Origin of the sequence: Euryhalocaulis caribicus (assembly GCF_000412185.1) — a bacterium.
Lineage (GTDB): Bacteria > Pseudomonadota > Alphaproteobacteria > Caulobacterales > Maricaulaceae > Euryhalocaulis > Euryhalocaulis caribicus.
In genome coordinates this window covers 1-56,395 of the sequence record NZ_ASJA01000006.1, presented here as the reverse complement: position 1 = coordinate 56,395, position 56,395 = coordinate 1, and the positions used below count along the sequence as shown (strand labels likewise).

The window sequence follows — 56,395 nt, the reverse complement described above, 5'->3', positions numbered from 1 at the left end:
ATTCCATGCTCAAATCACCGCCCGCATCCCCGGCCAGCCGCTGGAAACCCGCCAGCTCCGCCTTGTCGCCGTAATCTGCGGGCTCGACAAAGGTGGAATCCTCGGCGGCGGGGCTGACGGCGTTGAAGAACAGGGTTTCCAGCCCCTCCGCCTCGCAATTCGCGTCGCCCGGCAGCAGGAAATCGCCGCTATCGGCGCACAGCGCCTCCAGACCCTGCCATTCGCGCCGACCGCCGCGATGGGCCAGCGCCGAGCGGGCATAGACAAAGCGCGGGCCGATGACTTCCTCCGGCCCGCCTTCGACGCATTCGCCGGGGCGGATGCGGTACCAGCCCTCGGTCATGATGGCGCCGCTGTCCTGATAGGCGACGGCGGCCTCAAGGATGAAGCTGGTTTCGTTGCAAAGGTCCCACGCATTCGCCGCGCCGCCGCCCGCCGCGGACAGCGCCAGGGCGAGAAACGCGGAACGGATCACTGGATCGCCAGCGCGGCGATCTCCGCGCGCAATTCGCCAAGGCCCAGCGTCTTGGAGGACGAGGTGGCGTGGATGACGGGGTGCGCGGCCGGGCGCCGGGCGATCTTCGCCGAGGTCTCGGCCAGCCGCTTGTCTACTTCCGGGCGCTTGAGCTTGTCGGTCTTGGTCAGCACCAGCTGATAGGAGACCGCCGCTTCGTCCAGAACATCCATGATCGACTCATCCACCGCCTTGATGCCGTGGCGGGAGTCTATCAGCAGGAAAACACGTTTCAGAGTCGGGCGGCCGCGCAGATAGTCGCGGGTCAGGGCCGTCCAGCGCTTCACTTCGGTCTTCGGGGCGCGGGCATAGCCATAGCCCGGCAGGTCGACGAGGAAGAGCTCGCCGCCAGCGTCAAAGAAGTTCAGCTCCCGCGTGCGCCCCGGATCGCCGGATGTGCGGGCGAGACTCTTGCGGTTGGTCAGCGCGTTCAGCAGCGAGGACTTGCCGACATTGGAGCGCCCGGCAAACGCGGTTTCCGGCCATTCCTCATGCGGGAGGTCTTCCAGCCGCGTCACGCCGCGCACGAAATCGATCGGGCGCGCGAACAGGCGCTCCCCCGCCTGCATCTGCGCGGGCTCGAATTCGGCTTTGAAGGCGGGCGCGTTCAGCCTTCATTCTCCGCTTTGCGGCCGCGGAGGCGGGCCAGCAGCTTGTCGGCCTGCGTCTCCACGCCGTGGCGGCGCATGATGAAATATTGCTGGATCAGCGTCAGCAGGTTGTTCCACGCCCAGTAGATCACCAGACCGGCGGCGAAACGCGCCAGAATGAAGGTGAAGATAATGGGCATCATGGCGAAGATCCGCGCCTGCATCTTGTCGCCCGGCGGCGGGTTCAGCGACTGCACGCCCCACATCGTCAGGCCCATGATGATCGGCCAGATGCCGATGGACAGGATCGGTCCCCCGATCAGCGGAATCGCGGAAGCGTCATAGGGCAGAAGGCCGAACAGATTGCCGATCTGGGTCGGGTCCGGCGCCGAAAGATCGCGGATCCAGCCGAAGAACGGGGCGTGGCGCATCTCGATCGTGACGAAAATCGTCTTGTAGAGCGCATAGAAGATCGGGATCTGGATCAGCATGGGCAGGCAGCCGCCGGCCGGGTTCACCTTCTCCCGCCGGTACATCGCCATCATTTCCTGGCTGAGCTTCTGCCGGTCGTCCTTATAGCGCTCCTGCAGCTCCTTCATCTTGGGCTGCAGCGCCTTCATCCGGGCCATGGAGGCATAAGCCTTGTTGGCCGGGAAAAGCATGATCAGCTTGATCAGCACCACGAAAATCAGGATCGCGACGCCGAAATTGCCGACCAGATCGTAGATATTGTCGATGCTCCAGAAGAAGGGCCGGGTCAGGAACCAGAAATTGCCCCAGTCGATGGCCCAGACAAAGCGGTCCACGCCCTGTCCCTGATATTCGTTGAGGATGTCATATTCCTTGGCGCCGGTGAAAATGCGCGAGGTGACATCGCGGCTCTGGCCCGGGGCCAGGGAGAAAGCCTGAATGCGGTAGCTGGATTCAAAGATGTCAGAGCCGGCCGGGCTGATTGCATCCAGCTCCAGATCGAACGTCTCGCCCTGCGGCGGGATGACGGCGGCCAGCCAATATTTGTCGGTAATGCCGACCCAGCCATTCTGGCCTTCGCCCGTCACGGTCGTTCCGTCGGCCAGCTTCTGGTATTTTTTCTCTTTCAGCTCTCCGCCGACCGAGCCAATCCCGCCTTCAAACAGGATATAGAAGGGCGCGAAATTGGCCGGCAGGCCATGACGGCGCACCTGGCCATAGGGGCTGAGCACCACGGCGGAGCCGGAATTGTTCGTCACGCGCTGCTGGACGGTGAACATATAGTCCTCGTCCACGCTGATCACGCGCTGGAAGCTCAGGCCGCCGCTTTCATATTCCAGCGTCACCGGCGTCTGCGGGGTCAGGGTTTCGCCCTCCGCCAGCCGCCAGGGCGTATCCAGGCCCGGCAGGCCCTGCGGCCCGCCCTCCACGGTCGCCCAGCCGAGATAGGTGTAGAAGGCGTGGTCGGCGCCGCGCGGCACCAGCAGCTCCACCTGCTCGCTGGCGTCCTGCTCTTCCTTGGCATCGACCGTGTTGTAGTGGCGCTTCAGATAGAGATCGTCGATCCGCGCGCCGGACAGCGACAGCGAGCCGCGCAGGCTGGGCGTATCAATCGCCACGCGCTCTGAATCCGCCCTCACCTCCTCGACGCTGCGCATGGCGGCGGGGCCGGAGGGTATCTCGTCAGCGGAGACGGTGGGCGCGCTTTCGCTCGCCGCGCTGCGCTCCGCCTCCAGCGCCGCGCGGCGCTGGTCGGATTGCGGCCCCAGAACGAAAATCTGGTAAATAACGAGGATGACGACGGCCAGGCCGACGGCGACAATGAGATTCTTCTGGTCGTTCATGAAAGTTCGCTCCGCTCGCGCCCGAAATCCTCGAACGGAGCCCTAATTGTGATCGCGCGAAAGAATTCGCGCGAGCCTTATCAATGCGTTTCTCGAATCGTCAAGCAAGGCTGACCAGTCGCAGTCAGCCGTTTTGCCGCGGGCGATAAAGACATAGTCGCACCCGGCAAGTCCATATTGAGGGAGGAGTTCGCGCGCCGCTTCGCGCAGCCGGCGCTTTGCGCGGTTGCGAATAACCGCGCCGCCGATCTTCTTTGTGGCGGTAAAGCCCATGCGCGCGCCCTCGCCGGCCGCGTCAGAGCGCCGCGCCTGGATCATCACGCAGGGGCGGACATCGCGCGATCCGCGCGCGACATAGAGAAATTCCTTACGGGAAGTGAGCCGCGGCAAGGCGGCGAGAGGCGCAGGCTCTCCGCTCAGGCGGACAGCTTCTTGCGGCCTTTGGCCCGGCGCCGGGCAAGAACCAGACGGCCGGCCTTGGTGGCCATGCGCGCACGGAATCCATGACGGCGTTTGCGAACAATCTTGCTCGGCTGAAAAGTACGTTTCATCGCTCTGGCCTCCGCGGTTCAATGTGTTGCGCCGCTTGTTTTCTGAAAGCGGGGCAGATAGCCCTCATCCCGCACGGGGTCAAGGCTTCAACCGCACAACAACGCGATAGAGAACACCTTATGGGGCGTAATCTGCTCTGGCGCCTGGCGCCGCTTATCATCCTTCTGGGCGCGGGCATAGCGGCCTGGGCGCTGGGGCTGGGCGACCAGCTGACGCTGGATGCGCTGCGCGGGCACCGGGAATCCATCGCCGCATGGCAATCCAGCCCCGGAACGGCGGTGATTCTGGCCGTGCTTTTCGTGCTGGTCTACGCGGTCGTTGCGGCCACGCTGCCGCCCGGCGCGGCGCTGATGGTCACCGCCGCGGGTTTCTTCTTCGGCTTTCTCTATGGCTCGGCGCTGGCCATGGCCGGCGCGGTTCTGGGGACCCTGCCCTCCTATTTCGCCGCGCGCACGGCGGTCGGCCGGACCATCGAGGAACGCGGCGGGCCGAAACTGAAGAAGGTTATGGGGATGCTGGAGGACAACGCCTTCATGACCATCCTGACCTTCCGCTTCCTGCCGGTGATCCCCTATTTCTTCCTGAACATGGCGGCGGGGCTGGCGCGGGTGCCGCTGCCGAAATATTTCGCCGCCTCTCTGATCGGTCTTGTCCCGGCCACCCTTACCCTGGTCGCGCTGGGCGCGGGCGCGGGCGAAGCCATCGCCGCGGGAGAAGACCTCGACCTGACGCTTCTGGCGCGTCCGGGCATTCTCGCTCCCCTAATTGTGATCGGTTTGTTGACCGGCGGCCTCTTGGTTTTCCGCGTGCGCTCGGCCTATCTCCAGCGCCATGGAAAAGAAAACGCTCAAAGCTGATCTCTGTGTTGTCGGCGCCGGCGCGGCGGGCCTCTCCGTCGCCGCGGGCGCGGCGCGTCTTGGCCTGTCGGTCGTGCTGTTCGAAGCCGGCGAGATGGGCGGGGAGTGCCTGAACACCGGCTGCGTGCCGTCCAAGGCGCTGCTGGCCGCCGCCAGGCGCGCGGAGGATATCCGGCGGTCGGACGCGCTGGGCGTGAAAGCGGGCGAACCGGAGATCGATTTCCCCGCGGTCATGGCGCATGTGCACAAAGCCATCGCCGCCATTGCGCCCAACGATTCGCAGGAACGGTTCGAGAAGATGGGCGTGACCGTGGTGCGGGAACGCGCGGCCTTCACGGCCAGTGACTGCATGGAATCGGACAGTATCCGCGTGAAAGCGAAGCGATTCGTGCTGGCGACCGGCGCCGATCCCTTCATTCCGCCGGTCGAGGGGCTGGATACGGTCCCCTATCTGACCAACGAGACCCTGTTCGATATCACCGAGCGGCCCCGCCACCTTGTTATTCTGGGCGGCGGCGCGGCGGGTCTGGAAATGTCGCAGGCGTTCCGGCGTCTGGGCGCCGAGGTGACGGTGATCGAGGCGGCGGAGCCTCTGGCCGGCGCCGATCCGGACCAGGCCGGCGCCCTGCTGGCCCGGCTGCGCGAGGAAGGCGTCACGATTCACAGCCGGACCAAAGCCGAACGCATTTCGGCCGAGCGCGATACGATCCGGGTCGAGACCGACGCCGCGGGCGTTATCGAAGGCGACCGCCTGTTCGTATCGACGGGCCGCCGCATCCGCACGAAAGGTCTGGGCCTTGAAGCGGCGGGGATCGAAACGGACGGGCGCGGTTTCGTGCTGGACGGCAAGCTGCGCACCACGAACAAGCGCGTCTTCGCGGCCGGCGACGCCGCCGGGCTGGACATGCTGACCCACGCCGCCGGCTGGCACGCCAGCGTGCTGATCCGGAATTTCTATTTCGCGCAGCGAACAAAGGCCGAAAGCGCCATCATCCCCCGCGCGCTCTACACGGAGCCGGAATTCGCATGGTTTGGCCCGACCGAAGACGAAGCGCGCGAGGAGCATGGCGACAAGGTCCGCGCCGTTTCATGGGCGTTCGACGATAATGACCGCGCCATTGCGGAAGGCGACGTCCAGGGCGGGGTGAAACTGGTTGTCGGCAAGGGCGGGGAAATCCTGGGCGCATCGATTCTGGGCGAAGGGGCGGCGGACATGCTGCAGACCGTGCAGGCGGTGATCGCGGCGGGCGGCAATGTACGCTCCCTCACCGAATACGTGCCCGCCTATCCCACGCGCGGGGAGGCGGCCAAGCGCGCCGCCGGCGCCTATTACGAGGACGCGGTGTTCGGCCCGTGGGCGAAGCGTCTGGCTCGATTTCTTACGGTTTTCCAGTAAGCTGCGCGGCCACACGAAAAACGGACCGGGCATGGACAGACAGGCCGCCGATTCCCCTGACCCTCAGGACCAGGACCGCCTGCAGGAGCCGCCGCGCCTGTGGCTGGGCCTGCCTGCCCGCCTGCTGGGCCTGACCATCGCCTTCGTGATGCTGGCGGAGATCCTGATCTATTTTCCCTCCGCCGCCTCCTACCGGCTGGACTGGATGAATGAACGCGCCCAAGCGGCGATCACCGCCTCGCTGGCCGTGGAGGCCGCGCCGGACCGCATGGTAACGCAGGATCTGGCCGACGAATTGCTGATGTATGCCGAGGTTCAGGCCATCGCGGTCAAGCGCAACGGCATGCGGGAGCTGATCCTCAGCCGCGAGGATTTCATGCCCGAAATGCTGGAAACGGTCGATCTGCGCGACCAGACCGTAATGAACGGCATGGGCGGCGCGTTGCGATCCCTGACCGCGCCCGAAGACCTGACCTTGCGCATTCTGGCTGCCCCCCGCAGCGGCACGGACGCCGAATTCATCGAGGTCCTGCTGTTTCACCAGCCGCTGAAACAGGCCCTGATCGCCTATTCCTGGCGTATTCTGGGGCTTTCGGTTCTGATCTCTCTGATTACCGCCACGCTGATCTATCTATCGCTTCTGTTCATTCTGGTGCGGCCGATCCGGCGGCTGTCGCGGGCCATGACGCGGTTCCGCGACGACCCGCAGAACGCCGGGCTCATCACCCGCCCCAGCGCCCGCCGGGACGAGATCGGCGAGGCCGAACGCGCCTTTGCGGACATGCAGTCCGACCTCCGCCATGCGCTGGTCCAGCGCAACAGGCTGGCCTCGCTTGGCGCGGCGGTGGCGCGCATTTCACACGATTTCCGCAATATTCTCGCCTCCGCCCAACTGGTCTCGGACCGGCTGGCGCATGAGGAAGACCCCCGCGTGCGTAAAATGGGAGAGCGGCTTGTCCGCTCCGTCTCGCGCGGCGTCTCTCTGACCGAGGACACATTGAAATACGGCAAGGCGGAGGAGCGCACGCCCTCCCCCGGCATCCTGGCGCTAAAGGCCTCAGTGGAGGACGCCGCGTCGGACGCCGGCGCGTTCGACCGGGACATGGTCTGGCGCAACCAGATCCCTGACGATGCGCAGATCAGTTTCGATCCCGATCATCTTCACCGCATTCTGGTGAACCTGATACGCAACGGCCTGCACGCCATGGAGCGCGCCCGCACGCCCGTCATGACGGTCAGCGCCGCGCAGGAGGGCGGAGACTGGGTCGTGACGCTGGCCGACGAAGGCGGCGGCGTGCCCGAAAAAGCGAAAAAGACCCTGTTCAGGCCATTCGGCGCGTCCGGGGCCAATGGCGGCGCGGGTCTGGGCCTGTCCATCGCGCGCGAACTGGCGCGCGCCAATGGCGGCGATGTGGTTCTGGTCTCGACCGGACCGGCGGGCAGCGTTTTCGCGGTTCGCGCGCCCGCCGCGCCTTAAGGCGTGCGGGCCTGACCTTCGCGCCGCGGATCGGCGGCGCCGATCAGGCCGTCATCGGTTTTCATCACCGCATGAATGCCCGAGATTTCGCCTTCAGGCTCCGCCACCTGATGCCCCATGGCGCGCAGCGCGTCTGCGATCTCCGGCGAAAAACCTTCATCGATGCGCACGGTTTCCCCGCGCGCGATGACATTGGGCAGCTCCGCCGCCTGTTGCGGCGTCAGGCCCCAGTCCAGCACGCCCACCACGGTCTTCAGCACATAGGCGATGATCGAATTGCCGCCGGGCGATCCGGCCGCCAGAACAAACTCCCCTGTTTCGCGATCCAGCACGATGACCGGCGACATGGAGGAACGCGGACGCTTGCCGCCCGCCGGCGCATTGGCCAGCAACCGGCCTTCCTCGTCATAGGCCTCGCGGGCGAAATCGGTGAGCTGGTTATTGAGCAGGAAGCCATTGGTGAAGATGTGGGAGCCGAAGGCGGATTCCACCGTCGTGGTCATGGAAACCACGTTCCCGGCGCCGTCGACAATCACGAAATGGCTGGTGCCGGGCGCCGGCTCGGTCGTGTCCTCGCCATAGGTCTCCGATCCGGCGAAAGGATCGCCCGCTTCCACGCCCTTGATCGCGGCGTCAGCGGAGACCAGCGCGGCGCGGCGGGCGAGATAAGCCTCGTCCAGCAGCGCATCGACCGGCACGTCGGCATATTCGGGATCGGCGACATAGCGGTCACGATCCGCATAAGCCAGGCGCATCGCTTCGATCAGATAGTGCCACCCGGCGGCGGTGTCCGGCCCGTTTTCGCGGATCGGCGAATTTTCCAGAATTTCCAGCGCCGAATTGATAGCCACCCCGCCCGATGACGGCGGCGGGGCGGAGCAGACCAGCCAGACCCGATACGGGCGGCAGACGGCGTCTTCCTTCTGCGCCTCATAGGCGTTCAGGTCCTCCACCGTCAGCAGACTGCCATGCGGCGCGCCGCGGGCGGCGGTGACGATGTCTCCGGCAATATCGCTGTCCAGCAGGGCGCGCGGATTGTCGGCGATGGACCGCAGCGTCCAGGCATAGTCCGGGTTTTTCAGGACATAGCCGACAGGCCGCGCCTCGCCGCGCGCGTCATAGAAATATGTGGCCGTGCCCGGCCGTTCGTCCAGCGGCCCGAATTCGCCCAGACGGACGAGAAGATTGTTCAGCCGCGGCGAAACCTCGAACCCGGTCTCGGCCAGCTTGACCGAATAATCGAACAGGGCGCTCCATTCGAGCTGGCCATGATCGGCCTGCGCCAGACGCAGGGCGTCCACCGCGCCCGGAACGCCCGGCGCGCGGCCGGACATCCAGGCCTCGACGAACCCCATCAACTCGCCATCCTCGCCATAGAAGAGACGCTCCGTGGCCGCCGCCGGGGCGCGCTCCCGCCCGTCATAGACGGTCACGTCCTGCGTGGCGGCGTCGAAATAGACCAGGAAACCCCCGCCGCCGATTCCCGAGCTTTGCGGCTCCACCAGCCCCAGCGCCGCCTGCACGGCCACCGCCGCGTCAGCCGCGCCGCCGCCCGCGCGCAGAATTTCCAGACCCGCCTCGACCGCGTGCGGGTTTGCCGCGGCCACCATGCCGCCATCCGCCATGGTTTCCGCGGGCGCGGGATCGGCCGCGACCTGAGCATCAGATTGCGGCGCGGCGCAGCCGGCGAGGAAAGCGGCGGAGAGGAAAAAACGGATCATGCTTGAAGGCTCCTGTAGTTTAGGGCGAGCATAGCGGCGCGACACCGTCATGAAAGGGGCGAAACCGTATGGCCCGGCCCGGCGCAAGAAACCTGATTACCGATACGCCCGGCCTGCTGGTCGGACAGGCGGAAGACGCCGGCGCCCGGACCGGGGTCACCGTCCTCTATCCGCAGGCGCGCGCGGTCTGCGCCGTGGATGTGCGCGGCGGCGGACCGGGCACGCGGGAGACCGACGCCCTGGCCCCTGACACGCTTGTGGAGGCCGTGGATGCGCTGGTCCTTGCCGGGGGCTCTGTCTATGGCCTGGCCGCGGCGGACGGCGTGGCGGCGGCGCTGGGCGCGCGGGGGCGCGGATTCGCGCTGACGGCGCAGGACGGCGTTCCGCCTTCCCCCGTCACGCCGGCCGCGATTCTGTTTGATCTGGCCAATGGCGGCGACAAGGACTGGGGCGAATCGCCGCCCTATCGCGATCTCGGCAAGGCGGCGCTGGCCGCGGCGGGCGAGGATTTCGCGCTCGGCAATGCCGGGGCGGGCTATGGGGCCGCGGCGGGAATGCTGAAGGGCGGGACGGGGTCGGCAAGCCTGGTGACCGGTCAGGGCGTGACGGTCGGGGCGCTGGCCTGCGTAAACAGTTTCGGGTCCGTGACACGCCCGGACGGCGCCTTCTGGGCCGCGCCGTTCGAGATCGGCGCGGAGTATGGCGGCCGCGCGCCCGGCCCGGACAGGCTGCCTCCCGGCGACTGGACCGGAACCAAACTGGACCCGAACGCGCGGGAGAACACCACGCTGGCCGTCATCGCCACCGATGCGGCCCTTACCCCGGCGCAGGCCCGGCGCGTGGCGGTCATGGCGCAGGACGGGCTGGCGCGGGCCATACGCCCCGTTCACACGCCTTTTGACGGCGATGTCGTGTTCGTCCTCTCCACCGCCCGGCAGGGCCTGGCCGACCCCGCCCCGCTCAGCCTGGCGCAGCTTGGCGCGGCGGCGGCGGACACGCTGGCGCGGGCCGTGGCGCGCGGCGTTTACGAGGCGCAATCGCTGGGCGGGATGCGCAGCTGGCGCGATCTGCATTCATGACTGCCGAAAGGGCCTTCAAGGCGCTTGCACACCACGCCAAGCGCCGCTAGGTTCCGCGCCTTCCACGGATCGGCGCCGGTAGCTCAGTTGGATAGAGCACCAGACTACGAATCTGGGGGTCGGGGGTTCGAATCCTCCCCGGCGCGCCATCCTTTCCAATGACATAGCGACGTATTCTGCCCGGGCCGACTGGTTCACCGGGAGCGCTGCGTTTGCGGCCGGGATTTTGGCGTTCGGGGGCTGTTAACCCCGATTCAACCCTGCAGGCGCATTCTGACTGAGGCAAATTACCGGCGCGCCGTGGCGGTTGATCCTGCGGCGCGTCAGGAGCGGTTGGCGCTGACTGGCGCCGCGAACGTGGAATCCGATGCGCTACGGAATCGCAATTCTGGCTTTATTTGCGGCGGGCTTTGGCCCGGCGCCGCAAGCCACGCGCGCGCTGGACGCCCCCTCCCTGCGCGGCGATGCGCCTGCGCCCGCGCCTGCGCCCGAGATGATCGAATGGCGCCGCGCCGGCGCGGACGGCGCCGTGAGATGCGATAATTTTGCCGGCCGCGGCGGCGAGACCCGTTTCGCCATAAGTGCGCGCGACGCCTACGCCTTTCATGACGGGCTTCTGGTTCTGCGACGCGCCAATCAAAGCGAAATCGCCTTTGCCCATGACATGACGGGCCGCGTCTGCCGTATCGAAACAGTCACTGCGGCCCCCGTGCGGATTGTCAGCCGCTAGCAATCTGTATCCGGAACAAAAAAAGGCCCTCCACATGGAGGGCCTTTTCTTTTGCCTGAAGCAGACAGCTTACAGAACGATATTGCCGGCCAGGATGATTTCACCCGTGCCGCCGATCGTCAGGTCGGCGATGCCGTCGCCATTCGTGTCGCCGAAGATGGTCCAGGTGGACACGCCGGTGACAGAAATGACCAGCTCGCCGGCCGTGCCGGTGAAGGCCGTGACAACGGTGAAGGCCTGATCGTCCGGCACCGTGTCATTGGCGTCGATCGCGGAGAGATCAATCGTGTCCTCGTCCTCGTCAAAGCCAGTGATCAGGTCAGCCGAGGTCAGAACCGGACCATTGGATTCAGCCGCGCTGAGATAGACGAAGGTGTCGGCGTCATCGCCGCCATTCATCACATCCCGGCCGAGGCCGCCGAACAGCAGGTCTTCGCCGGTGCCGCCCTGCAGGACGTCGCTGGCCGTGCCGCCATACAGAACGTCGTTGCCGGAGTTGCCGTACAGGAAGTCCGTGCTGGAACCGCCCGACAGGACGTCATCGCCCGAACCGCCAAAGATGGCGTCGGAAGACGAACCGCCATAGATGGTGTCGTTGCCGCCCTGGCCGTAGATCAGGTTGAAGCTGGTGCCGCCGAACACGAGGTCCGCGCCGCCGCCGGCATAGATCAGGTTGGAACCGCCGTTGCCATAGATGGTGTCGTTGCCGCCGCCGCCATTGATGCTGTCGGTGCCGGTGGAGCCATACAGGAAGTCGTTGCCCTGACCGCCAAAGATGGTGTCGCCGCCGCCAACTCCGTAGAAGACGTCATCGCCGCTATTGCCGAAGAAGAAGTCCGTCGCCGTGGAGCCGGCAATGATTTCAACATCGAACATGGCGATACGGCCGCCGACAGTCGGGGTCGCGGTCGCGGAGCCATTGGCGTTGATCACGAAGACATAGCCGCCGGAGGAGGAGTTGGCGAAGGTCGCCAGATCCGTGCCGTCGCCGCCGAACACGATGTCCGCGCCGTCATTGCCGAAGAAGACAAACGTATCGTTGCCCGCTTCGCCCAGCAGGCGGTCGGAGGCGTTGCCGCCAATGATCACGTCATCGCCGTCGGCGCCGAAGATGATGTCCGCGCCGGCGTTGCCGACCAGCGTATCGGTGCCGGTTCCGCCATTGATGAAGTCACGGCCCGCGCCGCCATAGATCAGGTCGGAGCCTTCTTCACCCCACAGCAGGTCGCCCGCGGCGCCGCCATAGATGGTGTCGTTGCCCGTGCCGCCGTAAATATTGTCAGCGCCGGACTGACCATAGATCAGGTCCGCGCTGCCATTGCCAAAGATCTCATCGGGACCCGAAGCGCCATAAATGACGTCCGGATTAGCCGTGCCTTGAATCCGGTCAATGCCGGTTGTGCCAGGAATAAGCGCCATGCGAAGTTCCCCCATGTCAGCGCAAACATTAACAATCTTTACGATTAGAAGCAGAAAGCCCGCGCAAATCAATCGCAAAAAGCCAAAACGCGGTCGAAAACCGAAACCGTGGTATTCACGCCACGCTTTTTCGCGATTTGGGACAGGTTTTACCCTCCCTGCGCGTTAATTCTTCCAATCACGATTTAAAGCGCGTTTCAGCGGGCGTGACGGGCGCCGCCGCCCCATTGAAGCCGGGCGCCGTCTCCTGAATACTTCGTATCCCCAAGGCTCACCGCCCCAGCGAACGAGGACTCCCCCATGGAGCGCAAAAGCTTTCCCGCCAAGTCTGACATGGCCGCATCCGCCCATTTTGACCGTCAGGCTTACGAAAAGGCGTATTCTCGCTCCATCGCCGATCCGGAGTCATACTGGCGCGAACAAGGCCGCAGGCTGGACTGGATAGAGCCTTATGATGAGGTCTCGGACGTCTCCTGGGACAAGAACGACCTGCATATCCGCTGGTACGCCGACGGCGTTCTGAACGCCTGCTATAATTGCGTGGACCGGCACCTGGAAAACCGAAGCGACGAAACGGCGATTATCTGGGAGGGGGACGAGCCCGACCAGGACAAGCGGATCAGTTTTGCCGAGCTGCACCGCGAAGTCTGCCTGATGGCGAACATCCTGAAGGCGCGCGGCGTGGAGAAAGGCGACCGCGTCACGATCTATATGCCGATGATCCCGGAAGCCGCCTACGCCATGCTGGCCTGCGCGCGCATCGGGGCCGTGCATTCGGTGGTGTTTGGCGGATTTTCGCCCGACAGCCTGGCCGGGCGCATAAACGACTGCGAATCCGATTTCGTCATCACCGCCGACGAGGGCGTCCGCGGCGGGCGGACCATTCCGCTGAAAGCCAATGTCGACAAGGCGCTGGAGAAGGCCGGCGGCGTGCGAAGCGTTCTGGTGGTGGAGCGCACCGGCGCCGATGTCGCCATGGTGGAAGGCCGGGACATTTCCTACGCCTTCGCCCGCACCGATGTTTCGCCGGACTGCCCCTGCGAGCCGATGAACGCGGAAGATCCGCTGTTCATTCTCTATACCTCCGGCTCCACCGGGAAGCCCAAGGGCGTACTGCACACGACGGGCGGCTACATGGTCTATACCGCCCTGACGCACGAGGCCGTGTTCGATTACCGCGAAGGCGAAGTCTACTGGTGCACGGCCGATGTCGGCTGGGTGACCGGTCACTCCTATATCGTCTATGGCCCGCTGGCGAACGGCGCGACGACGCTGATGTTCGAAGGCGTGCCGACCTATCCCGACGCCTCCCGCTTCTGGCGCGTCGTGGACAAGCACAAGGTCAATATCTTCTACACGGCCCCCACCGCCCTGCGGGCGCTGGAGCGGTTTGGCGACGATCCGGTCAGGGAGACCTCGCGCTCCTCCCTGCGCGTACTGGGCACGGTGGGCGAACCGATCAACCCGGAAGCCTGGCTCTGGTATTATGAGGTGGTCGGCAACGGGCGCTGCCCGGTGGTCGACACCTGGTGGCAGACGGAAACCGGCGGGGTGCTGATTTCCCCCCTGCCCGGCGCGACGGACCTGAAACCCGGCTCCGCCACCCGGCCGCTGTTCGGGGTCGAGCCGGCGCTGGTCGACGCGGACGGAAACGAGCTGGAAGGCGCTGTCAGCGGCAATCTGGTCATCAAACGCTCATGGCCAGGCCAGATGCGCACCGTCTATGGCGACCATCAGCGCTTTATCGAGACATATTTCTCAACCTATCCCGGCCGTTACTTCACCGGAGACGGCGCCCGCCGCGACGCGGATGGCTATTACTGGATCACCGGCCGGGTCGATGATGTGATCAATGTCTCGGGCCACCGCATCGGCACGGCGGAAGTGGAAGCCGCGCTGGACGCCCATGAGGACGTGGTGGAGGCGGCCGTGGTCGGCTTCCCCCACGATGTGAAGGGGCAAGGCCTCTACGCCTATGTCACGCTGAAAGCGAATGCCGAGGAGTCGGACGCGCTGGCAAAATCGCTCAAGGACTGGGTGCGGTCTGAAATCGGCCCTATCGCCACACCGGATCATATCCAGTTCGCGCCCGGCCTGCCGAAAACCCGGTCCGGCAAGATCATGCGCCGCATCCTGCGGAAGATCGCCGCGAACGAGCATGACCAGCTGGGCGATACCACGACCCTGGCCGAACCGGCGGTGGTGGATGATCTGGTGAAGAACCGGAAAGGCGCTTAGGGACCGCGCCTTTCTTCTAGTTCTCGCGGCCGGCCTGCCAGAGCGCGCCGGTAATCGGCTCGGCCAGATAGCCCATCATGGTCCGTGCCCGAAGCGGGATGATGACCTGCGCCGGATAACCGGGACGCAAGGTGATCTCGCGGCCGATGAATTCTTCCAGCCGTTGCATTTCTTCCGGAGGCACCACGACTTCGGCGTCGAAATACGGCATGCCCGTGCGCTCATCGACAATGCGGTCGGCGGACAGGCCGGTCACTTCGCCGAACAGGATCGGGTTTTCCCGGCTGCGGGCGATTTCCAGACGCACCTCGGCCTCCATGCCGATCTGCACGTCATCCGCCTGCGAGGGATCGACGCGGGCGCGAATGACCAGCGGCTCTTCCTCCGGCACGACCTCCATCAGGACCTGGCCGGGCGAAACAACCCCGCCTTCGGTGAAGACGCTCATGCCGACGACAAGGCCGGAGACCGGCGCGCGGACTTCCGCGCGCTCCACGCGCAAGGCGATCGTGTCATATTGCGGCTGGACCTCGGCGATCTCGCGCTGCGTCTGCGACAGACGCGCCGTGACATCGGTGTTCAGCTCGTCCTGCAGGCTTGAAATCTGCAGGTCGACCTCGCCCATCGTTTCCCGCGCTTCGGCGATCGATGAGTTGAGGCGGCCATTATCGCCTTCCAGCGAGACCAGCTGCCCCTGCAGCTGCCGGACACGGGTCAGCGGCGACAGGCCTTTTTCGTAAAGCTGCTGAACATCAGCCAGCTGGTCCTGCAGCAGGCTGCGCTGCTCCGTATTGGCGCGCAACTGCGACTGCAGACCCTGAATGCGTTGCTGAAGCTGAACCTTGCGCTGCTGCAGCACGTCGATCTGACCGATAAGGCTGTCGGCCCGCGTATTCAGCTGATCCTGTTCGGAAGACAGGGCGCCGGCGGCTTCTTCCGCGGCGTCGCCCGTCAGGCTGGAGAGCCACGGCCCGGCCTCGACCGTATCAAGCCCGGCCTGTTCGGCCAGCAGACGCGCCTCGCGGGCGCGCAGCGTGATAAGGCGGGACAGCAGCTGACGGCGATTGCCCAGCATTTCGTCCGTATCCATGCGGACCATCAGATCGCCGCGCGTCACGCGGTCGCCGTTCGACACGAGAATCTCGTCGACCGTTCCGCCATGCAGGTGCTGCACGGCCTTGCGGTTGCCGGAGACCTGAACCACGCCCGGCGCCACCGCGGCGGCGTCCAGCGGCGCGAAAGCGGCCCAGCCCAGAAACCCGCCGAAGAACAGCGCAATAACGATAAAGCCCAAGAGGATGTCGCGCCGGGGATTGTCGACCGAGGCGTTTTCTTCCTCGTCCGTGATGGCGGGCAAATTATTCGATCCGGCAACCAGTGCAGTCATCTTACGCCGAGTCCCCGCCATCATCGGTCTTGCCGCCCTGAACGGCCCGCAGGCGCGCCTGATTGGCTTTCTGTTTCTCGTTCAGCTCGGCCATAACCTTGTCGCGCGGTCCGAAATGCTCCACGCGGCCGTCGCGCAGCACCAGCAGGCGGTCGACGATCTGAAGAACGCCGGCCCGGTGCGCCATGACCACGCTGGTCACGTTGCGCTGTTTGAGAACTTTCAGGGTCTGGACCAGAGCGTTTTCGCCTTCCTGGTCCAGATTGGAATTGGGTTCGTCCAGAACGATAAAGGACGGATCGTCGTACAGCGCCCGCGCCAGCGCAACGCGCTGCCGCTGACCGGCGGACAGCGTGCCGCCATTCTGGTCGACGAAGGAATCGTAACCCGCGGAAAGGCGCAGGATCATTTCGTGCGCGCCCGCCAGACGGGAGGCGGCGATAACCCGCTCGTCCACGCCCTCGCCGGCGTCAAAGCGGCAGATATTATCGCGCACCGTGCCGGCAATCAGGAACAGTTCCTGCGGCAGGTAGCCGATATAGCCGCCCAGCTCGTCCGGGCTCCAGTCGGAAACATCCGCGCCGTCCAGACGGATCGCGCCCATGGCGGGACGGCGCAGGCCGACCAGCGCTTTGGCGAGCGAGGTCTTGCCGGCGCCCGAGGGGCCGACAACGCCCAGCATTTCGCCCGGCAGCAGTCCGAAAGAGATACCCTGCAGCAGGTATCCCTCGCCTTGCGGCGGACGCAGATAAACCTTTTCGACCCGCAATTCGCCCTTCGGCTTGGGCAGGCTCTGCTGGGTGCGCTCGATGGGCGCGCCTTCCAGCGCTTCACGCACGCGGGCCAGCGCCTGGCGGGAGGAAATGAAGCCTTTCCAGTGGGTCACGGCCATTTCCAGCGGGGCCAGCGCCCGCGCGGTCAGGATGGAGGCGGCGATCATGCCGCCGGGCGTGACCAGCTGGTTGATGGCCAGCAGCGCGCCGGCGCCCAGCACGATGCCCTGCAGCAGCAGGCGCAGGAAACGGATGATGCCGCTCAGCAGGGCCGAACGGTCCTGCGCGCGCACCTGAAGATTATTGGCGTTCGCGCGGCCCTCGCCCCAGCGGCGGGACAGCTCGTCCGTCATGCCCATGGAGCGGATCGCCTCGGCGCTGTTCAGCGCGACCTCGCTGGTGGAATGCACCAGCGCATTGGCGTCGTTCGCTTCGTTCAGCGGGGTGCGGACCAGGCGTTCGTTCAGATAGACCAGCGCCACGAACAGCACTGTGCCGAGGAAGGCGATGAGGCCCAGGATCGGGTGGATCATCGTTACGACCAGCAGGAAGATGATCGTCCAGGGCGCATCGAAGAAGGCGTGAACGCCATTGCCGCCGAAGAAATTGCGGGCCGTGTCAAAATCGCGCATCGCCTGTGCAATCTTGGGATTGCGCTCGCCGCGGGCTTTCGTCTCGACCATGGTCTTCATGATCGTGGTCGAAAGCTGGTTCGAAAGGCGGGAGCCGGCGCGCGACAGCAGGCGCGAACGGATGATGTCCAGCGTCGCCAGAACCGCCAGCGCAACCACAAGAAGGATGGTCAGGAAGACCAGTGTCTGCACGCTGCCGGACTGCAGAACCCGGTCATACAATTGCAGCATGTAGAGCGGCGATGACAGGTACAGCACATTGACGAAGATGCTGAAGAAGGCAGCCGCGGCGAAGTGCGGACGCGCAGCCTCGAACGCAGCGCGAATCTTTTGCGCCCCGCGCTCTTCGGCGCTGGCTGCTTGTCGGCGTTTCATCTAGGAGTTTGCCTGCCCTTTAGTCCCGAACATCACTTTAAAGCCCCGGCCGCAAAGCGGCAATTCGCGCTTACAGCGCATTTTGTCACGGGGGTGCATAAAGGGCGCCGGACCAAAAAGAAAGCGCCCCGGACAATATCCGGGGCGCTGACAGTGGTTAGGTAACGCGTGCGCTACCAGATTTTTACCCGCTCTTCCGGGGGCAGATAGAGGGCGTCTTCCTCGCTGACATCGAAGGCGGCGTACCACTCATCCATGTTGCGGACGACGCCGTTTACGCGGAATTCGGACGGCGAATGCGGGTCCGTCTTGATCCGGTTGATCAGCTCCTCGTCACGATACAGGCGCTGCCAGACCTGGCCCCAGGCCATGAAGAAACGCTGATCGCCGCTGAAGCCGTCCAGAACCGGCGCTTCTTTGCCTTCCAGCGAGATCTTGTAGGCCTCATAGGCGAGGTTCATGCCGCCCAGATCGCCGATATTCTCGCCCATGGTGAGCTCGGGATTGAGCGTGTAGCCCTCGATCGGCTCATAGGCGGCGTACTGCTCGCCAAATCTGCCGGCCAGCGCCTCGAAGCGCTCATTGTCTTCCTCGGTCCACCAGTCGCGAAGCGTGCCGGTGCCGTCGGATTTGCGGCCCTGGTCGTCGAACCCGTGACCCATCTCATGGCCGATCACCGCGCCGATGCCGCCGTAATTGACCGCCGGATCGGCGTTCGGGTCGAAGAACGGCGCCTGCAGGATGGCGGCCGGGAACACGATCTCGTTCCGGTTGGGCGAGTAATAGGCATTGACCGTCTGCGGGGTCATGAACCATTCGCCGCGGTCGATGGGCTGGCCCAGCTTGGAAATCATGTCATTCCAGCCCCAGACCTGCGCCCGGCGGCGATTGCCGTAATAGTCGTCTTCCACGACTTCCAGACCGTCATAGGTCTCGAACTCGTCAGGATAGGCGATTTTCGGGGTAAAGGCCGCCAGCTTGGCGCGCGCCTCTTCCTTGGTTTCCGCGCCCATCCATTCGACACCATTGTCCAGACGGCGCTCGAAGGCGATGCGCAGGTTCTCGACCAGCTCTTCCATCTGCGCCTTGGCTTCCGGCGGGAAGTGCTGCTCGACATAAACCTTGCCGACCGCTTCGCCGATCGTGCCATTGACCACGGAGACGCCGCGCTTCCAGCGCTCGCGCTGTTCCGGCTGGCCGCTCAGCGTCTTGCCGTAGAAAGCGAAATTGGCGTCGTCGAACTGCTTGGGCAGGGCGTTCGCATTGCCGTCGATATAATGGAAAGTCAGATAGTCCTTCCAGGTCTCGACAGGCGTGTCCGCAAACGTCGCGGAGAGCTTCTGGATGGCGTCGTTTTCACGCACCACGAACTCGTCCTGGTCCGACAGGCCGGCCGCCTCGAAGGTCGCGTCCCAGTCGAAGCCCGGCGCGTAGTCCTTCAGCTCGTCCAGCGTCATCAGGTTATAGGTCAGGCTGCGGTCGCGGCGCTTGGCGCGCTCCCAGCTGTTCTCGGCCATCGCCGTTTCCAGCTCCAGAATGGCCTGCGCCTTTTCGGCGCCGCCTTCCATTCCGGCCATGGTGAAGACCTGCTCGATATAATCGACATAGGCCGCGCGGATATCCTGGAACCGCTGGTCGTCGTTCAGATAGTAATCACGGTCCGGCAGGCCGAGGCCGCTCTGCGTGATGTAAAAGACGTAGCGGTCGGTCTGCTTGGAATCGATGTCCACGTAACCGGCATAGGGCGCGGGCGCGCCCAGCGCCGGATCGCCCATGGCGGCGGCGATTTCTTCATGGCTGGAAAGCCCGGCGATGCGGTCCAGATCGGCCTGCGCCGGCTCCAGCCCGCGCGCTTCGATCGCTTCCTGATCCATCCATGAATTGTACAGATCGCCGATTTTCTGTTCGGCGCTGCCCGGCGCGGCGTCCGTGGCGGAGGCGTCCTGAATAATCTCGCGCACCTGCTGCTCGGCTTCATCGGCCAGCGCGGTGAAGGAGCCGTAATTGGTCTTGTCGGCCGGGATTTCCGTCGTTTCCAGCCATTCGCCGTTTACATATTCATAGAAGTCGTCGCCCGGATCGACGGACGTATCCATCGCCTCCAGATCGACGCCCCATTCGCCGAGATCGGCGCTGGCGTCGGCGACTTGCTGTTCGCCAGCCCCGTCCGCCGTTTCGGCTTGCTGCTGCGTTTCGGCCTCAGCCGCGGCGTTGTCTTCCGCGGGCGTATCGGACTGGCCGCAGGCCGCGACCAGCGCGAAGGCCGCCGCGGAAAGCAGATATCTGGATTTCATCGAGTTTCCCCTTTTTGTTTCTTGCAAGGACCCTAGTTCGAAAACGCGCTCTGGCGCGCCCTTTTTACAGGACGCGCCAGAAACGCTTGTCTGTCAGAGCGTTAGCTCATTCCGCGGGCGCCGTATGACCGCCCTCGAGGACGTCCTTCTCCGGCACCGCCGCGAACTCCTTCTCCTCTTCCCAGGAGGAGCCGAATTTCGGCTGCCGCTGCCCCGTCCACATACGGCGCGAGAAGCGCGCAATGTCGACGCCGGTCGCGTACAGGGCCGGCACCATGAACAGCGTCAGGAACAGCGCAAACACCACGCCGAACGCCAGGCTGACCACCATTGGTTTCAGGAACGCGGCCTGCGTCGACTGTTCGGCGGTGATCGGCATGATCCCGACAAAGGTCGTGACCGTGGTCAGCAGGATCGGGCGGAAACGCTGCGTGCCCGCCTCGACCAGCGCCTGATAAGCGCCCAGCCCGCTCTGGCGAAGCCGGTTGACCATATCCACCAGCACCAGGTTGTCATTGACCACCACCCCGGCGGCCGCGCCGATCCCGAAGAAGGAGAACAGCGCCAGCGGCATGCCGAACAATACGTGTCCGAAATAGGCGCCGGCAGTGGCGAACGGGATGGCCGTCATGATCAGCAAGGGCTGGAAGTAGGAGCGGAAAGCTACGGCCAGCAGCACGTACATGCCGATCAGCATGACCAGTTGCAGCACCAGGATTTCCTGCATGAACTCCGCCTGTCCTTCGGCGTCGCCCAGCTGGCCGCGCGTCACATTGGGATAGCGGGCCGTCCATTGCGGGAAGAAATTCTCTTCAAGGTCCTTGAAGATATCGCCCCGCACCGGGTTTTCAGACCCGCCCGCGACTTCCGCGCTGACCGTCACCGACCGCATGCGGTCGCGGCGGGTGATGCGCTGGATCGAGGGCGCGAAGTTCGTTTCCGCGACGGTATAGAGCGGCACTTCCGCTCCGTTGGCCGTGCGGACGCGAAGGTTACGCAGGGAGTCCAGATCCCGGCGCGTTTCCTCCGGATAGCGCACCATGACGCGCACATCCTGACCTTCGCGGGGCAGGCGCTGGACCTCTTCGCCATAATAGGCCTGGCGAACCTGCCGCGTGACGTCCGACAGCGTCAGGCCAAGCGCCTGCGCGCCGGGCTTCAGCGAGATCTGCAGCTCCTGCTGGGAGGCCTGCAGATTGTCGGTGATGTCGAAAACGGCGTCATAGGTGCCCAGCTGGGCCTTCAGGTCCGCGACGGCGGCCTGCAGCCGGTCCAGATTGTCGGAGTTCACCGAGTACATGATTTCCGGCTGGTTGCCAGAGAAGGTCGCGTCGAAACGGATCTCCTCTGCGTCCGGAACCGGACCCATGGCCTCGCGCAGCCGTTCGGACACGTCCGAAGTCGGCAGATTGCGGCCCGGACGTTCTTCCGGCGCGGCGATTTCCATCCATGCGCGGACCCGGCCGTTCAGGGCCAGAACCGCTGAGCCGACGAACATCTCCGAGTCTTCGCCATATTCACTCTTGTAGTACTGGTCGACCTGATCCTGCGCCGCTTCCAGACGCGTCTTGAGAACCTCCGAGCGGGAGAACGGCGTGCCCTCGGGCAGCTCGATCGTGACCTGGATGAACTCGCTCTCGATGTCCGGCATGAACTTGAAGCCCAGCCAGCCCGTCGTCTGCAGGCCGATCGCCAGCATGAACAGCGCCATGAAGACGGCGATGGTGATGTAGCGCAGCTTCAGCGCCAGCTCGACAACCGGGCGATAGATATTGCGGGCGAACCAGACCAGGCCGTTGGCGATGCGGTCCTGCAACTGCATCAGCTTGCTAGTCGGCTTCGTCGGCTTGAGGTGCGAAAGGTGCGCCGGAAGGATCAGCAGCGATTCCACCAGCGAGAACGCCAGCGCGAAGATCACGACCAGAGAGATCTGGCGCGTCATCTGCACTTCCGGTCCCGACAGCATCATCCACGGGGCGAACGCCATCATCGTGGTGATGACCGCAAAGATCACCGGCTTGGCGACCAGTTGCGTGCCCAGCACCGCGGCGTCCAGCCCCTGATGCCGGCCGCTTTCGACCTCGTTATGGATATTCTCCCCGATGACGATGGCGTCGTCGACGACAACCCCGGTCACCAGGAGGAAGGCGAACAGAGACAGCATGTTCAGCGACACGCCCATGGCCGGCAGGAAGATGATCCCGCCCGCGAACGCCACCGCGATGCCCGCCGTCGCCCAGAAAGCGACCGCCGGACGCAGCGACAGCATCAGGACGATGAAGACCAGCCCCAGCCCAAGAAAGGCGTTGCCGGAAATCGTCGCCATGCGCGCTTCATAGGCCTCGGAATCGTCCCACCAGAGCTCCAGCTCCAGCCCGGCCGGCAGATCGTCGGCCTTTCTCTCGACGAATTCCTCGACCGCCGTGGCGGTCTCGACGACATTCATCTTCTCCGGCGTCATCAACATGATGAGCGCCATCGGATCGCCGTCGAATTCGGCATTGATATCGCCGTCCGCAAAGCCGTCCACGACATTGGCGACATCGCCCAGGCGAATGGTCGCGCCGCCGGGAGTCTGGCGGATGATGATGGTTTCGAAATCCTGCTTGGTGTCGGCGAGATTGCGCGCGGTCAGCGGCACGTCGCCAAGATCGGTGCGGACCTGACCGCCGGACGAGTTCAGCGACTGCGCGCGAATGGCGCGAGCGACTTCGTCAAAGGTCAGGTTGTAACGGCGCAGCGCCTCCTCGGACAGCTCGATCGAGACTTCTTCCGGGATGGTCGCATTGACCTGCGCCAGCGAGGCGCCGGGCAGCTGGGCCACCTCGTCGCGGACATCGCGCGCCACTTCCTGAAGCACCCGGCGCTCAACATCGCCGTGCAGCACCAGGCCGATGAACTGGTTTTGCGCTTTCCAGCGCGACACCACCGGCGGGTAGATGCTGGGCGGCAGATTGTTCACGGAGTCGACGCGCAGCTTCACCTCGTCGATGAAGGCGGTCATGTCGACGCTGCGTTCGGCCTCGATATTGACCGAGCCCGACCCTTCGCGGGCGGTCGACGTGATTTCCTCAATCCCGTCGAGATCGGCCATCGCCTCCTCGATCCGTACGAGGATCTGCTCCTCGACGTCCTGGGGAGAGGCGCCCGGCCAGGCCACGGAAACGGACACGCCATTCCAGGGCACGGACGGGAAGACTTCCCGCTCCATCTGCATGAAGCTGATGGCGCCGCCGATCAGCAGCACGAACATCAGGAGGTTGGCGGCGACCGGGTTGCGCGCCCACCAGGCGAAGATGCCTTTATGGCTGACCGTTGCGGGGCTCATCAGGTGGGTTCTCCATCATTGGCCCGCGCGATGCTGACATCGTCCTGGGCTTCGTCTTCCTCTTGCACGTCAACGCCTTCGCCCTCCACGCTCAGCGGGTCGAGCCGCAGGCCGTCGGTCGGGGTCTGGATCGGCGAGACCACCACGCGCTCGCCCTCGGCCACGCCGCCGGCAAGGACGGCGTTGTCAGGGCTGGAGTGAATGAGCTGGGCCGGCCGGATATCCAGCGTATCGTCATCGCTCACGACAAAGACATGCTCGCCATTTCTCAGCGCCTCACGGGGGATAACCACGGCGTTGGCGATCTGGCGGCCCTGGATCGCGGCGTCCACGAACAGGCCAACCGCCATCGGCACGCCATTGTCGGAGCCCGCGCCATAAGGATCCTGGACTTCCGCGATCGCATAGAGCGCGCGCGTTGTCGGATCGATGGCGGAGGAGGTGCGCACGATGCGCCCCGTCCACTCATGCCGTCCGCCGGCAATATGCGCGGCGAACTTCACTTGCGGGCCCAGATTGCTGTCCGTGCCTTCAAAGGCCAGGGGCAGATCGACCAGCGCCAGCTGGGAGTCGGTGAGCGGCAGGCGGATCTGCACCAGATCGGTCGAGAAAATCTGCCCAAGGCTCTGGCCCGGCGTCACGTACTGGCCGATATCGGCCATCTTGGTGCGCACGCGGCCTTCAAACGGCGCGCGGATCTGCGTCCGGCCCAGATTGATTTCGGCCTCGCTGAGCGTGGCCTGCGCGGAAGCCAGCGCGGCCTCGGCCTGCGCCATCTGCGGTTCGCGAAGGGCCAGGGCGGAGGCTTCGCCCTCGCCGATCTCTTCCCACTCGGCGCGCGCCAGATCCGCTTCGGCGCGTTCGCGCGTCAGGGCCTGCTGCGCCTCGGCGACCGCGGCGCGAGCGCGCGTGACCGCCAGCCGGTAATTGGAGTCATCGACCCGCATCAGAACCTCGCCCTTCTCGAAGAAGCCGCCCTCGGTGAAGGACGGATCGACATAGACGAGCTTGCCGGAAACTTCCGGAACAAGTTCGATTTCGCGGCGGGGCGTAACCTCGCCCTGCGCATCCACGGTCAGCGCGATGTCACGAACCTCGGCGGGCTCGGTGAATACGGCCAGGCCCTTGCGGACCTCCTGGGTCTGTTCGGGCTCCGGGCGCAGCGCGCCGAGGGCCGCAATGCCCACGATGGCCAGCACGATGATTCCGATCGGGGCGGCAACGACTAGAATTCTTCTCAGGATCATGAGCTTTGTTCCTCGGATTGGCGCGCCTCGTCTTGCTCATTCGCGGGCACGTTAAAGTCTCCGCCGATCGCCATATAAAGCTGCACGCGGTTGGAAACGCGCTGGCGGGAGGCGGTCAGATACTGGCTTTCAGATGTGATCCGCCGCGCTTGCGCGTCCAGCAGATCGAAAATGGTCCGCAGACCGTTATTGTACTGGCGCTCGGCCAGCTCCTCGGCGCGGGCGGCTTCTTCGGCCGCCTCTTCCAGCGCCGCTTCGCGGTCTGCAAGCAGAATTTCAGCTTCCAGCGCGTTCTCCGCCTCCTGCCACGCGAACAGCGCGGCATTGGCGTAGCTGGCCAGACGCTCGCGCGCGACCGCTTCCTGGCGGGTGGCTTCCGCGCGCAGCGAACCGCCGCGGAAGATCGGCTGGGCGACATTGCCGATCAGGCGCGCCACCAGCGTATCAACGTCCAGAAGGTCTTCGATGTCCGGTCCGCCCAGATCGGCCGTGCCGTTGAGGGTCAGGCGCGGCAGCAGGGCCTTGCGGGCCTGGCTGGCGCGCAGGCCGGCGGATGTCAGCCGCGCCTCGGCGGCGCGCAAGTCCGGCCGGCGGACCAGCAGTTCGCCCGGCGCCCCGGCGCCTTGCAGCGCGTGAAGGTCCGGCAGCGAGGCCACGGCCTCCAGCTCTGCGCCCGGATAACGGCCCAGCAGGACCTCGACCGCGCGCGCCGCGGAATCTTCAAACTGGATCTGCGAATAGAGCTGCGCGCGGCTGGAGGCCAGCGCGGAGCGGGCGAGCCGCACGTCCAGGCTGGTCGAAACGCCGCGCGAATAGCGCCGCTCGATAAAGCGCAGGGAGCGTTCGCGGTTTTCAACGTCGCGGCGCGCCAGATCGGTCTGCAAGCGCGCCTCGATCAGTTCGAACCAGCGCTGGGCCACGGCCCCGGCGATGGAAAGGCGGGCGGCCTCCAGATCGGCCTCGCTCGCTTCGACATCGGTCGCGGCGGCGCGGGCCTGGTCCGACAGGCGGCCCCAGACATCGGCTTCCCAGCTGGCGCTGAGGCCGGCGCTGTAGGAGGTCGATTCATTGCGCCGTCCTGTCGCCGCGTTTTCCGCGGACGTTCCGGTCGCGCCCACATCGGCGTCCAGCGTGGGCAGGCGCTGGGCGTTTGCCTGCACCGACAGGGCGCGCGCCTGCTCCACCCGGGCGGCGGCGGCGGCGATATCGTAATTATTGGCGACCGCCTCACTGATCAGGCTGGTCAGGATTGCATCATTGAACGCGCCGACCCAGTCGCCGGTCGGCGGCGTCGCCGCGTCAACGGCGGCCCATTCCGCCGGGGCGGCTTCAGGCTGGGCCAGGTCGGTGTCCGCGCCCTGCATGGTAGCGCAGGCGGAAAGAAGGACGGCGCCGCTGGCGGCGGTGAGGAGTATTTTCAGCATTCTGTCGTCTGGTCGTTTTGGTGTTGTTCAGGGTTTTGCATCGGGCGATCCGTGAGTCAAGAAATTTTTATCGAAAAACGCTAAATCTATAGCGACTACCAACAAATTCTTTCTGTTTTTCAACATGACAAATCTGTAATAATCCCTTGGCGCGCCTGACGGGGCGCATGTTCGCGCTTCGCAGGGCCGTCAATCTGGTAAAGTGATGCGAGTCACACCGTGTCTGGATGCGTATGAGTCAGGATTTCATGAAAAAATCGCCGGCCCGCGGCCGCGATATCGTTGTTACCGCCGGGATCGGCGCGCTGACCGTTGTCCTGCTGACCATGTCCGGCTCGGTGGCGATTGCGAACGCCGTGGCCGCGGTGGCGGCGCTGTGCGCGCTGTCGGCGATCTATTATTTGCTGGCCGGCAGCCCGCGTGAAATCGCCGCCGCGCCGGAGAAAACGGAATCCCTGCCCTCCCCCGAGGCCGACGCCACCGCCGCGGCGATGGTGGAGCTTCTGTCCGACCCGGTCCTGCTGATCGGACAGGGCGGACGAATCGAACGCGCCAACCGCGCCGCGCGCGACTTCCTGGGCCTGTCGCGCGACGGCGGCAATATCGCCTCCCTGATACGCCAGCCGAAAGTTCTGGAGGCCATAACCGCGGCGCTGGACGGCGACACCCCGCCCCCGGTCGAATACAGCGCCAATGCGCCTTATGAGAGTCATGTCCGCGCATTCGTGAATCCGCTGCCCCAGAAGCTGGGCGGTCAGCGCCTGGCCATGCTGCTTCTCCATGACGAGACCGCCACCAAGCGCGCCGAGCGGATGCGGGCCGACTTCCTGGCCAACGCCAGCCACGAATTGCGCACGCCGCTGGCCTCGCTGTCGGGCTTTATCGAGACGCTGAAGGGCCATGCCCGGCATGACGAGGGCGCGCGCGACCGCTTCCTGTCCATCATGGAATCGCAGACCGACCGGATGCGCCGCCTCATCAATGACCTGCTGTCCCTCAGCCGGATCGAGATGAACGAGCACGTCGCCCCGTCGGAGGAAGTCGATCTGGGCAAGATCGCCAAGGACATACTCGACACGCTCAAACCCATCGCGGCGGATCGCGGCGTCTCCTTCAGGCTGGACGCGCCGGAAACGCCGGTGACGGTCACCGGCGACCGCGACCAGCTGATGGCCGTGATCCAGAACCTGGCCGACAACGCCATAAAATATTCCCCCGGCGGCGCCACGGTGACCGTGGAAATCGCCGTGGGCGATTCGCCTTATGACGCGATCCGCCCCGGCGGCCGGCTGATCGAGGAATCGGGCCGCATGACCATCGTCAGCCCTTCCTCCGAAGGCGCGGTGGGCGTCATACGGGTTCGCGACCAGGGGCCGGGGATAGAGCGCGCGCACCTGCCGCGCCTGGCGCAACGCTTCTACCGGGTCGAGGAAGGCAAGGCCGAGGACCGCAAGGGAACCGGGCTGGGACTGGCCATCGTAAAACACGTCGCCACGCGGCATCGCGGCGGGTTCTCCGTCGAAAGCGCGCCCGGCCGCGGCGCGGTCTTCACCGTTTGCGCGCCGCTTGCCGGAAGCGCCGCGCCCGCGGCGGCGGGGAAACAGGCCGCCGAACCGCAAACTGCAGACTGACCGCCCGGTTTCATCAAACTGTCATGTAACCGTCATAAGCCCTCTAAGCGCGGGCGATCAGATGGCTCGCAGCCAAGTGATTCTGCACGTCGAGCCAGGACCCGCGCATGTCGGTTTCCCATATTGTCGCGCTGATACTGCTCGTCGCCACTGCGGCCGCCTATTACCGGGGCCGCGAGCGGGCGATGACGGTGGCCGGCGGCGCGCCTTCCCGCCTTCACTCCATGCCCAGCTATTCCGGCTATTATGTCGCGATCCTGACCGGGCTGCCCGCCTTTGCCCTGCTGATGCTCTACGCCGTGTTCGGCACGCCGCTGATCGACATGGCGGCGATGCAGAGCCTGCCGGCCAATGTCGCCAGCGCCCCGCCCGAACAGATTGAACTGTTCATGCGCGACGCGCGCGCCCTGGCCTTCGGCGAACAGCCCAGCCGCACCTCCGCCCTGCACATGGACATGGCCGACCGCATCGCCGGCCTGACACGCATCGCCACCTGGGTCGTCGCCCTGCTGACCCTGGCGATCGCCGGCGCTGGCCTTTATCTGGGCCAGTCGCAGGTCTCGACCACGCTGCGGGCGCGCAACCGCGTGGAAACCGTGGTGAAGGGCGTGCTGCTGCTCTCCTCCGTCATCGCGATTCTCACCACGCTCGGCATCGTCCTGTCGCTGCTGTTCGAATCTCTGCGCTTCTTCTCGGCGGTCTCGCCGATCGAATTCCTGTTCGGCCTGCAATGGAGCCCGCAAATCGCCCTGCGCGAGGACCAGGTCGGCCAGTCCGGCGCGTTCGGCGCCATCCCGCTGTTCGCCGGCACGTTCCTGATCACCGCCATCGCGATGACCGTCGCCGTCCCCATTGGCCTGTACGCGGCGATCTATCTTTCCGAATACGCCACGCGCACCCAGCGCAAGGTGTTCAAGCCGCTTCTGGAAATCCTCGCCGGCATCCCCACCGTGGTTTACGGCTTCTTCGCCCTGCTGACGGTGGGGCCGTTCATCCGCGCAATTTGCGAGGCGGCGGGCTTTGGCGTGCCCACGCAAAGCGCGCTGGCGGCGGGCCTGGTCATGGGCATCATGATCATTCCGTTCGTGTCCTCGCTTTCCGACGACGTCATCAACGCCGTGCCGCAATCGCTGCGCGACGGCGCCTATGCGATGGGCGCGACCAAGTCAGAAACCATCCGCCAGGTGGTGTTTCCCGCCGCCCTGCCCGGCATTGTCGGCGCGGTCCTGCTGGCGGTTTCCCGCGCCATCGGCGAGACGATGATCGTGGTCATGGCCGCAGGTCAGGCCGCCAAGCTGACCGGCAATCCGTTTGAATCGGTGACCACCATCACCGTGCAGATCGTGACCCTGCTGACCGGCGACCAGGAATTCGACAGCCCCAAGACGCTGGCCGCCTTCGCGCTGGGGTTGGTGCTGTTCATCGTGACGCTGTGCCTGAACGTGATCGCGCTGCGCGTGGTCCAGAAATACCGCGAGAAATATGACTGACGCCGCGCAAGACATATCGATCAAGCAGGCCGTCGAGGCGCGCCTGAAGAAGCGTCACCGCGCGGAACAGCGTTTCCGTCTCTATGGCCTATCCGCCATTCTTCTGGCGCTGGCCGCCCTGGCGACCCTGATCGGCAGCATCGCCATGCAGGCCGCCCCGGCTTTCACGGCATGGGAAATCACGCTCGATGTCGATCTGGACGCATCGCGCGCCGCGCCCGGCGTGGGACAGGCGCTTCCCGGCTCGCCGGAATTCGAGGCCGCCGTGCGCCGCGGCTCATATGCCGGCCTGATGCAGGACGCCATGCGCGACCGCTTCCCGCAGATCGAGGAGCGCAGCCAGCTCCGCGAGCTGTTTGGCCTCTATACCAGCGTTTCCTCCTCCGGCCTGATGAACCGCGTGCTGGATAATCCCTCGCTTCTGGACCGGCAGACCACCCACACCATTCCGGTCTCCGACGATGTCGACCGCTATCTGAAGGGACAGGTCACCGGGATTGAACGCGTCAGGAACGCAGGCGCCGCGCAGCTGGCGCTGGCCGATGACGGGGCCGCCAGCCTCCGCCTGAATCCCGCATTGCTGGACGCCATTCAGTCCGAAGCGGGCGAAGAGGGCTTCGGTTTCGGGATCGATGATCCCAGCGTCATCGTGCGTTTCGCGGACGGCGCGGCCCGCATCACCGGCCTGCAGGGCGACGTGGCGCAGGCGGAAATCCTGACCCCGTTCGCCGCCGGCGCGGGCGAGGCCTCGCTGCTGGTTCTCGAAACGCCGGAGGCCAACCGGCTCATCAGCGACGCGCAGATCGTCTGGACGGAGACGCTGCGCGACGCGGGCGTCATCACGCGCGGCTTCAACACCTATCTGTTCACCAATACGGACTCGCGGGAGCCGGAGCTGGCCGGCGTTCTGGGCGCCCTTGTCGGCTCCATCCTGACCATGCTGGTGACCATGTTCATGGCCGTTCCGGTGGGCGTCTTCACGGCCCTGTATCTGGAAGAATACGCCCCGCGCACCCGCTGGACGGACCTGATCGAGGTGAACATCAACAACCTCGCCGCCGTGCCGTCCATCGTGTTCGGCCTTCTGGGCCTGGCCGTCTTCATCAATTTCTTCGGCATGCCGCGATCGGCGCCGCTGGTCGGCGGCATGGTGCTGGCGCTGATGACGCTGCCCACCGTGATCATCTCCTCGCGCGCCGCGCTGAAGGCCGTGCCGCCTTCCATCCGGGAAGCGGCGCTGGGCGTTGGCGCCTCGCGCACCCAGACCGTATTCAGCCACGTCCTGCCGCTGGCCATGCCCGGCATCATGACCGGCTCCATCATCGGTCTGGCGCAGGCGCTGGGCGAAACCGCGCCGCTTCTGATGATCGGCATGGTCGCTTTCGTGGCCGACACGCCCAACACATTTACCGACCCGTCCACTGTCATGCCTGTGCAGATCTATATGTGGGCGCTGAACCCCGAACGCGCCTGGGAGGCGCGCAGCGCGGCGGCGATTATCGTCCTGCTGTCGCTGATGATCGTGATGAACGCCATCGCCGTTCTGTTGCGCCGGCGCTTCGAACGCAGATGGTAGAAATGGATAGAGACCAGCCCATGACCGACACCCCGACTCCGGCGGAGGGCATACAGCCTCCCAAGGGCCTGAGAGCCGCGATGGAGGAGAACCCGACCCACGGCGTGCAGCCGAAGCGCGACATGAAGGTCCGCGCCCGCGACGTCAGCGTCTTCTATGGCGGGAAGCAGGCCCTGTTCGATGTCGCGGTCGACATACCCGACCGCACCGTGACCGCGCTGATCGGCCCGTCCGGCTGTGGCAAGTCGACGTTCCTGCGCACCATCAACCGCATGAACGACACCATCGACACCGCCCGCACCACCGGCGTGATCGAGATTGACGGCCAGAATATCTATGAAAAGGACGTCGATCCCGTTCCGCTGCGCGCCCGCGTCGGCATGGTGTTCCAGAAGCCCAATCCGTTCCCGAAATCGATCTTCGACAATGTCGCCTATGGCGCGAAGATCCACGGCATTGCAGCCAATCGCGACCAACTCGAGGAAATCGTCGAGAACTCGCTGCGCCGCGCCGGACTGTGGGAAGAGGTGAAGGACCGTCTGGACCAGCCCGGCACCGGTCTTTCCGGCGGCCAGCAGCAGCGCCTGGTCATTGCCCGCGCCATCGCGGTCTCCCCGGAAGTCATCCTGATGGACGAGCCGTGCTCGGCGCTGGACCCCATCGCAACGGCCCGGATCGAGGAGCTGATCGACGAGCTGCGGGAAAATTACTGCATCATCATCGTCACCCATTCGATGGCGCAGGCCGCGCGCGTTTCGCAGCAAACGGCCTTCTTCCATCTGGGCAAGCTGGTGGAATCCGGCGCGACCGAGGAAATGTTCACCAAGCCCCGGGACGAGCGCACGCAGGATTATATCACCGGCCGCTACGGCTAGAGGAAAGCGTTAGAAGATCATGTCCGAACATATCGTCAAATCCTTCGGGGAAGAGCTGGAACAGCTCTCCGCCGACATCGCCCGGATGGGCGGCCAGGCCGAATCCATGGTCGCGGACTCCGTGCAGTCCGTCATTCGCCGCGATCCGGAACTGGCCCGTGAAATCATTGCGCGCGACCAGCGCGTCGATGACGCCCAGGCCGATCTGGAGCGCAAGGTGATCCGCCTGTTCGCGCTGCGCCAGCCCATGGCCAGCGACCTGCGCGCCACCTTCGCCGCCCTGAAAATCTCCGCCGACCTGGAGCGCATCGGCGATCTGGCCAAGAACATTGCCAAGCGCAGCCGCGTGCTGAGCGAGGCCGAGGCCCTGCCCGTCGCCCGCGGCGTCGACCAGATGGGCCGCGCGGTCAGCCAGCAGCTCAAGAACGTTCTGGACGCCTACGCCCACAGCCATGTCGACAAGGCGGTGGACGTGTGGACCAGCGATGAAGAGATCGACGAACATTATAACAGCCTCTTCCGGGAGCTGCTGACCTACATGATGGAAGACCCGCGCATGATCAGCGGCGCGACCCATCTCCTGTTCATCGCCAAGAATCTCGAGCGCATCGGCGACCACGCCACGAACATCGCCGAGGTCATCTATTTCGTGGTCACCGGCGAGAACCTCGCCAAGGACCGTCCCAAGACCAACACCGTCGAAGCCGGCCCGGAGCCGGAAGAGGATTAGGCCAAGAGCCAGGGGAGCGTAGCTGATGGATCCTTATGTTCTGATCGTGGAGGACGAGGAATCCCTCGCCGCTCTTCTGGAATATAATCTTGAGAAGGAAGGCTATCGCGTCGGCCTCGCCCCGGACGGGGAAGAGGCGATGACCATGGTCTCCGAGGAGACGCCGGACCTCATCATCCTGGACTGGATGCTGCCCAAGCTCTCGGGGATCGAGGTCTGCCGCCGCCTGCGCAACCGGCAATCGACCCGCAACGTGCCAATCCTCATGCTCACCGCCCGCGGCGAGGAGGCCGAGCGCGTGCGCGGGCTGGACACCGGCGCGGACGACTATGTCACCAAGCCCTTCTCGATGACCGAACTGTTCGCCCGCATCCGGGCCGTGCTGCGCCGCATCCGGCCGGGCCTGGCCGAGGACACGGTCACCTATGGCGACCTGCAGATCGACCGGGTGGCCCACCGCGTGAAGCGCGCGGGCGAGGAAATCCATCTCGGGCCCACCGAATTCCGGATGCTGGATTATTTCATGCAGAACCCGGGACGGGTCTTCTCCCGCGAGCAGCTCCTGGACGCGGTCTGGGGCTCTAACGTCTATGTGGAGGCGCGCACCGTGGACGTCCATATCGGCCGCCTGCGCAAGGCCCTCAAGCGCGAGGGCCGCAACGACCCCATCCGCACCGTCCGCTCCGCCGGCTACGCCCTGGACATGGGCGCGTCAAATTCCTGAGATACCGGCACACACACCATCTTGGATCTTATATTCGAGCGATTGCTTTAAACCCGGCGTGACATATCCGACCAGACATGTCGTTTCACTGCCATTCTTGAGACGAACCCGGATATCGCCCGAGCCTTCACAAGTGATTCCAAGGTGCGTGCTGAAAACGCCTTGAGATTCAGAAAGCGGCTGATGCTTGCCGCAGACCCGCAATTCAGCGCTCGCCACCACGCCTTCCGGATCACGCACGACAAAACCGTTCTCAACACGCTGGCATGAAGCAAGAAACATCAAACCAAAACAGATGAGCAGTGCGTTCTCTCGCTTCATGTTGCGCTCCATAAGCAAGCTCCTGGCCTACTTGGCATGAATAAAAACATGGGCGCGTCAGCCTCCTGACGCGCCCATACCCGCTCCCCCCTGTTTGTTTCGGCTGGCCGTCTAGCTGGCGCGGCGGGAGGCCAGCGAGTTCAGCAGCGAGTCCGCGTCCGGCGTCTTGCGGCGGCGCTTCTTGGCCGGCTGGTAGGCCATCTGCTGGTGCGCCTCGCAATAGGGCGAGCCCTGGCCCGCCTTGCGGCCGCAGAAGCGGAATTCCGAATCGTCCGGGTCGCCAATCGGCCATTTGCAGATGTGATTGTTCAGCGTCAGCACCGTGGCGTATTCGCCGCTGGGCAGCTTCTGCGCCTCCACCGGAACGGGCTTGGGCGCGGTTTCGCGTTCCGGCTGCGCGGTTTGCGCGGCGGGCCTTGCCGGGGCGCGCTTGACGCGCTGCGCCGGTTTCGCCGGGCGGCGCACGGGGCGCGACGGCGTTGCGCGGCCTGAAAGGCCCAGCCGGTGAACCTTGCCGATCACGGCGTTCCGGGTTACCCCGCCCAGCTTCTGGGCGATCTGGCTGGCGCTCAGACCTTCGGTCCAGAGCTTCTTAAGCGTCTCTACGCGCTCATCGGTCCAAGCCATCGTCCTCTCCTTTACCCCAAGATGTTGTGTTCGCGGTGGTGAGGGATCACCCCGCTCTCACAAAATATCGTAGCCGAAAGCCCTTATACCACAAGATACCGGATCAGGCCTATCCACAGGAAACGACATGTTGTGGGTGCAGTCCGGACTTGCGGCCTATGGGACTGGACGGGAAGGCGCGCTAAGGATGGGGCGTGACACAGGACCTGACCGACCCGATTCCCTTCCTGCAGACGCTGATCCGCAAGCCCAGCGTAACCCCGCGCGACGAGGGCGCGCAGGAGGCGCTGCAGGACGCGCTCAGCCAGATGGGCTTCCGCTTCACGCGTCACCGCTTTGGCGATGTGGAAAACCTGTATGCGCGGCTGGGCTCCGACCAGCCCAATTTCTGCTTTGCCGGCCATACGGACGTCGTGCCCACAGGCCCGGAAGAAGAATGGACCTATCCGCCCTTCGCCGCCGAAATCCATGACGGCGTCCTGTGGGGGCGCGGAACCTCCGACATGAAAGGCGCCATCGCCGCCTTCGTCGCCGCCTGCGCCCGCTATCTGGACGCCAAGGGCCAGCCCGCGGGGTCCATCAGCCTGCTGATTACAGGCGATGAGGAAGGCCCCGCCATTGACGGCACGCGCAAGCTGCTGCCCGCCGTCGTGAAGGCGGGGGAGCAGATCGACCACGCCCTGGTGGGCGAGCCGTCAAACCCCGCCGCCATGGGCGACATGATCAAGCATGGCCGCCGCGGCAGCTTCAACGGGACCATCCGCGCCGTGGGGGTGCAGGGCCACGTCGCCTATCCGCACAAGGCGAAGAACCCCGTTCCCGCCCTCCTCGACCTGCTGGACCGCCTGCGCGGCCGCGTGCTGGACGAGGGCGCGGAGGACTTCCAGCCGTCCAATCTGGAAATCTCCACCATCGATGTCGGCAATCCGGCGCACAACGTCATCCCGGGGGCGGCCCGCGCCATGTTCAATGTCCGCTTCAACATCGCCCACAAGGGCGATGAGCTGGTCAAATGGGTGGAGAAGGAAGCCAAAGCGGTCGAGAAAGAGACCGGCGTGAGGATGGAGCTGGATCTGCGCGTCTCCGGCGAAGCGTTCCTGACCCAGCCAGGCGATTATACGGACCTGCTGCAACGCGCCGTCGAAGCGGAAACCGGCCGCAAGCCGGAGCTTTCGACCAGCGGCGGCACCTCCGACGCCCGCTTCATCAAGGATGTCTGCCCGGTGGCCGAGTTCGGCCTGACCAATCCAACGATCCACCAGATCGACGAGCGCGTCAGCCTGGACGACATGGAAACCCTGACCCGCATCTATACCCGCATCCTGATCGATTATTTCGACAAATTCGGGAGCCGCCCGGCGTGATTGCGGATTTGCGCCAGCATCTGGCGGGCGTCGTGGCGATGCTCAGCTTCAAGGAAGACTGGCGCGCCCATTTCGACGTGTCCGAACGCGGCCTCTGGCGCTCCTTCCTGGCCGCGGTCTGGGGCGTTCCCTTCTTCGCGCTGGTCCTGATCATCCAGAGCAAGCTGGTTCTGGCGCTGGCCGAAGATCCGGCGCAGGCCCGCACGGCCGGTCTTGGCTACGCGGTCACGCTCTATGCCGTCATGTGGCTGTATTTCCCGCTGGTCGCGCGCCTGTTCACCGGCGCGTTCGGCCTGAGGGACTCGCTGGCGCCCTGGATCGTCGTCCATAACTGGACGCTACTCTTCCTTTTGATGGTCCACACCGTGATCGGCCTGCCCCTTCTGGCCGGCCTCGTCTCGGCGGAGGCGCATTACTCCACCACCAGCTTCTATTTCCTTTTGGTAGTCTTCGCCCATTGCCGGGCCGCCATCGGCGCGCTGGACGCGCCGTGGTCGCTGGCCATTGGCGGGGCCTGTCTGGCCCTGATCCTGTGGCTGATGGCGCAGCTGGGGCTGGCCTACATGCTGTCAGGCTCCGCCGTTCAGGCGTAGTCGACCCGCACCAGATACAACCCGTCCGGCGGCGCCACCGGCCCGCACGCGGTCCGGTCCATCGCCTCCAGCGCAGCGCGCATATCGTCCGCGCTCCATTTGCCGATCCCCACCTCCACCAGCGACCCGGCGAAGGAGCGCACCTGACGGTGCAGGAAGGACCGCGCGGAACAGGAAATGTGCACTTCCGGCCCGACGCGCCGCACGGCGATGGCGTCCAGCGTCTTCACCGGCGATTTCGCCTGGCACAGCGCGGCCCGGAAAGTCGTGAAATCATGCTGGCCGGTCAGAACCTGCGCCGCCGCGTCCATCGCCGCCGCGTCCAGTTTCCGCGGCACGCGCCACACCCGGCCACGATCCAGCGCCAGCGGCGCGCGCCGGTCCGCCAGACGATAGAGATAGGACCGGCTTGTCGCGTCGAACCGGGCGTGAAACTCATCGCTGACCCGCCCGGCCGCCAGCACCGCCACCGCGCTGCGTCCCAGATGCGCGTTCAGCGCGTCGCGCACCGTGTCGTCCGGCAAGTCCTTCCGAAGATCGACATGGGCGACCTGACCCAGCGCATGCACGCCGGAATCGGTGCGCCCCGCCCCGTAAACTTCCGACGCTTCGGGATCCAGCTTCAGCGCCGCCTCTTCCAGCGCCTGCTGCACGGACGGCCCGTTTTCCTGACGCTGCCACCCGGCGAACGGCCCGCCGTCATATTCGACTGTCAGCTTGTAGCGGGGCATCAATGCGTCTCGTAAGCCGCGCGCTCGGTCAGGATCCAGTCCATTTTCTGGTCATGCGCCTCGGTCGGCACGCGCTTCACGCGCTGCGCCTCATAGGCCAGGCCGATCACCGTCACCGCATGCTCGGCGCGCAGGCGTTGCAGCGCCCGGTCATAGAACCCCGCGCCATAGCCCAGCCGCCGCCCCTTGGCGTCGAAGGCCAGCATGGGGGTCAGCAGGAAATCCGGCGTCACCTTGTCGGCGTCCTCCGCCGGCGTATCGACGCCGAACAGTCCACGGATCACCGGATCGCCCGGCTTCCATATCTTGAAGCTCAGCGTCCGCTCCGGCTCCGCCACCGGCAGCGCGGTCGTCGCGCCCTCGCAGGCGAACATCGCCAGCAGCGGCAGCGGGTCGATCTCGCCGGGAAGCGGGTGATAGGCCGCCACCACGTCGCCGATGGACGGCCAGGCCCCTTGCGGGAAATGCTCCAGCAAGCGCTGCCCCGCCCCGGGGTCGGAGCGCGCAGCCTCGTCCCGCAGGACTTTCATCTTGCGCCGGAGCGACTTCTTGCTGGGTCTGAAAAGCGAAAACATGCGGCGGCTCCGCGAGGACCGTTTCGGCCTAACCTTCTCTAGGACCTGGCTAACCAGGTGGGCGCCGTTTGCAAGGGGCCACGGCCCCGGGCAGTGACAGCTCCCTATAGAGATAGGTACGGTCGCTGAGATGGTGGCCTATCACGCGAACCGCAGACGCCGCCATAGCGGAATGTGGGGCCGGAAGGGCGATTGCTCAAGGGGTTTTCTCCGCGCGATCTGCAAGGGCCTCGATCCGCTCCGCCGCCTTGATAAGGGCTTCGGCCGCGGCATTACCGTCTCCGTCGTCCCTGGCCTTGCCGCGCAGCGCCTCGTTCTCGCGCGCCGCATCGGCCAGTTCGTCGGACACCACCAGCGCGGCCATCAGGAACAGCCGCAAATCGCCGATCTGTCCCACGCGTTCGGCCAGCCGCGACACATGTGAATCGAAATGCCGCGCCAGCGATTTCAGGTGCTCTTCCTCGCCCGGTTCGCAGCCGACAGCGAAGGAGCGCCCGTTGACGACAATATCAACCTTCGCCATTGCGCGCGGCCTCCCCGGCCTCCCGGATCGCGGCCTGCACCTCTTCTATGGCGCCGGCCAGAACCTGCGATGCGTTGGCGGCGGCTTCAGCCAATTCAGCGTCCGGGGCTTGCCTTTCTTGACTGGCCCCGCTTTCAAGCAATGTCACGAAGCGTGACTCGAGTCTGGACAGCGCCTGGTCCAGGCGCTGTGCGGCGTGTTCGAGACCACGTTCGGAGGAATCGTGCGAATCCGTCATCATTCCTTCAAGCAAGCTTAGTCATGGCGCTGCGGCGTTGAAAAGACGTTTTGATCCAGGCAGGGGCGAAAGCATCACATGAATAAGGCCGAAATTACGACACGCCGCCGCATGGCCGACGCCATCCGCGCGCTTTCCATGGACGCTGTGCAGAAAGCCAACTCCGGTCACCCCGGCATGCCGATGGGCATGGCCGATGTCGCGACCGTGCTGTTCAGCGACTTCCTTAAATACGACTCAGCCGACCCGCAATGGCCGGACCGCGACCGTTTCGTGCTCTCGGCGGGCCACGGCTCCATGCTGCTCTACTCCCTGCTCCACCTGACCGGCGTGCCGGGCGTGGAGATGGACGATCTGAAGAATTTCCGCCAGCTGCACTCCAAGACGCCGGGCCACCCGGAATATGGCGACACGCCGGGCGTGGAGATGACTACCGGCCCGCTGGGACAGGGCATCTCCACCGCGGTCGGCATGGCGATGGCCGAGCGCCTGATGAAGGCCCGCTACGGCGACGATCTGGTCGATCACCGCACCTTCGTCATCGCCTCCGACGGCGACCTGATGGAGGGCATCAGCCACGAGGCGATCTCCCTGGCCGGCCATATGAAGCTGTGCAACCTGACCGTCCTGTTCGACGACAATTCCATCTGTATCGACGGCGATGTCTCGCTGGCCGAGACCGGCGACCAGGTGAAGCGGTTCGAGGCTGCGGGCTGGAACGTGCAGAGCGTCGACGGCCACGACCATGAACAGATCCGCGCCGCGCTGGCCGCCTGCATGGAGTCGGACAAGCCGAACATGATCGCCTGCCGCACCAAAATCGGCTTTGGCGCGCCCACCAAGGAAGGCACGGCTTCGACCCACGGTTCGCCGCTGGGCGATGAGGAAATCGCCGGCACCCGCAAGAATCTGGGCTGGGACCATGAACCGTTTGAAGTGCCGGACGACGTTCTGAACGCCTGGCGCGAGGTCGGCGGGCATGGCCGCGCCGCCCGCGAAGCGTGGGAACAGCGCCTGAACGGTCACGAGAAAAAGGATGCGTTCCAGCGCGCCATCGAAGGCCGCCTGCCGGAAGGCTGGCGTCAGGCGATCCGCGACCATGTGCAGAAAATGGCGACCGAAGCCCCGGCCATGGCCACCCGTCAGGCCTCCGGCGCCGCGCTGGAAGCCCTGATCCCGGCCGTGCCGGAAATGATCGGCGGCTCGGCCGACCTCACCGGCTCCAACAACACCCGCACCAAGGACATGCAGTCGGTTACGCCGGATGATTTCTCCGGCCGCTACATCCATTACGGCGTCCGCGAACACGGCATGGCCGCGGCGATGAACGGCATGGCGCTGCATGGCGGGGTCATCCCCTATTCCGGCACCTTCCTAGTGTTCTCCGATTACTGCCGCCCGTCCATCCGCCTCGCGGCCCTGATGAAGCAGCGCGTGATCCACGTGATGACGCATGACTCCATCGGCCTTGGCGAAGACGGCCCGACCCACCAGCCGGTGGAGCATCTGGCCGCCCTGCGCGCCATGCCCAATGTGGCTGTGTTCCGCCCGGGCGACGTTGTGGAGGCCGCCGAGTGCTGGGAGCTGGCGCTGGATAATGCGGACGGCCCGTCCGTCATGGCGCTCACCCGTCAGAAGCTGCCCTGCCTGCGCCAGCCGCAGACCAAGCGCCCCAAGAACATGTCCGCCCTCGGCGGCTATGTCCTGACCGCGCCGGAGGAAGGGCTGGAGGAGAAATGCGTGCTGATCGGCACCGGCTCCGAACTTCACCTGGCGGTCGAGGCGCAGAAGCTGCTGGCCGAGAAAGGCATCGGCGCCCGCGTCGTCTCCATGCCGTGCTGGGAACTGTTCGAACAGCAGCCGCAGGATTATCAGGAGAAAGTGCTGGGCGAGGGCCTGCCGAAGATCGCGGTCGAGGCCGCCATCCGCATGGGCTGGGACCAGTGGATCGGCCGGGACGGCGTGTTTGTCGGCATGACGGGCTTCGGCGCGTCGGCCCCCTACGAACAGCTCTACGATCATTTCGGCATCACGGCGAAAGCCGTCGCGGAAGCGGCGCAGACACTGGTCTAGCTTATGCGTTTCGGAACCCCGCTCACCCCGGCCTCCACAAAGGTGATGCTGCTCGGCTCCGGCGAACTGGGCAAGGAAGTGGCGATCGAACTGCAGCGCCTGGGCGTCGAGACCATCGCCGTCGACCGCTACGAGAACGCGCCCGCCATGCAGGTCGCCCACCGCTCCCATGTCATCGACATGACCGACGACGCGGCCCTGCGGGCGTTGATCGACGCGGAAAAGCCCGACCTCGTCGTGCCGGAGATCGAGGCCATCGCCACCGACACGCTGGCGGAGATCGAGGCGGAGGGGCTGACAACCATCATCCCGACCGCCCGCGCCACCCAGCTGACCATGGACCGCGAAGGCATCCGACGCCTCGCCGCCGAGGAACTGGACCTGCCGACCAGCCCCTACGCCTTCGCCTCCAGCGAGGCGGAGCTTCAGGAAGCGGCCGACCGCATCGGCTATCCGGTGTTCGTGAAGCCGGTGATGTCTTCGTCTGGCAAGGGCCAGTCGAAGGTGGACGCCGCCGCCGGCATCCCCGCCGCTTGGGACTACGCGCTGGCCTCCGGCCGCACGAAGAAGACGCGGGTCATCGTCGAGGGCGCGGTGGATTTCGATTTCGAGATCACGCTCCTCACCGTCCGCGCGAAATCGCCGGAAGGCGAAACCCTGACCCAGTTCTGCGAGCCTGTCGGCCACCGTCAGGAAAACGGCGACTATGTCGAAAGCTGGCAGCCCCAGCCCATGACCGAACCCGCCCGCGAGGCGGCGCAGGACGTGGCGCAGAAAGTTACCGACGCCCTCGGCGGTCTCGGCCTGTTCGGCGTGGAGCTGTTCGTGAAGGGGGATCGGGTCTGGTTCTCCGAAGTCAGCCCCCGCCCGCACGACACCGGCCTTGTCACCCTGATCACGCAGCGCCAGAGCGAGTTTGCCCTGCACGCCCGCGCCATTCTGGGCCTGCCGGTCGATGTCGGCCTGCGCCAGTACGGCGCCAGCGCGGTGATCTATGGCGGCGTGGATGCGAAGGGAATCGCTTTCGAGGGCGTGGCGGACGCGCTGGGCGTTCCCGGATCCGATCTGCGCCTGTTCGGCAAGCCTGAATCCTATGAACGCCGCCGCATGGGCGTGGCGCTCGCCCGCGGCGAAACCATAGAGGTTGCGCGGGAACGGGCGCGGGAGACCGCGTCCAAAGTGCGTCCCGTCTCCCCCTGACACCCCTTTCGGCGCCTGCAATATGGACCTTGCGGCCCCTGCGCGTTAAACCCCGCGCAAATCGTTAAGAGGCGCGGCGGATTCTCCGTAAGACTGCGCGCCGCCTGATCCAAGGGAGACGCTCATGGCGCTACGTGTTGCCATCAATGGTTTTGGCCGTATTGGCCGGCTTGCGCTTCGGTCGATGATTGAACAGAACCGCGGCGATATCGTCGTGGTCGGCATTAATGATCTCGGACCCGTAGAGACCAACGCCCACCTGCTTCAATACGATTCCGTTCATGGCCGTTTCCCGCACGAGGTCACGACCGGCGACGGCGTGATGAACGCCGGCAATGGCGACATTCGCGTCACGGCCGAGCGCGACCCGAAGAACCTCCCCTGGGGCGAGCTGGACGTCGATGTGGTGATGGAATGCACCGGCATCTTCGCCGACGCTGAATCCGCGAAGGCGCATCTGGACGCCGGCGCCAAGCGCGTGCTGATTTCCGCTCCGGCCAAGAATGTCGAGAAGACCATCGTCTTCGGCGTCAATCACGACATCCTGGCCGCCGACGACCTGATCGTCTCCAACGCCTCCTGCACCACCAACTGCCTGGCGCCGGTCGCCAAGGTGCTGAACGACGCGGTGGGCATTGATCGCGGCTACATGACCACGATCCACTCCTATACCGGCGACCAGCCGACGCTGGACCGCATGCACAAGGATCTCTACCGCGCCCGCGCCGCGGCGATGTCGATGATCCCGACCACCACCGGCGCGGCCAAGGCCGTAGGCCTGGTGCTGCCGGAGCTGAACGGCAAGCTGGACGGTTCCTCCGTCCGTGTTCCGACGCCGAACGTCTCCATGGTCGACCTGGTGTTCGATGCGGGCCGTGAAACGTCCGCCGAAGAGATCAATAACGCCATCAAGGCGGCCGCCGACGGCCCGATGAAAGGCGTGCTGACCTACACGACCAAGCCGCTGGTCTCCATGGACCTCAACCACGACCCGCATTCCTCCACCTTCGCGCTGGACCAGACGCAGGTCATCGAGGGCCGCCTGGCGCGGGTGATGAGCTGGTACGACAATGAATGGGGCTTCGCCACGCGGATGAGCGACACCGCGCTGGCCATGGGCAAGTTCCTGTAAGGCCGATGACCCGGATTCACCGCCTGGAAGACGCGGAGCTCGCTGGAAAGCGGGTTCTCGTCCGCGTTGATTTCAACGTCCCGCTGAAAGATGGCGCGGTCGCCGACGCCAGCCGGATCGAGGCCGCGCTGCCGACCATCCGCTATCTGAAGGACAAGGGCGCGCGCATCGCGCTGATCTCGCATCTGGGCCGGCCCAAGGGAAAGCGGGCGGAGGAATTTTCCCTCGCCCCGATCCAGCCGGTCCTGGCCGAGCTTCTGGACACCCCGGTCCTGTTCGTCCCGGACTGCGTGGGCGATGAGGCGCGGCAGGCGGCCGAGGGCCTGATGCAGGGCGGCGTCGCGCTGTTCGAGAATCTGCGCTTCCACGAGGGCGAGGAAGCCAACGATCCGGCCTTCGCCAGGGCGCTGGCCGAACCGTTCGACCTGTTCGTGGAGGATGCGTTCAGCGTCAGCCACCGCGCCCACGCCTCGACCGAGGGCGTCACCCATCACCTCCCCGCCTTCGCCGGAAAGGCGCTGGCGCGGGAGATCGACCATCTCTCCACCGTGCTGCGCGATCCCAAGCGCCCGATGATGGCGGTGATCGGCGGCGCCAAGGTCTCCACCAAGATCGACGTTCTGATGGCGCTGGTCGAAAAGGCGGACATCCTCGCCATTGGCGGCGGCATGGCCAACACCTTCATGAGCGCCAAGGGCATCGATGTCGGCAAGTCCCTGAACGAACCGGACTACGCCGACACCGCGCGCAAGATCATGGACGCGGCCCGCACGCATGGCTGCGAGATCATGCTGCCTGCCGACGTCGTGGTCGCCGAAAAGTTCGAGGCGAACGCGCCCAGCCGCACCGTCTCCGCCGACCGCGTGGGCCAAAACGAAATGATCCTCGACGCCGGCCCGGAGTCCGTGGACGCCATCGCCGAGGCGATCGAGGAAGCCAGCACGCTGCTGTGGAACGGCCCGCTTGGCGCGTTCGAGATCACGCCATTTGACACCGCGACCGTGGAAGCGGCCAAATACGCCGCCAAACAGGCGCGCGCGGGCAAGCTGGTCGCCGTCGCCGGCGGCGGCGACACGGTCGCCGCGCTGCGCCATGCCGGCGCCTATGAAGATTTCACCTATGTCTCGAACGCCGGAGGCGCGTTCCTGGAATGGGTGGAGGGCCGCGCCCTGCCGGGCGTCGAGGCCCTGAAACGATAGAAAAGAGATCTGGGGGAAGAAGGTAGTTGCGATGAATAAAGATCAACTGGCGGATATCGCCAAGAAAATGGTCACGCCCGGCAAGGGCATCCTGGCCGCCGATGAATCCACCGGCACCATCAAGAAGCGTTTCGACGGCATCAACCTGGAATCCACCGAGGAATCCCGCCGCGACTGGCGCGAGATGCTGTTCCGCGCCGACGACGCGATGAGCGAGTATATCTCCGGCGTCATCCTGTATGACGAAACGCTGCGCCAGAAAGCCAAGGACGGCGCGCCGCTGGCCGAGGTCATCTCCGCCACCGGCGCCGTGCCGGGCATCAAGGTGGACATGGGCGCCAAGGACATGGCCGGCTTCAAGGGCGAAAAGATCACCGAAGGCCTGGACGGCCTGCGCGACCGCCTGAACGAGTATTACGAGCTGGGCGCGCGTTTCGCCAAATGGCGCGCGGTGATCGAGATCGATTCCGACGCCCGCCCGCATCAGGCCGTCATCCAGGCCAATTGCCACGCCCTGGCCCGCTACGCCGCGCTTTGCCAGGAAGCCAATATCGTCCCGATCGTGGAGCCGGAAGTCCTGATGGACGGCGACCACACGATCGAGCGTTGCCACGCCGTCACGGGCCGCGTCCTGCGCCGCCTGTATGAGGAGCTGTTCATGGCCCGCGTCTTCCTGGAAGGCACGGTCCTGAAGCCGAACATGGTCGTCCCCGGCGCCAAGTGCGCCGATCAGGCCAGCGCCTCGGAAGTCGCCGAACGCACGGTCAACACGCTCAAGCGCACCGTCCCGGCCGCCGTGCCGGGCATCGCCTTCCTCTCCGGCGGCCAGTCGGACGAACAGGCGACCGCGCATCTGGACGCCATGAACCGCATTGGCGGCCTGCCGTGGAAGCTCACCTTCTCCTATGGCCGCGCCCTTCAGGCCGCGCCGCTGAAGGCGTGGAACGGCTCCAATGTCGAAGCCGGCCAGGCGGCCTTCCGCCACCGCGCCAAGATGAACGGCCTCGCCTCGCTGGGTCAGTGGGAAAAAGGCTTCGAACGGGCGGCGTAATTCGCCGCGCCACTTCAGGTAGCAAGATGTTCGAGAGCGTCGCCCCGGAGCTGATTTTATGGCCCGTGGCGGCGCATCTCGCGCTGGTCGTTTTCCTTTATGTCTGGCTGACCGCCGCCCGCGCCATAGCGGTCAGCAAGGGCGAGACGGCCTATAACGACTTCCAGTTCGGCGACGGGGACTCCCTGTCCGCCGCGCGCGTCTCGCGCAATCTCTCCAACCAGTTTGAAGCCCCGGTCCTGTTCTATGCGCTCGCGGCGATCCTGTTCGCGACGGATGCGGTCACCCCGGCCCAATTGGCGCTGGCCTGGCTGTTCATCGCCGGGCGGCTCGCCCACACGGCGGTGCAGACGCTGACGGGCAATGTCCGGCTCCGCGGCCAGATATTCACGATAAATTTCCTCGCCCTGATCGCCATGTGGGCGCTGTTTCTCTATTCTCGGCTGGTTCAATAACCGCCCGGAACCCGTCCCATGCGCCGATTTTCCCTTCTGCTTCTGGTAGCCCCGCTGCTTTCCGCCTGCATCATCGTCTCCGATGGCGACCGCGATGACCGCGTCTCCGCGAAGCCGGACCGTCATGCGCCCGGCGCCTATCTGATGGTGCCCTTCACCGCGCTGGAACAGCACGAGACCAAGCACCTCTTCTTCCATACTGTCCTGCCGGACCTCAGCACGGATCACGCCCTGACCAATACCGGCAACGCCGAGGCCCCCTGGTACTGCTTCGCCTATGAAGACGCGGTCGCCGCCGAATATGGCCGCCGCCGCATCCAATCCATGGAAGGCGGACCGGCGCTGGCCCAGCACGTCCTGATCGACGAAACCTGCGCGGCGGGCTAACCGCCCTCCACGCTGTCCAGCTCCCAGCAGAGCAGGCGCACGCGCCAGCCCTCGGCCTCGCGGCCCAGCACCCAGAGGTGGCGGCCGCGCACGGTCACGGCCTTGCCGTCAATCTCCAGCGCCGTGATGAAACGGGCCGTCTTCCAGGCCAGGTCCTGCCCGCCCCAAATCTGTTTTTCCGACAGGTCGATGCCCAGGATCCGGCCCGGCGTCGCGGCCAGGTGCTCCACCGCGGCCTCGCGGCCCGTGAAGCGTTCGCCTTCCGGCCCCCAGAATTCCACGGTCTCTGACAGCAGCGGCGCGACATCCTGCGGGCGGCCTTCACGCTCGGCGTTCAGCCAGTCTGCTTCCAGTTCCAGAATCTGTTTTTCATCATCGGCGGCGATCGGCATTGGAAGTCCCTCGAATTCTTGGATATGACACGCGGCGTGACGGCACGCATCTATCTGATTTCGCCCCCCGCGATCCAGCCTTCGGACTTCGCCCCGCTGCTGACAGCGGCGCTGGACGCGGGCGACGTGGCGGCTTTCCAGCTGCGCCTGAAAGAGGCCGCCGACGAAGACGTGATCGCTGCGGGCAAGGCCCTGCTGCCCATCTGCCGGGCGCGCGATGTCGCCTTCATCGTCAATGACCGGCCGGATCTGGCCAAAGCCATCGGCGCGGACGGCGTGCATGTGGGGCAGGACGACGCCCCGCTGGACGAGGCGCGCCGCGTGATGGGCGACAAGGCCATTATCGGCGCCACCTGCCATAATTCCCGCCATCTTGCGATAGAAGCTGGCGAAGACGGCGCGGACTATGTGGCGTTCGGGGCTTTCTATCCGACGCAGACCAAGGACGCGCCAACCAGCGCGGAGCCGGACATTCTCGACTGGTGGAGCGAGATCTTCACCCTGCCCTGCCTCGCCATCGGCGGAATAACGGCGGAAAATTGCGCCCCGCTCGTAGAAGCGGGGGCGGACTTCATCGCCGTGTCCTCCTTTGTCTGGGCGCACGAAAAAGGACCGGCCGCCGCCATATCGGAATTGAACGCCGCCATCACAGAGGCCTCGGCATGAAATCCCTGATCGCATCCCTGATGCTGCTCGCCGCCGCGCCCGCCCTCGCGCAGGAAAGCGAATCCGCCCCCGAAGAAGACGCAGTCCAGGCGGAAGAAGCCCCCGCCACGGAAACGGAAGACAACGCCGCCGATGCGCTGGAAGGCGCGTCCACGCCGCAAGAAATGTTCGACGCGGCGCAGACCGCCTACGCCATGAACGATTTCCAGACCGCCCAGATCGCCGCCACCGCCGCCGCGGCTGAGGGCAATGCGCAGGCGATGACCCTGATCGGCTACATGCATGAGCGCGGCCTCGGCGGCGTCCGGGACGAGGTCAAAGCCATCAACTGGTACCGCGCCGCCGCAAAGAAGGGCGAACCCGACGCCCTGATGGCGCTGGCCGCCTATGCGCTGGAGGAAGAACACGGCCTGACCACCGCTGACGCCCGCTCCTATCTCGACCGCGCGCTGGGCGCGGGCCGTTCCGAAGCCGCCATTGATCTGGCCAGCCTGTACATGCAGGGCCTGGGCGGGCCGCCGGACCGTCAGAAGGCGCTGCTGCTGCTGGAAACCGCGGCGGAGGAAGGCGGCGCAGACGCCGCCTATCGCGCCGGCGTGGTCTTGTCGGAAGAGGATACGGGCGAACAGGACGACGCCCGCGCCGCGGACTATTTCAAGCGCGCGGCCGAAAACGGCCACCCCGCCGGCGCCACGCTCTACGGCCACGCCCTTTACGAAGGCGTCGGCGTTCCCGCCGACAAGCCGGCCGCCGCCGAGTGGTACGCGAAAGCCGCCGAACGCGGCGATACGGAAGGGCAAGTCTATCATGCCCTGATGCTGGCTCTGGTCGACGGCGACGTGGAAAAGTCCGCCTACTGGCTGGAGCGGTCCCGCATTTCAGAAGGCGAGGACGACGCCGTCTCCGCCTACGCCCCGATCCGCGCGAAGCTGGATAACGCCATCGCCGGCAAGCTGACCGGCGAAGAGATCGAAGCGGTGCGCGCAGATGCGCATGACGACGCCGGGGCCTGAACAAAGCCCCGTCCCTTTCGTTGAATCAGCGTCGCGTTTCGCTGACGAAAGGGAAAACACATGTCTGACAAGACCAATAAAGAAAAAACCGAAAAACTGTTCGAGCTGATCGAGGACATCCAGATCGCCATGCTCACCACGGTCGAGGACGGCCATTCCTTGCGGTCCCGCCCGATGTGGGTGCGCCGTCGCGAAGGCGACGGGCAATTTCTCTACTGCTTCACGCGCGACGATTCCGGCAAGGTGCGGGAGCTTTGCCGCGACCGCCACGTCAATCTCGCCTTCGCCGACAAGGGCGATCAGGAATATGTCTCGGTCTCGGGCAAGGCCTCGGTCACCGAAGACAGAACGCTGATCGACGATCTGTGGAGCGAAGGCGCGCGCGCCTGGTTCCCCGATGGCAAGGACGACCCCAATCTGGCCGTCATCAAGATCTCCATCGAATACGCGGAATACTGGGACGCCCCCAACGGCCTGATGGTCACCGCTTTTGGCTGGGCCAAGGCGCAGCTGACGGGCGAGCCGCCGCGCGGCGTTGGAGACAATGAAAAGCTCGGCGCGGCCTGATAGCCCGCTGGCAGCCGATAAAGAAAGGGCCGCCCGGCATGGGCGGCCCTTTTTGTGTGTTTGAACGGGTCTGGAAATCAGGCCTTGCCGCCCTCTTCCCGGTCCTCGTTCACGGTCAGAGGAATGGCGTCCTGCGGGACTTCCACGATCTTCTGGATCTCCACCTGGTGCGGATACGGGATGGAGATGCCCTCGCGGTCGAACGCTTGCTTGACCAGCTTGATCAGGTCGCGATTGGTCTGGAAGAAGTTCGGCTGCTCCACCCAGACGCGCAGGTCCAGATTCACCGAAGAATCGCCCAGACCGCTCACCGCCACCCACGGCTCCGGATCGGCCAGCACGTTTTCGTGCGCGCTCGCCGTCTGTTTCATGATCTCGATGGCGCGGTCGATATCGTCGTCATAGGAGATGCCGAAATTCAGCGTCGTACGGCGCCGCGCATTGGACGAGTAATTCACGATCACATCGTTCCAGGCCTGCCCGTTGGGCACATAGACATGCTCGTTCCCGATGGTTTCCAGCGCCGTATAGAACAGATTGATGTCCGAAACCGTGCCGCTGGCGTCCGCGATTTCCACGAAGTCGCCCAGGCGATAGGGCCGGATCATCACGATCATCACGCCCGCCGCGACATTGCCCAGCGTCCCCTGCAACGCCAGACCGATGGCCAGCGTGGCCGCGCCCAGCACGGCGACGAGCGATGTCACCGGCACGCCGAATTTCTGCAACACGGCGATAATCACCACCGCCATCAGCGCATAGCGCACGATGGAGGCGAAGAAATTGGCCAGCGTCTTGTCGAACCGGTCCGATTTCAGGGCCTGTTTCTTGATCTGGCCAGAGATGAATCCGGCGACCCACAGGCCGCCGATCAGAATCACCGCCGCATACAGAACGCGCAGTCCCCAGACCACGCCCAGATCGATCAGTTCGGGATTGTTGAAAAACCCGGCCGCTTCGGGGGCGGCAGCCGTCAAAATCATTCTTCTAGGTCTCCTTGGCGCTCAGGCGCGCTCTCAGTCGTTCAAGGTCTTCCGGCGTGTCCACGCCATCAGGCGCGTCATCGATAAGCAATGCATCGATCCGCATCCCGTTCTCCAGCGCCCGCAATTGTTCCAGCCGCTCGCGCTTTTCCAGCGGGCTGGGCGGCAGGGCGCAGAAACGCTCCAGCGCCGCGCGGCGGAAGGCGTATATCCCGACATGCTTGTAAATCGGGCCCTCGCCCCACGGCGCCGTGGCCCGCGTGAAATAGAGCGCCCGCCCGCGCCGTCCACCGGCCTCCAGCGCCAGCACCGCCTTCACCGCATTGGGATCGTCGCGCTTGGCGGCATCGGCGTTCTCGGTCGCCAGCGTGCCGATATCCACGCCCTCCGCGCCTGTCACCGCTTCCAGGGCGGCGCGGATCACGGCCGGGTCCAGATCGGGCAGATCGCCCTGCAGATTGATCACCGCTTCGCATTCGCGGTCCGGGTCCGCGGCCTGTAGCGCGGCCAGCACCCGGTCCGTGCCTGACGGCAGGTCCGGATCGGTCAGCACGGCCTCATAACCGGCTGCCCGCGCCGCCTCCGCAATCTCTTCCTCGCCCGCGGCGATCAGCACCGGACCGATATCGGCGGCCTTCGCCGCATCGGCCACGCGCAGAATCATCGCCCGCCCGGCAATATCGGCCAGCGGCTTGCGCGGCAGGCGCGTGGAGCCCAGGCGCGCGGGAATGACAATCGCGGTTTTCATACTATGTCGAGCCTTATGCGCCGCCGCGCCGCTTATCAAGCGCCGGGCGGGCGCGGCGCATTCGCGCAGCCCCGCCATGTTGCGAAACGATGCGCATCATGCCAAACACGCGGCTCAAATTCCGGCGCCGCATTTCAGGCGATATAGGGTTTCGAGATAAGCGAATGACGTTCACCAAAGTCTCCGGCGCGCTTCTTGCCGTCTTTCTGATTGTTCTGGGCCTGAAAGAACTCAGCCACGTGGTCTATCACCCGCATGAGCTGGAAGAAGCGGCCTACAAGATCGAGGTTCCCGAAACCCTCGGCGCCGGCGGCGCTGCGGAAGAGGAAGTTCTGGATCTGGGCGCCATGCTGCGCAACGCCGATCTCAGCGCCGGCGAATCGCAATCCCGCAAATGCGTCTCCTGCCACACGTTCGAGGCCGGCGGCGGCGCGCTGACGGGCCCGAACCTGCACGGCGTGGTGGGTCGTCAGGCCGGCTCGGTCAGCGGATTCAACTATTCCAGCGCCATGGCCGATTACGACAATCCCTGGCTCTATCAGAACCTGAATGACTATCTGCAAAACCCGCGCGGTTACATTCAGGGCACGGCCATGTCGTTCGCCGGCATCCGCGACGATGAGGACCGCGTCAATCTGATCGCCTATCTGGCCTCCATCAGCCCGGACGCCCCGGAATTCCCGGAGCCGCTCCCGGAAGAAGAAGAAGCCGCCGAAGGTGAAACGGCGGAGGGCGAGGCCGCCGCGGAAGGCGAAGCCACGGCCGAAGAAGGCGAAGAAGCCGCGTCTGAAGACGCCGCCGCGGACGGCGAAGAAGCCGGCGCCGATGCCGAAGCGGACGCCTCGGAAGGCAATCCCCCGGTCGATGCGGAAGAAGCTCAGGACGAAGCCGAGGGCGAAGAGCCGGAAGCCGAAACCGGCTCCGCCGAAACGCAAGACGACGACGTCAGCGACAACGAAACCGAATAAGCCGCGCTTTTCGGTAACCGTTCGGAAACGCGAAACGCATAAGATCACGGCCTTCGTCGAGAGGGCCGTGATTTTTTTTGCGCGCGCGCGCCACTGCTCAGGGTTCTTTTCACGAAACCGCGTCGTACGGCGCGCCAACGGACAAGCGACGCCGCCCGGGTTTTGTCGTTTCGCTCTGACTGGCGGCCGGCCTTGAAACCCGTCCGCGCGAAACGCTAGCCGTGCGGCGTAGCACTATGAAATCTGGGCGGACAACCGATGGCCAACGCTTCGAAAGATCTAGACGAGAAGCTCGTTCAGAAGGGGCTGGAATCCGCCTCCGTGCTGCTCGCCGACGACAGCGCCTTCATGCTCGAACTGATGACCGCCATGCTGAAGGCCTTCGGCGTATCGCAAATCGACAAGGCCCCGGACGGCGAGCGCGCGCTGGCGATGATCAAGGAATTCGATTTCGACCTGGTCATCGCCGACTGGCAGATGGAGCCGATGGACGGCCACGCCTTCCTCAAGACCATCCGCCACGACATGCGCGGCGCCGATCAGCGCATGCCGGTCGTCATGTGCACCGCCCACACCGACCGCAAGCGCGTCCTGATGCTGCGCGATGCGGGCGCCACGGAGATTCTCACCAAGCCGGTTTCCCCGGCCTCGGTCTATGACAAGGTGGTCAGCGCGCTGTTCAAGCCGCGCCCCTTCGTGGTCAGCGACACCTATGTCGGCCCCTGCCGCCGCCGCCGCCAGGCCCGAATCGATTTCACGGACCGCCGCCGCCGCAACCTGGCGGAGACCCCGAACCTCAAAGAGCGCCTGTTTCTCTAGCGTTTGTTACGCCATCAAAAAAACAACCGTGCCGGGTTGCTTCACGTCCGAATCCCAACCTAGGGTCGCCCTGATTGTAGTGATGCATGAGGGGCTGGGATGGCGGTCATTAACGGAACAACAGGCGCCGATGTAATCAGAGGCGGAAGCGGGGCCGACACGATATACGGCGATGCCGGGTCGGATTTCCTGTTCGGCAATACGGGCGGCGACACTCTCGACGGCGAAGCCGGCGATGACGTCCTTAGAGGCGGCCCTGGCGCCGACGTTCTTCGAGGCGGAACGGGAAATGACACGTTGAAAGGCGGCGCAGGCGACGACGGAATGGAGGGCCAGTCCGGCGATGATCGCCTGCTGGGCAACGCCGGGAGCGAGACGATCACCGGCAGCATCGGCGCGGACATGATTTCGGGCGGCGAGGACGCCGACCGCCTTTACGGCAATCAGGGCGATGACCTCGTGTTCGGCGGCGCGGGCGCCGACCTGCTGTCCGGCGGCACGGGCTCCGATCTTTTGAATGGCGGCGGCGAGGCCGACACCATTTTTGCCGGAGGCGGGGATGATCGCCTGAAAGGCGGCGCCGGGAACGACAGTCTGGAAGGCGGCGGCGGCCGTGACCTTATGTTCGGCGGCGCCGGTTCCGACACCTTCATCTATAACTCTGTAGGCGAATCCGGTTTCGGCGGCGCGCGGGACGTTATTTCCGGATTCGAAACGGGAGCGGATACAATTGATCTCTCCGCCGTCGACGCCCTCCCCGCAATCCCGGGTGATTTTGACTTCACCTTCATCACTGGCTCCTTTTCGGGAGCAGGACAGGTGCGCGTGGTGGATCAGGGCGCGCGTTATATCGTTCAGGCCGAAATCGACGGCGACAATAATGCGGATCTGGAATTTCTTGTCTTCGGCGATGAACCGGTCGAAGCGGATTTCGTCCTGTAGCAGCGCAACCACCCTTTAGAACCGCGCTGCTCAGACCCGCTTGATCCGGCCGAGCGGCGTTCCCTTGGCGCCGATGCGGTCCACCGCCTCACGCAGGGGTTCAATCGCCGTCATCATGTGATGCGCGTTGGCGTGAATCAGACGTGTCTCGTCCAGCATGATCCCGACATGGCCCGGCCAGAACACCAGATCGCCGCGCTTCAGCCCTGACAGGGCCTCATCGGTTTCCACGTCCCGGCCCAGCGCCACTTCCTGCATGTCCGTATCGCGCGGCGCGGCCACGCCCGCGGCTTCCAGACTCATCTGCACCAGCCCCGAACAGTCCAGCCCCAGGCTCTCCTTGCCGCCCCACAGATAGGGCGCGCCCAGGAATTGCTCGGCCACGGCGGCGTGGTCGCTGACCGTCTCGTCCAGCGCCCCGGCATGCGCGGCAATGATCCAGCCCGCCTCCGCGTCGCGCACGAACCGGCCTTCTTCTTCCGCGACCGCGATTTTCGCATTCAGGCTCAACAGCCTGTCGGGGCGCGACTTGATATCGGGACGGGAGAACGCATAGGTGCGCAGGGCGGTAATCCGCCGGTCCGGCGCGGCCCCGGCCTCGCCAAGATGGCCGCTGCGGACATAGCCGACATAGGCGTCGCCCGCCGCCTGCCCCCAGGCCCAGCCGTCCTTTTCCTCATAGACGTCGAACCGTTCGCCGAACAGAAGCTGGTCATCCATCGCCGCCTCGCCGTCCGGCGCTTTCACGATGGGCGCGGCCGGGATCCGGCAGGCCTTGCGAACAGGCTCCGCATAGCGCGCGGCCTCGACCTTTCCTTTCAGGAAGGCCGCCGCAAGATCAGCGCGGAACGGCGTGACGCGGGGGTCGAATTCCTCAGCCATAACGGGCCTTCAGCATGCGATAGACCGCCCGCGGGCCCTGCGCCTCGCCGCCCGGCGGGCGGCCCGGACGGGCGTCGGGATTCCATGCATAGATATCGAAATGCATCCACGGCCCGTCGCCGGCAAACCGGCTGAGAAACAGCGCCGCGGTGATCGAGCCGGCAAACCCGCCGGAGGCGGAATTCACCATGTCCGCGATCGGGCTATCCAGCATCTCGAAATAGGGCTTGTGCAGCGGCATTCGCCATACCGGGTCGCGCATCTCCCCCGCCGCGCTTTCCAGCGCGTCCGACAGGTCCTGGAAATCGGTATAGTAAGGGGCCAGTTGCGGCCCCACCGCCACGCGCGCCGCGCCCGTCAGGGTGGCGAAATCGATGATCAGGTCCGGGTTTTCCTCCGCCGCCAGCGCCAGCGCGTCGCCAAGGACCAGCCGGCCTTCCGCGTCGGTATTATCCACCTCCACCGTCAGCCCCTTGCGGCTGGTCAGAACGTCGCCGGGGCGATAGGCGCCGCCATCGATATTGTTCTCCACCGCCGGTATCAGCAGGCGCAGCCGCACGTTCAGCCCGGCGTCCATGACCAGCCGCGCCGTGGCCAGCGCATTGGCCGACCCGCCCATATCCTTCTTCATCAGGCGGGAGGACGAGGCCGGCTTGATGTTCAGCCCGCCCGTGTCAAAGCAAACCCCCTTGCCCACCAGCGTCAGTTTCGGCGCGCTCTCATCGCCCCATTGCAAATCGATCAGGCGCGGCGCCTTGGCCTTGGACGCCGCCCGTCCGACCGCATGGATCATCGGGAAATTCTCGGTCAGCAGGTCGTCGCCCACGATGGTTGTCACCCGCGCGCCGAACGCCTTGCCCACGCGCTCCACTTCCGCCTGCAGGGCGTCCGGCCCCATATCCTCGGCCGGGGTATTCACAAGGTCGCGCGCCAGGAAGGTCGATTTCTGCAGCCGCCGCACCTCGTCCAGGTCCGCGCCCTCCGGCGCAACCAGCCGCGGGTCTTTCCGCTCGCTCTTCTTGTAGCGGGTGAAGCGATAGGTCCCCAGCAGCCAGAAAAGCGCGATCTCGTCGGGCGTTACGCCGTCCACCGCGCCCTCGACGCGGTAATCTCCGGGCGGCAGCTCCGCCGCCGCGCCGCCGAACAGCCGCGGATCGCCGCTTCCCCCCAGCCCCAGCGCCACGCGCTCCAGCGCGCCGTCCTGCGACGGGAACAGAAGGATCTCCCCCTCGCCCGCCTTGAACCCCGCGGCGCGGGCAAAGGCCGCCGCCGGGGCCGGTTGCGCGTTCAGCCAGTCTTCCAGACCGTCCTTGCGGATAGGATGGATTGGAACGGCATGGGCGGGCGCTTCGGTCAGGATGATGTCGGACAAGGGAATTGGCCTCTCGGATTGCTTGATAACCGCCATATAGGCGCCTGCGCGGACGCTTTCATTGTTAACGCATTCTTGAACCGGTTACAGCAAACTGCGCCCCGAACTCTGCAGATCGCACGACGAAAGGCGCGGTTTCATGCTTCGTATTTCGATCCTCGCTCTCAGCATGGCGCTGGCCGCCTGCGCCACCACCTCCGGCGACGAAAAAGCCTCGGCCATGCCGGAGACCACAGCGGCGCAACAGGCCCCGGCGCCGGCCACGCCCGCCGCCCGCGCGGCGATGGAGCAGCGCCCGCCGCTGGAGCGCGCCACCTTCTGGACCCGCGAATACGAACTCAATCCCGCCGACAAGCAGGCGGCGACGGAATTCTCCCGCGCCCTGCGCCAGATCGGCAATCCGGAAAAGGCCGCAAGCGTGGCCGAACAGGCTCTCACCCTTTATCCCGGCCACGCCCCGCTGCTGCTGGCCTTCGGTTCGGCCCGGCTGGAAGAGGGCCGCGCCCCCGCCGCCATTGATCCCCTCAAACAGGCCGCCGCCGTCGCTCCCGGCGACTGGCGCCCGTGGTCGGTTCTGGGCATCGCCCATGACCTGATGGGCGATTATCCGGCCGCGCAGGACGCCTATCGCCGCGCGCTGCAGCTCTCGCCCGAGAATCCGCGCATCCTCTCCAATTATGCGATGAGCTATACGCTCTCCGGCCAGCCGGCCGAGGCGGAGCGCCTCCTCCGCAAAGCCACCGCGCAGGAAAACCCGCCCGCCGAGGCGCGGCAGAACCTGGCGCTGGTCCTGGCCCTGCAAGGCAAGTTCGACGAGGCCCGCAACCTCTCCCTGATCGACGTTCCCGCCGGCACCGCCGCGGCGAATATCGACTATATCCGCTCCATGCTCACCCGCACCCGCAGCTGGGACGACATGCGCGGCGGGTAAACTCCGCCGCTTTTCCTCGGGAACACCCGCGCTCCTGACCCCGCCTTCGAGACGCCCTTCTGGGCTCCTCAGGCTAAGGGCCGGAATAAAATTTCCACTTTTTCAAACGCTTATATCACCCTTTCCCTGAGGAGCCGCGCTAAAGGCGCGGCGTCTCGAAGGGCCAGAAAAGCGGGCGCTCATCATTAAATATCAGACCGGGCGCCGACCTCCCCCATAATCCTCCCTGTTCGCCGTCACGAGGGGCCATGAGCTCAGGTCGCATGGGACGGATCGAACGCGGCGCTGGAGCCGGCGCGGACTTGACCCTCCGCTATTGGTCTCCAGCCTGTCGCCGGGAACTGCGGAGGAAAACGGCCGCAAACCCACCCGGTCAGGCAGGTCAAACGCCGCCCGGCGCGTGTTCGTGAGGTCGCGAACAAACAAAACCATTCTATAGGCCTGCGTCTCACGACACGCGCCGCCCCCTCACCCTCCGGCTCGCCCGGAGGATCACCCGCCCCTCCGATGGCAAGGCCATGCGGAGCTTTCCGCGCATCAACTCCACTAGGAGTCCCCGGAATTGGCGAAGCCAATATCCGGGGTCCAGAGACGGCGCAGACTGGATCCCGGATATCCGCTAACGCGAATTCCGGGAGCTATTTGAAAAAGAAAAAAGAAGTCCCCTCGCCCCCGAGAGGGGGAGAGGGCTTGAGGCTCCAAATCTAGAAGATTTGGTCAGCCGAAAGGGTGAGGGGGCGGCTCTCAGAACAAAGCGCCTGCCTCCAACG

52 protein-coding genes, 1 tRNA gene and 1 other RNA gene (1 of these 54 cut by a window edge) are annotated in these 56,395 nt (G+C 65.3%); 29 read left to right on the top strand and 25 right to left on the bottom strand.

Translation table 11 applies throughout. From position 1 onward, the window contains the following. The 5 genes in view from L338_RS06650 to rpmH are tightly spaced (at most 42 nt apart) and all read right to left on the bottom strand, a layout consistent with a single transcriptional unit that may run on beyond the window. Positions 1 to 475 carry the start of a DUF1036 domain-containing protein gene (locus L338_RS06650; protein ID WP_022697589.1) on the bottom strand. 539 nt of this gene lie to the left of the window's left edge, so the window shows 475 of its 1,014 coding nt (coding positions 1-475); its start codon is at positions 473 to 475; its stop codon lies off the left edge, out of view. Continuing rightward, positions 472 to 1,083, bottom strand: a complete 612-nt coding sequence (yihA, locus tag L338_RS06645) for a ribosome biogenesis GTP-binding protein YihA/YsxC (RefSeq protein ID WP_022697588.1) — start codon at positions 1,081 to 1,083, stop codon at positions 472 to 474. Before yihA ends, L338_RS06650 begins: the two co-directional genes overlap by 4 nt. 38 nt (positions 1,084 to 1,121) lie before the next feature. Further along, the gene (gene yidC, locus L338_RS06640) at positions 1,122 to 2,918 is read right to left on the bottom strand and encodes a membrane protein insertase YidC (RefSeq protein ID WP_022697587.1); all 1,797 of its coding nucleotides are present in this window, start codon (positions 2,916 to 2,918) and stop codon (positions 1,122 to 1,124) included. A gap of 42 nt (positions 2,919 to 2,960) precedes the next feature. Next, positions 2,961 to 3,308, bottom strand: a complete 348-nt coding sequence (gene rnpA, locus L338_RS06635; RefSeq protein ID WP_022697586.1) for a ribonuclease P protein component — start codon at positions 3,306 to 3,308, stop codon at positions 2,961 to 2,963. A gap of 26 nt (positions 3,309 to 3,334) precedes the next feature. Beyond that, a complete protein-coding gene (gene rpmH / locus L338_RS06630) occupies positions 3,335 to 3,469 on the bottom strand; it encodes a 50S ribosomal protein L34 (RefSeq protein ID WP_022697585.1) in 135 nt (44 codons plus the stop codon). Between the two features lie 120 nt (positions 3,470 to 3,589). Between rpmH and L338_RS06625 the strand changes: the two genes are divergently transcribed. The 3 genes from L338_RS06625 to L338_RS06615 are packed head-to-tail and all read left to right on the top strand — an operon-like array spanning position 3,590 to position 7,200. Then, positions 3,590 to 4,327, top strand: a complete 738-nt coding sequence (locus L338_RS06625; protein WP_022697584.1) for a TVP38/TMEM64 family protein — start codon at positions 3,590 to 3,592, stop codon at positions 4,325 to 4,327. After that, on the top strand, positions 4,302 to 5,723 hold the full coding sequence (locus L338_RS06620; RefSeq protein WP_022697583.1) for a dihydrolipoyl dehydrogenase family protein: 1,422 nt from the start codon (positions 4,302 to 4,304) through the stop codon (positions 5,721 to 5,723). Before L338_RS06625 ends, L338_RS06620 begins: the two co-directional genes overlap by 26 nt. Positions 5,724 to 5,754: 31 nt before the next feature. Then, positions 5,755 to 7,200 (top strand): sensor histidine kinase, encoded by a 1,446-nt coding sequence (locus L338_RS06615; protein ID WP_022697582.1) that lies wholly within the window; start codon positions 5,755 to 5,757, stop codon positions 7,198 to 7,200. On the opposite strand, the gene ggt is transcribed toward L338_RS06615, so the two are convergent. Further along, a complete protein-coding gene (ggt, locus tag L338_RS06610) occupies positions 7,197 to 8,921 on the bottom strand; it encodes a gamma-glutamyltransferase (RefSeq protein ID WP_022697581.1) in 1,725 nt (574 codons plus the stop codon). The genes L338_RS06615 and ggt overlap by 4 nt on opposite strands. Positions 8,922 to 8,989: 68 nt before the next feature. Between ggt and L338_RS06605 the strand changes: the two genes are divergently transcribed. The 3 genes from L338_RS06605 (at position 8,990) to L338_RS06595 (ending at position 10,730) form a co-directional block, all read left to right on the top strand. Beyond that, a complete protein-coding gene (locus L338_RS06605) occupies positions 8,990 to 10,000 on the top strand; it encodes a P1 family peptidase (protein WP_022697580.1) in 1,011 nt (336 codons plus the stop codon). A 72-nt stretch (positions 10,001 to 10,072) separates the two neighbouring features. Next, positions 10,073 to 10,149: transfer RNA gene (locus L338_RS06600), tRNA-Arg, on the top strand. Between the two features lie 218 nt (positions 10,150 to 10,367). Then, entirely contained in the window at positions 10,368 to 10,730 is a 363-nt protein-coding gene (locus L338_RS06595) for a hypothetical protein (protein ID WP_022697579.1), read from the top strand. 69 nt (positions 10,731 to 10,799) lie between these two features. Here L338_RS06595 and L338_RS06590 read toward each other — a convergent pair whose 3' ends face one another. Next, on the bottom strand, positions 10,800 to 12,149 hold the full coding sequence (locus tag L338_RS06590) for a calcium-binding protein (RefSeq protein ID WP_022697578.1): 1,350 nt from the start codon (positions 12,147 to 12,149) through the stop codon (positions 10,800 to 10,802). 300 nt (positions 12,150 to 12,449) lie between these two features. Here L338_RS06590 and acs point away from each other — a divergent pair, with 300 nt between their 5' ends. After that, the gene (gene acs / locus L338_RS06585; RefSeq protein ID WP_022697577.1) at positions 12,450 to 14,387 is read left to right on the top strand and encodes an acetate--CoA ligase; all 1,938 of its coding nucleotides are present in this window, start codon (positions 12,450 to 12,452) and stop codon (positions 14,385 to 14,387) included. 16 nt (positions 14,388 to 14,403) lie between these two features. On the opposite strand, the gene L338_RS06580 is transcribed toward acs, so the two are convergent. The 6 genes from L338_RS06580 to L338_RS06555 form a co-directional block, all read right to left on the bottom strand. Further along, positions 14,404 to 15,774, bottom strand: coding sequence for an HlyD family type I secretion periplasmic adaptor subunit (locus tag L338_RS06580; protein WP_022697576.1), 1,371 nt, complete (start codon positions 15,772 to 15,774; stop codon positions 14,404 to 14,406). Position 15,775: 1 nt separating this feature from the next. Beyond that, positions 15,776 to 17,554 carry a type I secretion system permease/ATPase gene (locus L338_RS06575; RefSeq protein WP_022697575.1) on the bottom strand — a complete coding sequence of 593 codons (1,779 nt, stop codon included), beginning with the start codon at positions 17,552 to 17,554 and terminating at the stop codon, positions 15,776 to 15,778. Between the two features lie 173 nt (positions 17,555 to 17,727). Next, positions 17,728 to 19,848: a M13 family metallopeptidase gene (locus tag L338_RS06570; RefSeq protein ID WP_022697574.1), complete on the bottom strand. Its 2,121-nt coding sequence runs from the start codon at positions 19,846 to 19,848 to the stop codon at positions 17,728 to 17,730. Between the two features lie 106 nt (positions 19,849 to 19,954). Then, the gene (locus L338_RS06565) at positions 19,955 to 23,176 is read right to left on the bottom strand and encodes an efflux RND transporter permease subunit (RefSeq protein ID WP_022697573.1); all 3,222 of its coding nucleotides are present in this window, start codon (positions 23,174 to 23,176) and stop codon (positions 19,955 to 19,957) included. Next, complete coding sequence (locus L338_RS06560) at positions 23,176 to 24,423, bottom strand: efflux RND transporter periplasmic adaptor subunit (protein ID WP_022697572.1); 1,248 nt, start codon at positions 24,421 to 24,423, stop codon at positions 23,176 to 23,178. Before L338_RS06560 ends, L338_RS06565 begins: the two co-directional genes overlap by 1 nt. After that, positions 24,420 to 25,847, bottom strand: a complete 1,428-nt coding sequence (locus tag L338_RS06555; RefSeq protein ID WP_022697571.1) for an efflux transporter outer membrane subunit — start codon at positions 25,845 to 25,847, stop codon at positions 24,420 to 24,422. Before L338_RS06555 ends, L338_RS06560 begins: the two co-directional genes overlap by 4 nt. Before the next feature lie 248 nt (positions 25,848 to 26,095). On the opposite strand from L338_RS06555, the gene L338_RS06550 reads away from it, so the two are divergent. From L338_RS06550 to phoB, 6 genes are all read left to right on the top strand, one after another. Next, the gene (locus L338_RS06550; protein WP_241762238.1) at positions 26,096 to 27,478 is read left to right on the top strand and encodes a sensor histidine kinase; all 1,383 of its coding nucleotides are present in this window, start codon (positions 26,096 to 26,098) and stop codon (positions 27,476 to 27,478) included. A 107-nt stretch (positions 27,479 to 27,585) separates the two neighbouring features. Then, positions 27,586 to 28,968 carry a phosphate ABC transporter permease subunit PstC gene (pstC, locus tag L338_RS06545; protein ID WP_022697569.1) on the top strand — a complete coding sequence of 461 codons (1,383 nt, stop codon included), beginning with the start codon at positions 27,586 to 27,588 and terminating at the stop codon, positions 28,966 to 28,968. Continuing rightward, positions 28,961 to 30,544: a phosphate ABC transporter permease PstA gene (gene pstA / locus L338_RS06540; protein ID WP_022697568.1), complete on the top strand. Its 1,584-nt coding sequence runs from the start codon at positions 28,961 to 28,963 to the stop codon at positions 30,542 to 30,544. The genes pstC and pstA overlap by 8 nt, the downstream gene beginning before the upstream one ends. A gap of 80 nt (positions 30,545 to 30,624) precedes the next feature. Then, entirely contained in the window at positions 30,625 to 31,419 is a 795-nt protein-coding gene (gene pstB, locus L338_RS06535) for a phosphate ABC transporter ATP-binding protein PstB (protein ID WP_022697567.1), read from the top strand. Positions 31,420 to 31,438: 19 nt separating this feature from the next. Further along, positions 31,439 to 32,149, top strand: coding sequence for a phosphate signaling complex protein PhoU (gene phoU / locus L338_RS06530; RefSeq protein WP_022697566.1), 711 nt, complete (start codon positions 31,439 to 31,441; stop codon positions 32,147 to 32,149). Positions 32,150 to 32,174: 25 nt separating this feature from the next. After that, positions 32,175 to 32,873 carry a phosphate regulon transcriptional regulator PhoB gene (phoB, locus tag L338_RS06525; protein ID WP_022697565.1) on the top strand — a complete coding sequence of 233 codons (699 nt, stop codon included), beginning with the start codon at positions 32,175 to 32,177 and terminating at the stop codon, positions 32,871 to 32,873. On the opposite strand, the gene L338_RS17325 is transcribed toward phoB, so the two are convergent. Next, positions 32,862 to 33,206 (bottom strand): hypothetical protein, encoded by a 345-nt coding sequence (locus tag L338_RS17325; protein ID WP_152485833.1) that lies wholly within the window; start codon positions 33,204 to 33,206, stop codon positions 32,862 to 32,864. The two genes, phoB and L338_RS17325, sit on opposite strands and share 12 nt — an antisense overlap. Before the next feature lie 99 nt (positions 33,207 to 33,305). Continuing rightward, positions 33,306 to 33,821 (bottom strand): GcrA family cell cycle regulator, encoded by a 516-nt coding sequence (locus tag L338_RS06520; RefSeq protein WP_022697564.1) that lies wholly within the window; start codon positions 33,819 to 33,821, stop codon positions 33,306 to 33,308. Between the two features lie 194 nt (positions 33,822 to 34,015). On the opposite strand from L338_RS06520, the gene dapE reads away from it, so the two are divergent. Together dapE and L338_RS06510 are read left to right on the top strand one after the other, a co-directional pair. Beyond that, positions 34,016 to 35,185: a succinyl-diaminopimelate desuccinylase gene (dapE, locus tag L338_RS06515; protein WP_022697563.1), complete on the top strand. Its 1,170-nt coding sequence runs from the start codon at positions 34,016 to 34,018 to the stop codon at positions 35,183 to 35,185. Further along, complete coding sequence (locus tag L338_RS06510) at positions 35,182 to 35,778, top strand: hypothetical protein (RefSeq protein WP_022697562.1); 597 nt, start codon at positions 35,182 to 35,184, stop codon at positions 35,776 to 35,778. Before dapE ends, L338_RS06510 begins: the two co-directional genes overlap by 4 nt. Here L338_RS06510 and truA read toward each other — a convergent pair. The 5 genes from truA to L338_RS06490 all read right to left on the bottom strand — a co-directional run bounded on the left by truA (position 35,769) and on the right by L338_RS06490 (position 37,848). Continuing rightward, positions 35,769 to 36,509, bottom strand: coding sequence for a tRNA pseudouridine(38-40) synthase TruA (gene truA, locus L338_RS06505; RefSeq protein ID WP_022697561.1), 741 nt, complete (start codon positions 36,507 to 36,509; stop codon positions 35,769 to 35,771). The genes L338_RS06510 and truA overlap by 10 nt on opposite strands. After that, positions 36,509 to 37,084, bottom strand: a complete 576-nt coding sequence (locus tag L338_RS06500; RefSeq protein WP_022697560.1) for a 5-formyltetrahydrofolate cyclo-ligase — start codon at positions 37,082 to 37,084, stop codon at positions 36,509 to 36,511. Before L338_RS06500 ends, truA begins: the two co-directional genes overlap by 1 nt. Before the next feature lie 3 nt (positions 37,085 to 37,087). Then, positions 37,088 to 37,246, bottom strand: a non-coding RNA gene (gene ssrS / locus L338_RS16960) — 6S RNA. 34 nt (positions 37,247 to 37,280) lie between these two features. Then, complete coding sequence (locus tag L338_RS06495) at positions 37,281 to 37,607, bottom strand: cell division protein ZapA (protein WP_022697559.1); 327 nt, start codon at positions 37,605 to 37,607, stop codon at positions 37,281 to 37,283. Continuing rightward, entirely contained in the window at positions 37,594 to 37,848 is a 255-nt protein-coding gene (locus tag L338_RS06490; protein WP_027068335.1) for a hypothetical protein, read from the bottom strand. Before L338_RS06490 ends, L338_RS06495 begins: the two co-directional genes overlap by 14 nt. A 75-nt stretch (positions 37,849 to 37,923) precedes the next feature. Here L338_RS06490 and tkt point away from each other — a divergent pair, with 75 nt between their 5' ends. The 7 genes from tkt (at position 37,924) to L338_RS06455 (ending at position 45,342) form a co-directional block, all read left to right on the top strand. Beyond that, positions 37,924 to 39,918, top strand: a complete 1,995-nt coding sequence (tkt, locus tag L338_RS06485) for a transketolase (RefSeq protein WP_022697557.1) — start codon at positions 37,924 to 37,926, stop codon at positions 39,916 to 39,918. 3 nt (positions 39,919 to 39,921) lie between these two features. Beyond that, positions 39,922 to 41,118, top strand: coding sequence for a formate-dependent phosphoribosylglycinamide formyltransferase (gene purT / locus L338_RS06480; RefSeq protein WP_022697556.1), 1,197 nt, complete (start codon positions 39,922 to 39,924; stop codon positions 41,116 to 41,118). A 124-nt stretch (positions 41,119 to 41,242) separates the two neighbouring features. Further along, complete coding sequence (gap, locus tag L338_RS06475) at positions 41,243 to 42,250, top strand: type I glyceraldehyde-3-phosphate dehydrogenase (protein WP_022697555.1); 1,008 nt, start codon at positions 41,243 to 41,245, stop codon at positions 42,248 to 42,250. Between the two features lie 5 nt (positions 42,251 to 42,255). Next, positions 42,256 to 43,449: a phosphoglycerate kinase gene (locus L338_RS06470; RefSeq protein ID WP_022697554.1), complete on the top strand. Its 1,194-nt coding sequence runs from the start codon at positions 42,256 to 42,258 to the stop codon at positions 43,447 to 43,449. Positions 43,450 to 43,480: 31 nt separating this feature from the next. Beyond that, positions 43,481 to 44,500 carry a class I fructose-bisphosphate aldolase gene (locus L338_RS06465; protein WP_022697553.1) on the top strand — a complete coding sequence of 340 codons (1,020 nt, stop codon included), beginning with the start codon at positions 43,481 to 43,483 and terminating at the stop codon, positions 44,498 to 44,500. 26 nt (positions 44,501 to 44,526) lie between these two features. After that, positions 44,527 to 44,955, top strand: a complete 429-nt coding sequence (locus L338_RS06460) for an MAPEG family protein (RefSeq protein WP_022697552.1) — start codon at positions 44,527 to 44,529, stop codon at positions 44,953 to 44,955. A gap of 18 nt (positions 44,956 to 44,973) precedes the next feature. Next, positions 44,974 to 45,342, top strand: a complete 369-nt coding sequence (locus L338_RS06455) for a hypothetical protein (RefSeq protein ID WP_022697551.1) — start codon at positions 44,974 to 44,976, stop codon at positions 45,340 to 45,342. Here L338_RS06455 and L338_RS06450 read toward each other — a convergent pair. Next, on the bottom strand, positions 45,339 to 45,734 hold the full coding sequence (locus tag L338_RS06450; protein ID WP_033310735.1) for a YybH family protein: 396 nt from the start codon (positions 45,732 to 45,734) through the stop codon (positions 45,339 to 45,341). The two genes, L338_RS06455 and L338_RS06450, sit on opposite strands and share 4 nt — an antisense overlap. Positions 45,735 to 45,758: 24 nt before the next feature. On the opposite strand from L338_RS06450, the gene thiE reads away from it, so the two are divergent. Genes thiE through L338_RS06435 form a run of 3 tightly spaced genes read left to right on the top strand, consistent with a single transcriptional unit; the run spans position 45,759 to position 47,980 of the window. Continuing rightward, positions 45,759 to 46,400, top strand: a complete 642-nt coding sequence (gene thiE, locus L338_RS06445; protein WP_033310733.1) for a thiamine phosphate synthase — start codon at positions 45,759 to 45,761, stop codon at positions 46,398 to 46,400. After that, a complete protein-coding gene (locus tag L338_RS06440) occupies positions 46,397 to 47,413 on the top strand; it encodes a tetratricopeptide repeat protein (RefSeq protein WP_022697548.1) in 1,017 nt (338 codons plus the stop codon). The genes thiE and L338_RS06440 overlap by 4 nt, the downstream gene beginning before the upstream one ends. A gap of 60 nt (positions 47,414 to 47,473) precedes the next feature. Continuing rightward, the gene (locus tag L338_RS06435) at positions 47,474 to 47,980 is read left to right on the top strand and encodes a pyridoxamine 5'-phosphate oxidase family protein (protein WP_022697547.1); all 507 of its coding nucleotides are present in this window, start codon (positions 47,474 to 47,476) and stop codon (positions 47,978 to 47,980) included. Between the two features lie 77 nt (positions 47,981 to 48,057). Here the strand turns inward: L338_RS06435 and L338_RS06430 are convergent, their stop codons facing one another. Together L338_RS06430 and L338_RS06425 are read right to left on the bottom strand one after the other, a co-directional pair. Next, positions 48,058 to 48,963, bottom strand: coding sequence for a mechanosensitive ion channel family protein (locus tag L338_RS06430; protein ID WP_022697546.1), 906 nt, complete (start codon positions 48,961 to 48,963; stop codon positions 48,058 to 48,060). A gap of 4 nt (positions 48,964 to 48,967) precedes the next feature. After that, positions 48,968 to 49,711, bottom strand: coding sequence for a 3-deoxy-manno-octulosonate cytidylyltransferase (locus tag L338_RS06425; protein WP_022697545.1), 744 nt, complete (start codon positions 49,709 to 49,711; stop codon positions 48,968 to 48,970). A gap of 164 nt (positions 49,712 to 49,875) precedes the next feature. Here L338_RS06425 and L338_RS16440 point away from each other — a divergent pair, with 164 nt between their 5' ends. The 3 genes from L338_RS16440 (at position 49,876) to L338_RS06405 (ending at position 52,440) form a co-directional block, all read left to right on the top strand. After that, entirely contained in the window at positions 49,876 to 50,679 is an 804-nt protein-coding gene (locus L338_RS16440) for a c-type cytochrome (RefSeq protein WP_022697544.1), read from the top strand. Between the two features lie 258 nt (positions 50,680 to 50,937). Beyond that, positions 50,938 to 51,498 carry a response regulator gene (locus L338_RS06410; RefSeq protein WP_022697543.1) on the top strand — a complete coding sequence of 187 codons (561 nt, stop codon included), beginning with the start codon at positions 50,938 to 50,940 and terminating at the stop codon, positions 51,496 to 51,498. Between the two features lie 99 nt (positions 51,499 to 51,597). Continuing rightward, on the top strand, positions 51,598 to 52,440 hold the full coding sequence (locus tag L338_RS06405) for a calcium-binding protein (protein ID WP_022697542.1): 843 nt from the start codon (positions 51,598 to 51,600) through the stop codon (positions 52,438 to 52,440). 30 nt (positions 52,441 to 52,470) lie between these two features. Here the strand turns inward: L338_RS06405 and L338_RS18100 are convergent, their stop codons facing one another. Then, positions 52,471 to 53,322, bottom strand: a complete 852-nt coding sequence (locus tag L338_RS18100) for a C40 family peptidase (protein WP_022697541.1) — start codon at positions 53,320 to 53,322, stop codon at positions 52,471 to 52,473. Further along, on the bottom strand, positions 53,315 to 54,694 hold the full coding sequence (locus tag L338_RS06395) for a leucyl aminopeptidase family protein (protein WP_027068334.1): 1,380 nt from the start codon (positions 54,692 to 54,694) through the stop codon (positions 53,315 to 53,317). Before L338_RS06395 ends, L338_RS18100 begins: the two co-directional genes overlap by 8 nt. 139 nt (positions 54,695 to 54,833) lie before the next feature. Between L338_RS06395 and L338_RS06390 the strand changes: the two genes are divergently transcribed. Further along, entirely contained in the window at positions 54,834 to 55,625 is a 792-nt protein-coding gene (locus L338_RS06390; protein ID WP_022697539.1) for a tetratricopeptide repeat protein, read from the top strand. Positions 55,626 to 56,395: the final 770 nt, after the last annotated feature.

Bases quoted from the DNA above. Each gene is read 5' to 3' on its own strand.
- L338_RS06580 (WP_022697576.1), bottom strand. From the start codon at position 15,774: ATGACTGCACTGGTTGCCGGATCGAATAATTTGCCCGCCATCACGGAC.
- phoB (WP_022697565.1), top strand. From the start codon at position 32,175: ATGGATCCTTATGTTCTGATCGTGGAGGACGAGGAATCCCTCGCCGCT.
- L338_RS18100 (WP_022697541.1), bottom strand. From the start codon at position 53,322: ATGGCTGAGGAATTCGACCCCCGCGTCACGCCGTTCCGCGCTGATCTT.
- L338_RS06440 (WP_022697548.1), top strand. From the start codon at position 46,397: ATGAAATCCCTGATCGCATCCCTGATGCTGCTCGCCGCCGCGCCCGCC.
- rpmH (WP_022697585.1), bottom strand. From the start codon at position 3,469: ATGAAACGTACTTTTCAGCCGAGCAAGATTGTTCGCAAACGCCGTCAT.
- L338_RS06500 (WP_022697560.1), bottom strand. From the start codon at position 37,084: ATGTTTTCGCTTTTCAGACCCAGCAAGAAGTCGCTCCGGCGCAAGATG.
- pstC (WP_022697569.1), top strand. From the start codon at position 27,586: ATGTCGGTTTCCCATATTGTCGCGCTGATACTGCTCGTCGCCACTGCG.
- L338_RS06625 (WP_022697584.1), top strand. From the start codon at position 3,590: ATGGGGCGTAATCTGCTCTGGCGCCTGGCGCCGCTTATCATCCTTCTG.
- L338_RS06565 (WP_022697573.1), bottom strand. From the start codon at position 23,176: ATGAGCCCCGCAACGGTCAGCCATAAAGGCATCTTCGCCTGGTGGGCG.
- L338_RS06460 (WP_022697552.1), top strand. From the start codon at position 44,527: ATGTTCGAGAGCGTCGCCCCGGAGCTGATTTTATGGCCCGTGGCGGCG.
- L338_RS06390 (WP_022697539.1), top strand. From the start codon at position 54,834: ATGCTTCGTATTTCGATCCTCGCTCTCAGCATGGCGCTGGCCGCCTGC.
- L338_RS06450 (WP_033310735.1), bottom strand. From the start codon at position 45,734: ATGCCGATCGCCGCCGATGATGAAAAACAGATTCTGGAACTGGAAGCA.
- tkt (WP_022697557.1), top strand. From the start codon at position 37,924: ATGAATAAGGCCGAAATTACGACACGCCGCCGCATGGCCGACGCCATC.
- L338_RS06550 (WP_241762238.1), top strand. From the start codon at position 26,096: ATGAAAAAATCGCCGGCCCGCGGCCGCGATATCGTTGTTACCGCCGGG.
- L338_RS06590 (WP_022697578.1), bottom strand. From the start codon at position 12,149: ATGGCGCTTATTCCTGGCACAACCGGCATTGACCGGATTCAAGGCACG.
- L338_RS06490 (WP_027068335.1), bottom strand. From the start codon at position 37,848: ATGATGACGGATTCGCACGATTCCTCCGAACGTGGTCTCGAACACGCC.
- L338_RS06410 (WP_022697543.1), top strand. From the start codon at position 50,938: ATGGCCAACGCTTCGAAAGATCTAGACGAGAAGCTCGTTCAGAAGGGG.
- truA (WP_022697561.1), bottom strand. From the start codon at position 36,509: ATGCCCCGCTACAAGCTGACAGTCGAATATGACGGCGGGCCGTTCGCC.
- L338_RS06555 (WP_022697571.1), bottom strand. From the start codon at position 25,847: ATGCTGAAAATACTCCTCACCGCCGCCAGCGGCGCCGTCCTTCTTTCC.
- L338_RS06430 (WP_022697546.1), bottom strand. From the start codon at position 48,963: ATGATTTTGACGGCTGCCGCCCCCGAAGCGGCCGGGTTTTTCAACAAT.
- L338_RS06495 (WP_022697559.1), bottom strand. From the start codon at position 37,607: ATGGCGAAGGTTGATATTGTCGTCAACGGGCGCTCCTTCGCTGTCGGC.
- L338_RS06470 (WP_022697554.1), top strand. From the start codon at position 42,256: ATGACCCGGATTCACCGCCTGGAAGACGCGGAGCTCGCTGGAAAGCGG.
- L338_RS06465 (WP_022697553.1), top strand. From the start codon at position 43,481: ATGAATAAAGATCAACTGGCGGATATCGCCAAGAAAATGGTCACGCCC.
- acs (WP_022697577.1), top strand. From the start codon at position 12,450: ATGGAGCGCAAAAGCTTTCCCGCCAAGTCTGACATGGCCGCATCCGCC.
- L338_RS16440 (WP_022697544.1), top strand. From the start codon at position 49,876: ATGACGTTCACCAAAGTCTCCGGCGCGCTTCTTGCCGTCTTTCTGATT.
- thiE (WP_033310733.1), top strand. From the start codon at position 45,759: ATGACACGCGGCGTGACGGCACGCATCTATCTGATTTCGCCCCCCGCG.
- L338_RS06620 (WP_022697583.1), top strand. From the start codon at position 4,302: ATGGAAAAGAAAACGCTCAAAGCTGATCTCTGTGTTGTCGGCGCCGGC.
- ggt (WP_022697581.1), bottom strand. From the start codon at position 8,921: ATGATCCGTTTTTTCCTCTCCGCCGCTTTCCTCGCCGGCTGCGCCGCG.
- L338_RS17325 (WP_152485833.1), bottom strand. From the start codon at position 33,206: ATGGAGCGCAACATGAAGCGAGAGAACGCACTGCTCATCTGTTTTGGT.
- pstA (WP_022697568.1), top strand. From the start codon at position 28,961: ATGACTGACGCCGCGCAAGACATATCGATCAAGCAGGCCGTCGAGGCG.
- L338_RS06435 (WP_022697547.1), top strand. From the start codon at position 47,474: ATGTCTGACAAGACCAATAAAGAAAAAACCGAAAAACTGTTCGAGCTG.
- L338_RS06595 (WP_022697579.1), top strand. From the start codon at position 10,368: ATGCGCTACGGAATCGCAATTCTGGCTTTATTTGCGGCGGGCTTTGGC.
- L338_RS06425 (WP_022697545.1), bottom strand. From the start codon at position 49,711: ATGAAAACCGCGATTGTCATTCCCGCGCGCCTGGGCTCCACGCGCCTG.
- gap (WP_022697555.1), top strand. From the start codon at position 41,243: ATGGCGCTACGTGTTGCCATCAATGGTTTTGGCCGTATTGGCCGGCTT.
- L338_RS06575 (WP_022697575.1), bottom strand. From the start codon at position 17,554: ATGAAACGCCGACAAGCAGCCAGCGCCGAAGAGCGCGGGGCGCAAAAG.
- pstB (WP_022697567.1), top strand. From the start codon at position 30,625: ATGGAGGAGAACCCGACCCACGGCGTGCAGCCGAAGCGCGACATGAAG.
- L338_RS06570 (WP_022697574.1), bottom strand. From the start codon at position 19,848: ATGAAATCCAGATATCTGCTTTCCGCGGCGGCCTTCGCGCTGGTCGCG.
- phoU (WP_022697566.1), top strand. From the start codon at position 31,439: ATGTCCGAACATATCGTCAAATCCTTCGGGGAAGAGCTGGAACAGCTC.
- purT (WP_022697556.1), top strand. From the start codon at position 39,922: ATGCGTTTCGGAACCCCGCTCACCCCGGCCTCCACAAAGGTGATGCTG.
- L338_RS06605 (WP_022697580.1), top strand. From the start codon at position 8,990: ATGGCCCGGCCCGGCGCAAGAAACCTGATTACCGATACGCCCGGCCTG.
- yidC (WP_022697587.1), bottom strand. From the start codon at position 2,918: ATGAACGACCAGAAGAATCTCATTGTCGCCGTCGGCCTGGCCGTCGTC.
- L338_RS06405 (WP_022697542.1), top strand. From the start codon at position 51,598: ATGGCGGTCATTAACGGAACAACAGGCGCCGATGTAATCAGAGGCGGA.
- yihA (WP_022697588.1), bottom strand. From the start codon at position 1,083: ATGCAGGCGGGGGAGCGCCTGTTCGCGCGCCCGATCGATTTCGTGCGC.
- L338_RS06560 (WP_022697572.1), bottom strand. From the start codon at position 24,423: ATGATCCTGAGAAGAATTCTAGTCGTTGCCGCCCCGATCGGAATCATC.
- L338_RS06615 (WP_022697582.1), top strand. From the start codon at position 5,755: ATGGACAGACAGGCCGCCGATTCCCCTGACCCTCAGGACCAGGACCGC.
- L338_RS06455 (WP_022697551.1), top strand. From the start codon at position 44,974: ATGCGCCGATTTTCCCTTCTGCTTCTGGTAGCCCCGCTGCTTTCCGCC.
- L338_RS06520 (WP_022697564.1), bottom strand. From the start codon at position 33,821: ATGGCTTGGACCGATGAGCGCGTAGAGACGCTTAAGAAGCTCTGGACC.